Source organism: Haemophilus sp. UMB1048, from assembly GCF_030218125.1.
Lineage (GTDB): Bacteria > Pseudomonadota > Gammaproteobacteria > Enterobacterales > Pasteurellaceae > Haemophilus_D.
Genome location: NZ_JASOPB010000008.1, coordinates 1 through 57,671, shown reverse-complemented (window position 1 = coordinate 57,671; position 57,671 = coordinate 1). Strand labels below are relative to the sequence as shown.

General features: G+C 38.4%; 46 protein-coding genes (1 of these 46 running past the window's edge). 16 read left to right on the top strand and 30 right to left on the bottom strand.

The annotated features are described in order from the left end of the window. The 8 genes in view from QP437_RS08350 to QP437_RS08315 are tightly spaced (at most 50 nt apart) and all read right to left on the bottom strand, a layout consistent with a single transcriptional unit that may run on beyond the window. On the bottom strand, positions 1–601 hold the beginning of the coding sequence (locus QP437_RS08350; RefSeq protein ID WP_285267537.1) for an SUMF1/EgtB/PvdO family nonheme iron enzyme. It extends 977 nt beyond the left edge of the window; the window shows 601 of its 1,578 coding nt (coding positions 1–601); it begins with the start codon at positions 599–601; its stop codon lies off the left edge, out of view. Beyond that, on the bottom strand, positions 594–1,802 hold the full coding sequence (locus tag QP437_RS08345) for an ABC transporter permease (protein WP_285267536.1): 1,209 nt from the start codon (positions 1,800–1,802) through the stop codon (positions 594–596). The genes QP437_RS08350 and QP437_RS08345 overlap by 8 nt, the downstream gene beginning before the upstream one ends. A gap of 18 nt (positions 1,803–1,820) precedes the next feature. Next, positions 1,821–2,540 carry an ABC transporter ATP-binding protein gene (locus tag QP437_RS08340; RefSeq protein ID WP_032822434.1) on the bottom strand — a complete coding sequence of 240 codons (720 nt, stop codon included), beginning with the start codon at positions 2,538–2,540 and terminating at the stop codon, positions 1,821–1,823. 13 nt (positions 2,541–2,553) lie between these two features. Continuing rightward, a complete protein-coding gene (locus tag QP437_RS08335) occupies positions 2,554–4,506 on the bottom strand; it encodes a vWA domain-containing protein (RefSeq protein WP_336620761.1) in 1,953 nt (650 codons plus the stop codon). A gap of 50 nt (positions 4,507–4,556) precedes the next feature. Continuing rightward, a complete protein-coding gene (locus QP437_RS08330) occupies positions 4,557–5,546 on the bottom strand; it encodes a hypothetical protein (RefSeq protein ID WP_285267534.1) in 990 nt (329 codons plus the stop codon). A gap of 10 nt (positions 5,547–5,556) precedes the next feature. Beyond that, positions 5,557–8,238 carry a putative virulence factor gene (locus QP437_RS08325; protein WP_285267533.1) on the bottom strand — a complete coding sequence of 894 codons (2,682 nt, stop codon included), beginning with the start codon at positions 8,236–8,238 and terminating at the stop codon, positions 5,557–5,559. Between the two features lie 12 nt (positions 8,239–8,250). After that, positions 8,251–11,289, bottom strand: a complete 3,039-nt coding sequence (locus tag QP437_RS08320) for a virulence factor SrfB (protein ID WP_285267532.1) — start codon at positions 11,287–11,289, stop codon at positions 8,251–8,253. 36 nt (positions 11,290–11,325) lie between these two features. Next, a complete protein-coding gene (locus tag QP437_RS08315) occupies positions 11,326–12,903 on the bottom strand; it encodes an SrfA family protein (protein ID WP_285267531.1) in 1,578 nt (525 codons plus the stop codon). A gap of 318 nt (positions 12,904–13,221) precedes the next feature. On the opposite strand from QP437_RS08315, the gene QP437_RS08310 reads away from it, so the two are divergent. The 5 genes from QP437_RS08310 to metE all read left to right on the top strand — a co-directional run bounded on the left by QP437_RS08310 (position 13,222) and on the right by metE (position 18,834). Next, positions 13,222–14,208 carry an iron ABC transporter permease gene (locus tag QP437_RS08310; RefSeq protein ID WP_285267530.1) on the top strand — a complete coding sequence of 329 codons (987 nt, stop codon included), beginning with the start codon at positions 13,222–13,224 and terminating at the stop codon, positions 14,206–14,208. After that, positions 14,208–14,996 carry an ABC transporter ATP-binding protein gene (locus QP437_RS08305; protein WP_285267529.1) on the top strand — a complete coding sequence of 263 codons (789 nt, stop codon included), beginning with the start codon at positions 14,208–14,210 and terminating at the stop codon, positions 14,994–14,996. The genes QP437_RS08310 and QP437_RS08305 overlap by 1 nt, the downstream gene beginning before the upstream one ends. Positions 14,997–15,017: 21 nt before the next feature. Then, a complete protein-coding gene (locus QP437_RS08300) occupies positions 15,018–16,052 on the top strand; it encodes an ABC transporter substrate-binding protein (RefSeq protein ID WP_285267528.1) in 1,035 nt (344 codons plus the stop codon). 68 nt (positions 16,053–16,120) lie between these two features. After that, complete coding sequence (locus tag QP437_RS08295) at positions 16,121–16,330, top strand: molybdopterin-binding protein (RefSeq protein WP_005696093.1); 210 nt, start codon at positions 16,121–16,123, stop codon at positions 16,328–16,330. Positions 16,331–16,560: 230 nt separating this feature from the next. Further along, a complete protein-coding gene (metE, locus tag QP437_RS08290) occupies positions 16,561–18,834 on the top strand; it encodes a 5-methyltetrahydropteroyltriglutamate--homocysteine S-methyltransferase (protein ID WP_285267527.1) in 2,274 nt (757 codons plus the stop codon). An 87-nt stretch (positions 18,835–18,921) separates the two neighbouring features. On the opposite strand, the gene cdd is transcribed toward metE, so the two are convergent. The 5 genes from cdd to QP437_RS08265 form a co-directional block, all read right to left on the bottom strand. After that, positions 18,922–19,797 (bottom strand): cytidine deaminase, encoded by an 876-nt coding sequence (gene cdd, locus QP437_RS08285; RefSeq protein ID WP_285267526.1) that lies wholly within the window; start codon positions 19,795–19,797, stop codon positions 18,922–18,924. A gap of 179 nt (positions 19,798–19,976) precedes the next feature. Continuing rightward, entirely contained in the window at positions 19,977–20,789 is an 813-nt protein-coding gene (locus QP437_RS08280; RefSeq protein WP_005696082.1) for an ABC transporter ATP-binding protein, read from the bottom strand. A gap of 1 nt (position 20,790) precedes the next feature. Then, positions 20,791–22,767, bottom strand: coding sequence for a dipeptide/oligopeptide/nickel ABC transporter permease/ATP-binding protein (locus QP437_RS08275; RefSeq protein WP_285267525.1), 1,977 nt, complete (start codon positions 22,765–22,767; stop codon positions 20,791–20,793). Next, on the bottom strand, positions 22,767–23,720 hold the full coding sequence (locus QP437_RS08270; RefSeq protein WP_014065363.1) for an ABC transporter permease: 954 nt from the start codon (positions 23,718–23,720) through the stop codon (positions 22,767–22,769). Before QP437_RS08270 ends, QP437_RS08275 begins: the two co-directional genes overlap by 1 nt. Before the next feature lie 297 nt (positions 23,721–24,017). Then, positions 24,018–25,616, bottom strand: coding sequence for an ABC transporter substrate-binding protein (locus QP437_RS08265; protein WP_111315247.1), 1,599 nt, complete (start codon positions 25,614–25,616; stop codon positions 24,018–24,020). A 355-nt stretch (positions 25,617–25,971) separates the two neighbouring features. Between QP437_RS08265 and QP437_RS08260 the strand changes: the two genes are divergently transcribed. After that, entirely contained in the window at positions 25,972–26,454 is a 483-nt protein-coding gene (locus QP437_RS08260; RefSeq protein WP_111315248.1) for a Dps family protein, read from the top strand. A gap of 77 nt (positions 26,455–26,531) precedes the next feature. On the opposite strand, the gene QP437_RS08255 is transcribed toward QP437_RS08260, so the two are convergent. The 7 genes from QP437_RS08255 to recB all read right to left on the bottom strand — a co-directional run bounded on the left by QP437_RS08255 (position 26,532) and on the right by recB (position 36,931). Then, complete coding sequence (locus QP437_RS08255) at positions 26,532–27,662, bottom strand: tetratricopeptide repeat protein (RefSeq protein WP_285267524.1); 1,131 nt, start codon at positions 27,660–27,662, stop codon at positions 26,532–26,534. 107 nt (positions 27,663–27,769) lie between these two features. After that, positions 27,770–29,017 carry a tetratricopeptide repeat protein gene (locus tag QP437_RS08250; RefSeq protein ID WP_285267523.1) on the bottom strand — a complete coding sequence of 416 codons (1,248 nt, stop codon included), beginning with the start codon at positions 29,015–29,017 and terminating at the stop codon, positions 27,770–27,772. A gap of 321 nt (positions 29,018–29,338) precedes the next feature. Beyond that, entirely contained in the window at positions 29,339–29,800 is a 462-nt protein-coding gene (locus QP437_RS08245) for a threonine/serine exporter family protein (RefSeq protein ID WP_049365508.1), read from the bottom strand. Positions 29,801–29,804: 4 nt separating this feature from the next. After that, positions 29,805–30,575, bottom strand: coding sequence for a threonine/serine exporter ThrE family protein (locus QP437_RS08240; protein WP_049368771.1), 771 nt, complete (start codon positions 30,573–30,575; stop codon positions 29,805–29,807). A 129-nt stretch (positions 30,576–30,704) separates the two neighbouring features. Further along, on the bottom strand, positions 30,705–31,352 hold the full coding sequence (grxB, locus tag QP437_RS08235) for a glutaredoxin 2 (RefSeq protein ID WP_285267522.1): 648 nt from the start codon (positions 31,350–31,352) through the stop codon (positions 30,705–30,707). 3 nt (positions 31,353–31,355) lie between these two features. Beyond that, positions 31,356–33,290: an exodeoxyribonuclease V subunit alpha gene (recD, locus tag QP437_RS08230; RefSeq protein WP_285267521.1), complete on the bottom strand. Its 1,935-nt coding sequence runs from the start codon at positions 33,288–33,290 to the stop codon at positions 31,356–31,358. Next, entirely contained in the window at positions 33,290–36,931 is a 3,642-nt protein-coding gene (gene recB / locus QP437_RS08225; RefSeq protein WP_285267520.1) for an exodeoxyribonuclease V subunit beta, read from the bottom strand. Before recB ends, recD begins: the two co-directional genes overlap by 1 nt. A gap of 138 nt (positions 36,932–37,069) precedes the next feature. On the opposite strand from recB, the gene QP437_RS08220 reads away from it, so the two are divergent. The 3 genes from QP437_RS08220 to QP437_RS08210 all read left to right on the top strand — a co-directional run bounded on the left by QP437_RS08220 (position 37,070) and on the right by QP437_RS08210 (position 42,959). After that, on the top strand, positions 37,070–38,635 hold the full coding sequence (locus tag QP437_RS08220; protein ID WP_285267519.1) for a type I restriction-modification system subunit M: 1,566 nt from the start codon (positions 37,070–37,072) through the stop codon (positions 38,633–38,635). Continuing rightward, positions 38,625–39,779 (top strand): restriction endonuclease subunit S, encoded by a 1,155-nt coding sequence (locus QP437_RS08215; protein WP_285267518.1) that lies wholly within the window; start codon positions 38,625–38,627, stop codon positions 39,777–39,779. The genes QP437_RS08220 and QP437_RS08215 overlap by 11 nt, the downstream gene beginning before the upstream one ends. Before the next feature lie 84 nt (positions 39,780–39,863). After that, complete coding sequence (locus QP437_RS08210; protein ID WP_285267517.1) at positions 39,864–42,959, top strand: type I restriction endonuclease subunit R; 3,096 nt, start codon at positions 39,864–39,866, stop codon at positions 42,957–42,959. 79 nt (positions 42,960–43,038) lie between these two features. Here the strand turns inward: QP437_RS08210 and QP437_RS08205 are convergent, their stop codons facing one another. The 3 genes from QP437_RS08205 to QP437_RS08195 all read right to left on the bottom strand — a co-directional run bounded on the left by QP437_RS08205 (position 43,039) and on the right by QP437_RS08195 (position 45,739). Then, positions 43,039–43,395, bottom strand: coding sequence for a DsrE/DsrF/TusD sulfur relay family protein (locus QP437_RS08205; protein WP_049358073.1), 357 nt, complete (start codon positions 43,393–43,395; stop codon positions 43,039–43,041). A gap of 62 nt (positions 43,396–43,457) precedes the next feature. Further along, the gene (locus QP437_RS08200) at positions 43,458–44,765 is read right to left on the bottom strand and encodes an NCS2 family permease (RefSeq protein WP_049358074.1); all 1,308 of its coding nucleotides are present in this window, start codon (positions 44,763–44,765) and stop codon (positions 43,458–43,460) included. Between the two features lie 20 nt (positions 44,766–44,785). Then, complete coding sequence (locus QP437_RS08195) at positions 44,786–45,739, bottom strand: oxidoreductase (protein WP_285267516.1); 954 nt, start codon at positions 45,737–45,739, stop codon at positions 44,786–44,788. 76 nt (positions 45,740–45,815) lie between these two features. Between QP437_RS08195 and ybaK the strand changes: the two genes are divergently transcribed. Beyond that, a complete protein-coding gene (gene ybaK, locus QP437_RS08190) occupies positions 45,816–46,295 on the top strand; it encodes a Cys-tRNA(Pro) deacylase (protein ID WP_005696054.1) in 480 nt (159 codons plus the stop codon). Between the two features lie 57 nt (positions 46,296–46,352). Here ybaK and fabA read toward each other — a convergent pair whose 3' ends face one another. Further along, entirely contained in the window at positions 46,353–46,886 is a 534-nt protein-coding gene (gene fabA, locus QP437_RS08185) for a bifunctional 3-hydroxydecanoyl-ACP dehydratase/trans-2-decenoyl-ACP isomerase (RefSeq protein WP_005698958.1), read from the bottom strand. A gap of 168 nt (positions 46,887–47,054) precedes the next feature. Next, the gene (locus QP437_RS08180; RefSeq protein WP_285267515.1) at positions 47,055–48,857 is read right to left on the bottom strand and encodes a Lon protease family protein; all 1,803 of its coding nucleotides are present in this window, start codon (positions 48,855–48,857) and stop codon (positions 47,055–47,057) included. A 102-nt stretch (positions 48,858–48,959) separates the two neighbouring features. Between QP437_RS08180 and matP the strand changes: the two genes are divergently transcribed. Then, complete coding sequence (gene matP / locus QP437_RS08175; protein ID WP_005696051.1) at positions 48,960–49,409, top strand: macrodomain Ter protein MatP; 450 nt, start codon at positions 48,960–48,962, stop codon at positions 49,407–49,409. Positions 49,410–49,490: 81 nt separating this feature from the next. Here matP and cspD read toward each other — a convergent pair whose 3' ends face one another. From cspD to QP437_RS08150, 5 genes are all read right to left on the bottom strand, one after another. Continuing rightward, a complete protein-coding gene (cspD, locus tag QP437_RS08170) occupies positions 49,491–49,700 on the bottom strand; it encodes a cold shock domain-containing protein CspD (RefSeq protein WP_005696050.1) in 210 nt (69 codons plus the stop codon). A gap of 131 nt (positions 49,701–49,831) precedes the next feature. After that, entirely contained in the window at positions 49,832–50,011 is a 180-nt protein-coding gene (locus QP437_RS08165; protein WP_285267514.1) for a YoaH family protein, read from the bottom strand. A 12-nt stretch (positions 50,012–50,023) separates the two neighbouring features. After that, entirely contained in the window at positions 50,024–50,740 is a 717-nt protein-coding gene (gene truC, locus QP437_RS08160) for a tRNA pseudouridine(65) synthase TruC (RefSeq protein ID WP_285267513.1), read from the bottom strand. Next, a complete protein-coding gene (locus QP437_RS08155; protein WP_285267512.1) occupies positions 50,741–51,061 on the bottom strand; it encodes a YqcC family protein in 321 nt (106 codons plus the stop codon). Between the two features lie 70 nt (positions 51,062–51,131). Then, positions 51,132–51,401 (bottom strand): acylphosphatase, encoded by a 270-nt coding sequence (locus QP437_RS08150; protein ID WP_197546669.1) that lies wholly within the window; start codon positions 51,399–51,401, stop codon positions 51,132–51,134. A gap of 121 nt (positions 51,402–51,522) precedes the next feature. Here QP437_RS08150 and QP437_RS08145 point away from each other — a divergent pair, with 121 nt between their 5' ends. The 5 genes from QP437_RS08145 to rsxC form a co-directional block, all read left to right on the top strand. Further along, a complete protein-coding gene (locus QP437_RS08145) occupies positions 51,523–52,179 on the top strand; it encodes a DUF2057 domain-containing protein (RefSeq protein ID WP_285267511.1) in 657 nt (218 codons plus the stop codon). Positions 52,180–52,273: 94 nt separating this feature from the next. Further along, positions 52,274–54,427: a YccS family putative transporter gene (gene yccS / locus QP437_RS08140; protein WP_285267510.1), complete on the top strand. Its 2,154-nt coding sequence runs from the start codon at positions 52,274–52,276 to the stop codon at positions 54,425–54,427. A gap of 101 nt (positions 54,428–54,528) precedes the next feature. Further along, positions 54,529–55,107, top strand: a complete 579-nt coding sequence (rsxA, locus tag QP437_RS08135; protein WP_005696042.1) for an electron transport complex subunit RsxA — start codon at positions 54,529–54,531, stop codon at positions 55,105–55,107. A 67-nt stretch (positions 55,108–55,174) separates the two neighbouring features. Continuing rightward, on the top strand, positions 55,175–55,771 hold the full coding sequence (gene rsxB / locus QP437_RS08130) for an electron transport complex subunit RsxB (protein WP_111327195.1): 597 nt from the start codon (positions 55,175–55,177) through the stop codon (positions 55,769–55,771). Continuing rightward, on the top strand, positions 55,764–57,671 hold a 1,908-nt coding region (rsxC, locus tag QP437_RS08125; protein WP_285267509.1), incomplete at its 3' end, for an electron transport complex subunit RsxC. The genes rsxB and rsxC, both read left to right, overlap by 8 nt.

Sequence of the window (57,671 nt, the reverse complement as noted above, 5' to 3'; positions counted from 1 at the left end):
CATCTGGCATAGGAAAGGTATTTTCACGGAATGCTGCTTCATCAACTGCAACCCCACCTCGAGAAGCAAATTCCCATTCAGCATTAGTTGGCAAACGGACAAAACCTTTACTTCCATCTTCCGTTGGAAGTTTATCGGCTGCATTTTTAAGTAGCCATTCATTATATTTATGGGTAAATTCTACCGCATCAAACCAACTCATATTAATTGCGGGTAAACTGGTTTTCATATTTACTGAAGGACATTGCTCACCTTTCATTACGGCATTAAACTGAGCTTCTGTCACCTCATATTTTCCTATTAAGAAATAGCGTTCTTGTTTTTCATTGGCAAAACTACCCGAAATATAATTTGGCGTAGCATATTGTGCATAACCATCTTCATCATTGCTATTACCACCGAGAGTGACTTTAATATCTTCTAATGGTTTTTTAGTGTTAGTTTTAATTACTCGAAAAACCATACTCCCTTCACAAGGCATGGGTAATACAATATCACCATCTAATTTTTTCGGATTAAAAAATTTTTCTTCCCAAGGTTGGGCTGAAACAGCCGTACTGGCCATAATTAATGCTAATAAAGAAAAGCGATATTTAAACATCTCGCAGACTCTCCGCAGGTTGAATTTTTACTGCGCGAACTGCCCCTATAGCAGCAACCACGCCAGCAAGTAGAAAAGAGAAAATAAAAGCCAAGCATAAATGTATTGGAGCCAAACGGCTAACAAAATGGGAGCCACTTAAGCTTGTTCCTAGTATTTGATTAAATAATTGACTGCCAAACAAATACAGCCCATAAGATAAAATGAAAGCAATACTACTGAGTACGATTGCTTGAAAAACTAAATAAATACCAACCGCACTTTGTTGAAAACCTATTAACCGTAAAACAGCAATATCCTTACGTTTTCGATCAATATTTGCAAGAAATGCGCCAATAAGAGATAGCACGCAACCGACCACAGAGGTAAAAGCAATGACCATAAAAATAACATTTAATACACTATCAATCGCTTTTACATTTTCAATCGCTTTGGATTCCGTTCGAGTATCAATATGAAATTGTTCACGTAGCTTTAGTGCTAGAGGTGCGACATCATCCAAACTTTTAGCATAAATTCTCGCTCTAGCAAAATTTTTACGGAGTTGATCATTTGGCTTTCCACTTGCAGCAGGGAATAGTTCCGTTTTCATACCATCGCGAAAGTCTTCAACACCAATTAATAATGACATGGGCACAAAAATTGCAGCACGAGGAAATTGTTGCTCATTTAAAATAGCCTGCACTTTTAATTGCAATAATGCCTTTTCTTCTTGTCCATTTTCATTTCGAGTTGCAACTAAAGTAATACTTTCACCTTGTTTAGCTTGTAGTTTTTCTGCACTTAATGCACTTAAAATAATCGAATTATCATTTAGCAAAGATTGTTGAGTAATTGGGTCGTTTGAAGTTGTTGGAATTAATTCCACATTACGAACAAAATTTGCCTCTTTCTTCAAATCAATAATTGTATTAAGCGAACGCGTTAATGGAATCGAGAATTGGGTTTCCGGCTGTTGTTTAAGCCAATCAAACCAGTCTTGAGAAAGATTTAAATTACCAACAATTTTAATTTCTAAATTGGTTGGATCATTAACCAATTGATGACGTAATTGAGAAACAATGCCATATTTCAAACTAAATAGAAGCAATAAAGGAGCAATTACCGCTACCAATGAAGCGATAATACAAAAAGAAACCTTACGATCATAGAAAATATCGTTTAGTGCTAATTTTGCCAATAATGTAAATCTATTTTTCATCAAGATACCCTATTCTTGCTAGTCATTATTGGCCTGTTCAATAAAACAAGACTGACGTAAAGACATATCCAATTTTGCACTAAAAGTACGAAGTTCATTACGTTGCACTAAATCCCAATCATGAGTCACTAGCAGCACAGCAATTTTTTGCTGTTTTGCTAAGGATAGCATTAAATGAAATAAAATCTCTGAGTGATGGGGATCTAATGCAGATGTCGGTTCATCCGCTAATAATAAAAGTGGTTTATGGGCAATAGAGCGAACAAAAGCGACCCGTTGACGTTCACCTATAGAAAGCTGCTTTGGATATTTTGTCATTAAATGATTGATGTTTAGTTTTTCGCATAGATGATGTAACCAACTTTCATCAGCCAAAATTCCATTTGTTTGACAAGGTAGCAGAATATTTTGCCATACGCTTAAAAAAGGTAATAGCCCACCATTTTGTAACATAAAGCCAAGATTTTTAGAGCGAATCTCAGCCAAAGTCTTTTGCTTATTACTCAGAATAAGGGGGGCTAAATCCATGCTTAAAGTAGCTGAGCTTAATTCATATTGGCTCAAGTTATCCGGTTTTAAAATTAGCCCCATCATTTCCAATAGCGTGCTTTTTCCACAACCGCTCGAACCACAAAGTGAAACGACCTCACCTTCAGCCAAAGATAAATGCGGTAGGGAAACCGTAAAACTTTGCTCCCCTTGTCCGCGAGTTATGGATAAATCTTTAATGGTTAACACGCTATATCCTTTTCTATGGTAAGGCATCCAATGGTACTGGATATACATTATCGCGAGGATCAGCACCCTCTGATAAAGAAATCCAACGAGATTGGTCCTCGTTAAAAATACGATAATGACGTAACTTACTATGCAGATCGCGAATAAATTTCTCTTGTTCCTGCACACTCATACCTTTCCACGTATCTTCATCAATTCCGGTCACTTGACTCTTATAAGGAATGCCATCCAAATATTCACCAAGTAAACCTAAATCTGCCAATTTAGTTGATTTATCTTCCTTGATTTTATTTGGATCTTGTCCCATTGCAGCAGCTACTGAACGAAGTTGTGCAAACATATCTGTTGGTGAAATTAACCCGCTATTTGCCGCATCCGCAATTTTCTTTACTACATCACTCAAATCACTTAATTGTGATTTGGTTAGTAATACTCGAGCCTCAGCGGTCGGGACTGTTGGTTTAGCAAAATCACGGTCACTCACCCAAGCTTTAAATACTGGTGGTGCTTTTGTACCTTTTACATCCCCTAAATATGCCAATTGCATTGCTTTACCTAATAAAACAGCATCTTCTTCAATTTCAGATTTTTTCGGATCACCGCTTGTTTTTGTGGTGGCAGTTAATACGCTACCAGCAGCCTCTTCACCTGAGTAAGCTTGTTTCACTTGCTTAGTTAAAGCACTAGCAAGAGTATCTACTTTTTGCCCAAACTCATTCACATCTCCAGTATTGACCGGATAGTAAAGTGGTTTATTTAAATAATTATTAAAAGATAATTCATTATATTGTGCTTGAGCTATTTGATGGTTATTTTTTCCAGATGGTGTTTTAAGATGTAGAGTATAAAGCGCAACACCTCGATGCTGAGCCTCTAAACGTAATTGTTTTGCATCTAACCCCGTAGTTGAAATTGGATTATCCCCTTCAATCGCACCGGCGTCAGTAATCAATACTAAATAACGGCCTCCAAAATTATTCCAATTAATTTCATTTAATGCCTGTGACACACCAGCATAAGCATCTTCACTAAATTCTTTTGAAGAAACAGTAGCTTGTTTTAAATTCGCCACTTTATCCATGAAATCTTTACCATCTTTTACGGTACTAGGATCAACGAACATTTTCGAAGTGTACTCTAATCCAGGTACAGCTTTAGTGCTTGAACGGAACGCCACTAAACCAAATTTAACCTGTTTACCTAAGTTCTCTTTTTCGATTTTTTCATAAACTTTTTTAATCGCATCGCGCGTTCTATTGATGTAAGGATCCATAGAAATCGTCGAATCAATAACAAATACTACCGCAGCGCTAAACCCAACAATTTCTTGAGGTTGGTTTTGACCTGTTTTGTTAGTTTGATTATTGTTTGTTGTGCTTGTAGTTGGTTGAGTGACCGGCTTATCATTTTTGCTGACAGATGCTACCTCTAACAAGCGCTCATAAAATCCTTGACTATCCATCACTTCTTCTCCCTGTAAAACAGGTAAGAGATAGAAGTTTTTTTGGAAATCTACAAATTCCTTTGGTTCTTCCGCTAACACTTTTTCACTACTTTTCTTTTGGGAAAGTTCAGCACGAATTGGCTCAACTGCTTTAGCTGGAGAATTGTCATTAATAATACTTTCAAGTGTTGCTTTATCCTTAAAGAACAATAAAGAACCCCGATCGGATGGGTTAGTAAAGACCATTGTCATTTGCATATTCCAAGGTACAGCACAATTAGCATCTAACCAACCGACAGTTTTACCAAAGCTATCTGGACCTACCTGCAATAAAGACTTATTACCTACGTTTTCCCGTTTATATACATAATAGCGGGAAAATGCAGGAATTTTTTGACCGCTCTTAGCATCACTTTTTGCTAATAACTCACAACTTGGTGTACTTAACACGCGTTGATAAAGTGTAGTTTTGCCCTCTTGCAGTAATGGTTTTATCTCCTCAGCAAAAACTGACGGAGACATGATTGCTGTTAAGCAACAAAGAGATAAAGTAGAAAGTCTTAACTGTTTCATTATTTTTTCAATGCCTCTAATTTTTCTTTAGCTGTCGCATTATTCGGATCATTACTTAATGCAGTTTCATACCAATAAATTGCTGTTTCCTTATCAGCTTGGAAACAAGAACTACCTTTTTCATATTCCTCCGCATAAGCTAGTGCAATCTCCACATTGCCACCTTGAGCCTGGTTGGCATAAAGTCGTTGAGCAATCGCACATTTATTTGCTTGTTTAGCCGAAGCAATAATTTCTAAAATTTGTTTTGGTTCTGGTTTAGTTTTCAGACAGCTCTGAATAAATGCCAATTCATCATTGGTATTTGTATCCACTGCACAGTCAGATTTTGCTACTGGCTCATCTTTCTTATTTAAGAAGAAATAAGCTCCAACTCCCCCCCCAATCAACAGGGCTAAAATTAAGGCAATTAAGCCGCCTTTACTTTTTTTCTTTTGCTCTACTGAAACTGGTACTTCAATATTCTCTACAGGCTCAGACTGTGTTTCATTTTGTGCTAAATCTTCAAATACTATAGCTGGTTCTGTTGATTGCTCATTTTCAGCTACAACAACGGGTTCTACCAAAGGCTCTTCAATAACTGGTTCTGGCTCAGCTTGCACATGACTTTGTACATAGTCTTCTCGACTGGAGTCACCACCAGCAAGAGAAGCTAAGATATTACCAACCATTCTGACTGGGCCACTATCAACAATCGTACCGTTCTGTACATCACGGACAGACATCATATAACGTACATTACCGATCTGTTGAACAAGGCTATCAATGAGCCATTTACCAATAACACCTTGCAATACATCATTTTCTAAGGTTAATCCCTCCACCTTATGCCATACTGGTTCTGGATTCCATGGAGTATCATTGCCATTAAAATAGCAGCCATCCTGATTTCGCTGTACTGCAATTTCAACTTCTGTACTACCACTCCATTTCGTCGCAGTGAATTTAGCGTATCCTGGACGATCTTCCTCTAATTGAATTCGTAACATTTTCTATTCCTTAGCATTGTGCAGAACGATATAAATCTAATACCGAACCTAACTTTGTATTGCTGACCTGATCAATTTCCCGTCCAGCGCTGTGTCCGGCATTTCCTTCAGCAAAGTGACCAAAGGCTACAAACCAGTCAAAAAGATAATTTTTAGTGTAATTATTAGTTTGGTCATCTAATTTAGGTAAACCGTTTACCTTTTCAACTTCCCTATTTTCAAATATTGCTCGCTCGTTCATCACACGACTAGCTGGACGTTGAGTCAGTGGTTGATTAACAAAATCTAACCATGCAATAAAATCCGCAATTTCAGTATTAATGGAAAATACTTGACGCTCAGCTAATTGATCACGTTTACTTCCTGCGTTTTCATTACGGAAAACGACCTTAGAAAGTTTATCCTGTAAATGAAGACGATTTGCACCAGTAATCAATTCACCAACTAAACCTTCAACGGCTTCTTTAGTAAAACCAAAGAATTGCATCAAATGCTGATCAGAAGAAATTGAACGCAAATGTTCAATCCAGGATTTAAATGCAGCCATAGCAAAACGAGATTCCACAATTTTTTCAGCCGGTTTCTCTTCTACAACAACAGGAGCCGGTTCAGCAAATAAATCAAATCCTTCTGAACTAAAACCAAAACCAGCATCAAAGGTATTTGCTGAATTTTCTTGTGCTTTAGTTTCTTCTTCACCTTTGTTTAGTAAGACCTCTTCATAATCAGAAAAATATAAAGAACGAATTGTCTCTTCAGGTAATTGAAGACAACGTAAAAACTCACCGACCAAAAGTCCTTTTTTACTTAATTCACCAACAATCATTTGTGCTAATTGACGTTTTTTATTGACTTCTTCAGCGCCTTCACTTTGATACCAAGAAGAAAAACGGTTTTCTACAATATGATGGATAGATTCATTAAGTTGCTCAGTTAAACGTTGAGCTTTCACTTCTGGCAAAGCAATCGTTTTCAAATAATCACTAATTCGTTGCATCCCACCATCATTCAATTTCATCATTGCATCCCAGGCTTCTTGCGGTTGAGCAATATGTTTTTGAATATCAGGGTCATTAGCAAAAGTACTACGTAAAAGATTAAGCTGCCCAGCCTCTTTTGGATTAATGGCTAATTCTTCAGTATTATCCATATCTAAAAAAGCCACTTTGAAACCCGGTTTACGTACTAAAAAAACATTATCAAACGGCTTGCCATTTGCCCATTCATTTAGCCAAGCATAGTTTCCAAAGCGCTCTAAAATCGTTTGTTTCAGCAATCCACCTTGTCCCCAAGACATTTTCAGCATATCTTCATCTTTGGCCAAATCACTACTGATACGCATATCAAACATAGTTATCGCCCAAAGAAGTCCTGGTTTACGTTTAGCACGATCAGTCGGATTATCTCCTTGCGTTTTATTAATCCAACGCTCCAATACAGGACCTACACTATTCACATCAGATTGCTTGGTTGATGGAGTACAAACAATCAAAATATTCATTTCTTGACTATCGGTATAACGCTCAAAAAGATAAGCTACTTTGCCCCTTAAAATGAGTTGAGATACAGGATTGCCTTCTTTTACTTCACTTAAAGAAGTGATAGCTAAACGACCTCGGTACCCAGGAAAATCTAATAAATCAACCGTTTCAACAGCCGGCACTTTAGTTGGGTTAATCAATGGGAAAACTAATTCTGCGGTAAGTGCGGTTAATTCAGCCAAAGAAATGGAAACAGGCTCACCAACATGGCCTTCTTCAATAAAAGGACGAACAGCAATTTGTTCATCTCGATTTGTACCTAAACGCTCAAGCATATCCACATTCATAATACTGTCAGCTTGAGAAAGACCACCACTACCATTATCTTTTACTACTGCGGTAAGCGGTGCATAAACACGTTCAGGATTACCTAATTGAGCCAGTGTTTTTGCAAATTGAATATAGATTTGAGTTAACTCTGGAATTTCTGCCCATAATATGGAGAATAATGTTGCTCTATCTTCAATGCTCAGTCTTGGTGCCATGGCTACCGCTCTAGCCCAATAATTAGCCTGTAATACAGATAAAGATTTTCCGAAGCTTTCCTGGGCGTAATCCTGCAAATCAACTACGTCATCTTCATTAACACCTTTTACAGGTTGAGCATTTAATTTAGCATTTAAAGGTTTAAGTATTTCATTAATGCGAGATTGTTCCAATTGATAAGTCACACGTTCTTTATCAAAATCGTTGAAATAAGCATTAACTAAAATTTTGGCAACTTCAATTTCATGAAATAAGCGAAGTTCTAAAGGATAGCCTGTAACAGCCGCTTTTGCTGAGCGAGTAAAACGAGTAACCAAACCCGTTGCTTCTTTTCCGCCACCAGGAGGATTGATATGTTTAATGAAATCCAACTGTTGGCCGTCAAAAATAGTTTCCAAATTGCCCTTTTGATCGGCTGCCAGTGCTGAAATTAAGAAAGATTTACCTGCCTGTGATAACCCAAAAAAACCAGCTGTAATTGGTTTAGAAGAAACGGCACCTAGGCGTTTTGCTGTATTACGTAAACGTCTTAGTTCAAGAATTAAACCATCAGCCTCATTATTTAAACGGGCAACATTTGGGCGAACATCATTTACCCAATCAATCGCTTGTTGTGATGCTTGGAATACCTTATCCCAAGATTCTGTTAATTGATTATCCGTCATTTTCTCTTCCACCTATCGTTTCACACAGCCAGTATCTAACCAATATAATTTTTGATCACCAAGTCCCGCGTCGGTCATTGTATTTAGATGAAGGGTAATATCCCTCTCTCGTACACAAGAGCGGCCATTTGATGCTGTCACATTTTTTATGTAGAAATTTTCTGCTCTTTCTTGGCTATTACGGCTATTTTTTATACCTAATGTTACTTGTAATACCACACCTTCATTATTCAACATCGCTTTCCATTCGCGGCTTTCTATAGAGAGCATATAAAGTGGAGAAGCAACCCAACGCTCTACATTTAATTGACGGAAACCTAAACGGGTATCACCGCGTACTTCAAAGGAAGTATCTGGGAAATCATAATCCTCATTGTCTAAATCAATATCGTGATAATAAACGTTGCTGTCTTTAATTACGTTATTGTTATCTAAATACCCAATGTATTTCACTGTAGAATAAGCAGTCATTGCCATTGAGCGTAAATAGAAGTTGGTTAAACGCATATCTTTACATAAGAAACAAAGCATCGCACCCACTGCGGCAGTCGTTTTTGGATCATCTATACGACCTTGTTTGTGGAATGGATACCAGTTTCCTGTGCGGTAATGATGTAATGGTAAAATCCGTCCGACTGGCAAAGGTAAACGAGAACGGAAGAAGGATTGTACACCCGGTAAACGAGATGGTCGGCCAGTTAGTAACAACACATCACATTGATAGCTGTTGACGACCTCACACAAGGCGTTGAAGGTTTTGCAGATATCAAAATAATCACCACGAATAAATAAACTGTGAATACGTTCTAAATTCACCTGAACCGGTAAATCTAAAATATTAAAATCCGAACGACCTAAGGCTCGGCGAATCGGTTCATTAATATAATCCAACACACTTTCTGTAGGCTGTTCTACGTCTTCTAATAATTCACCAAAAGTCTTCCCATTTAATGCATTGGTCTTTTGCATTGGATCATAACCTTCGTACTCTTTCAATACGCGCAAGCCAATTGGGCTGAATACTTGTAATGTCAATTGTTGGCGTAATAATGCATCTTGTACTTTTAAGGCCTGATCACCAATCAATTCAGAAAGAATAGGTTCAGGATCACGTAAACCTGCATTTTTCAAACCAACAGTTAAAGATTCCACTACTACATTACGAATCATGTCTAGCAAAATATCATCACCGGCCACTTTGAAACCATCGCGGAAACGTTGAGTCGGGATAATATAGGCATTACTACCTGAACCACCGTTTTCTCCATAATCCAGCGAGTAATCGTTGATTACCAAGTCTGTTGTACCACCACCGATATCAATAGTTGCGATAGTAATACGATCCTTTTCTTTTTTATCTGGACGTTGCAATGCAGCAATAAATTCTTCTGGTCGACCGCCATAGTTATTTTGAGTTTCATTAAATAGATAAACAACTTGTCCACAGGTTGCTTCATCCCATTGAATAATCACCTCAGGTAAAATCGGCCAATATTTTTCTCTTGCACTTTGTGAATTGAAGTCAAAATCATCATCAGATTTATCCCAGCCAAGAGATTTCCAAACCAAGCCGATAGCCTGATAAATAGATTGACGGAAAATTTCTCGTTCAGGTTTAGGCATTGCCGGTGGTACAGTCAAAATAATCGAACGTAAAAAACGTGGTGCTTTAGAATGTTCCAATTTAGCTCGTTGAGCAGGACTGTTAATCTGCATTAATGCTTGCATCAACACTTCTGATAACATAAACGTCATCAATGAACGACGAGAATATTTAGGTTGGAATACAGGCATTTTGCGTTCAAATTCTTCATCAATATCATCCCGCAAAATATGTAATGCTTCACCATACTCATTGATTAATCCAGAAAGTGGATCTGCTGTTGCATAAGGCTCGTAATCTGTTTTTACATAGGATGAGTTAAAACGCCAGCCTTGTTCGTAACGAGCATCATCCCATAAATAACGTTTTGGACTAGATAAACCTGTAGAACCTTCATTTCCCTCTCGACGGCTTGCTAAACGAGCGGCCTCCTTCCCTACACGCGCAATTGTTGCCCATTGGAAAGCATCACGACGCCCACTTTGTACAGAAAAATGATCTTTGCCAAAAAACGCTTGGGCAAATTCAACACGGCTTTCAAATGGCTCAGAATATACTCGTTCTGGGCGCGTCAAATCACGTAATTCCAATTCATAGCGTTTTTTCAAGCCATCTTTTTCCTGCACGTGATCTTCAATTAAAATTCCACACGTGCGGGAGTTTCCCACATCCAATACCATATCAACTGGAATTGCACGATTAATTTCATCAGAACGATTGGAAATCATTTTAATCCGTGGAATATCAATTTCTTCACCTAGAATAGCCAAAATATTCAAGTAATGACCTTGATGAAATTTAGCAGCAATGTCCATTTTCAAATCATCTGGATGAATTTTTAAACGATCATTTTCTGGTGCTAATTCAGTGAAGAGTTCCAATAACCATTCATTTATCCATTTATAGTCCAAAAACCACGACATTTGATGAGATTGATAAGCGAGCCCAAAAACCGCGCCAGAACGCACATCTTCTTCAGTTGGCGCAAGGTAAGCAACATCAGCACGATTAGGAAAAATTTTAGTATCAAAAGCTAAAGTAACTCGATAGGTATTGCCTTCTACATCTGGTTCAGCTAGTTTAACAATTCGTGCACGTGCCCAGTTATAAGGGCCTTCATCAAAGCCATCTGTGGAAGCTACTGTACGCAAAACAGGAATAGGTAACCAAACACCATCTAATAATTTAAACGACTGCTCCACACTGATTTCGTGTTCCACTTTAACCATTCGGCTCAAATCACTGCTATCGCAATAACCTTCACCGCTACGATGTTCAACTAATCGACGAATTGGATGGTTCTCACCGCCAGAGGCGAAGTTTCCCATACTTTTGCTACGCCATTCTTTGTCTTTCCAATCAATTTTTAAACCGAAGTCTAAAAATTGCACCCCACTATTCATAATTAGTGAGATTTCTTTTCCGTAATGATGTAAATCCGGTAACATTTTTATTCTCGCTTCTATTCTTTGTTTATTGGTTCACTAATTCGATTTCATTGTCATTGGGAAACTCTGTCCTGAGCCATATCCACCTTGACAATCTGCAATACTCTTCGCGCCAGGTTTACAAATTACTTCAGGTAACTGATAGCTTGATCCATCGCTACATTTTGCTACACCTTTATTAGTAATATTCAAACCACTGCCTTGCATTTTTGCAGAAACATCTCCTGTACATTGTACGCCGTCACCGCGTTGTACTTGTACTTGACCTACGCCACCTGAGAATGCATATTTTAAGCGTAGAGGTTTACCAGTAGTCTTATCCTGAATCCCCGCCCCAGCATTCCACTGGCCATTTAGGAAATCTACATTACCATTTTGTGTACTGGTTGTTGGAATTTGTAATTGTTTAGCATCAGAAGTGGTTTGATTCTTTTTATCATCTTCTTTATTTTGTCCAACCTGAGTATCTGATTTATTTTCGGCTAACGGATCTACTGGTGGTTGCTGTGTTTTTTCATCTACTTTATTTTGATCCTCTTTAGTATCCGATTTACCCTCTGCTAGAGGGTCTACTGGTGGTTGTTGTTTATTTTCATCTTTATTTTGCTCTGCTTTAGCATCATCTGCTTGATCATTTTTTGATTCATCAGCTTTGGTAGCATCTGTTTCTGTTAATGGTGTATTAAGACCTTCACCTTGCATATTTCCTTCTCCAATAACTGGAGCATCGCCTAGTTGATTTAAAACTGAAGGATCTGTCACAGCCACACCCTTTCCATCAACCCAGCGCCCATTCAGATATCTGTAAAGAGCATCTTTCAATTTACGTAATTCTTTTTCTTTCGGTTTTTTGAGGTTTTTTGTTTGAGGTTCAGAAACTGTGACAGGGTCATTTGTCACTATTGCTTCCTCTTTTGGCCACCATAAATCCTTAAACCACCAAGCCAATAATAAAAGTAATCCAAGTAATAACGGCAATACCCACCAAAACACACGACAAGGATGTTTTTTCACAACGACAGGTTCAACTGGCGTTATAGGTAAAGCTGGCTCAATTGGTTTTGGTGCAGCCGCTTGTAAAGAAAGGAATGGATTACCGTGCGCAGCTGCATGTTTTTCTAGAAATCCCCAGAAAGTGATCACGGGACGATCATTGACTAAATAAACATGTTCAGGATTAGGAAAGCGCAAGGCTTTGAGATTTTCAGGATCGGTAATATCATCAGGATTGCCACCACAGAGTAAACGGGCAAATAGCAGTTGATCGCCTTTGGAAGTGGGAGATTGAATGAGTTCTTTACCTAACTCCAGTGCAGTTCGTTCAAAAATTTTCAATTCTGCACGAGCATTTTCACGCTCTTCCTCCGTAGCCGAGGTCCAAGGAATAATCATATATTGCCCATCTGCACGAGTGGAATCAAACGGTACATACCAATCGATTTTATCCCCCTGTTCATTGCGCTGTGGGATCGCTAAATATTCAGCAAAGGAACGACCTCGCTTAAACTTAAGTGCATCTCGCAACTGGGATGCTACCGTATAAACTGCCATGCCATCTTGGCCTAATGGCGTATAGTTTTTGATTTCACCACTTCTCAACAATGCACTTAACATAAAAAAACTCCGCGGACTAAAACTTATTAAAATAGCTACCATTCTATAAAAGTTGAGATGAAAAATGAAGACATATTTATATGTTTTGTAAAGAAATATAACTTTTAAATCATTAAATTTTATATGGGATAAATAAATTTCTTAATACTATTAAGTGTTGCTTCATAGAAACACTTTTAAATACTGTAAAATAATTTAATTACTCCCCTATTTTACAAGGGCGCTTTCTTAAAAGTGTGTTATTTTTTTACTCAAATTTCGCTATATACAAAAAAATATAATCGCTATATACTTATAAAAACAACGAATTTTGAGTGTATGAAAAAATCCTCCCTTACCTTTCCTCTTTTACTTTGCTTGCTTATTGGGCTCATTTTATGTTCGCTCTCTTGGGGGCGTTTTGCGATTCCAATTGAGAATGTTATACAAAGTCTTATTGGCAATAACGCCAATGATGTGCAAAACAACATTATTTTTAATCTTCGTTTGCCCCGAGTGATTGCTGCCATACTTGTCGGTGCCTCATTGGCTATTGCGGGTGTTGTGTATCAAGGTATTTTCCGCAATCCATTGGTTTCACCTGATATTTTAGGCGTGTCTAATGGTGCCTGTGTTGGTGCCGCATTAGCGATTTTAATCGGTTCGGGGATGCTGGGCATTCAAGGATTTGCCTTTGTCGGTGGGTTAATTGCCGTCTTGCTTACCATGAATTTACCGCGTTTAATTCAACGCGATTCCACCATTGTATTAGTCCTTTCCGGCATTATTGTTTCGGGATTTATGATGGCAACATTAGGCCTATTGAAATACCTCGCCGATCCTGAAACTCAGCTGGCTGACATTGTGTATTGGCAATTAGGGAGCCTAACCAAATCCAACTACGACAACTTACTCGTCCTTTCTCCTATTATTTTGCTTACTACCCTTGGTTTATTTTTAATGCGTTGGCGTATCAATGTGCTTTCATTGGGCGATCGCGAGGCGAAATTAATTGGGGCAAATATTCGATTAGAGCGTGGATTCATGGTGATTTGTGCCACATTGCTGACGGCATCATCGGTTTGTTTAAGCGGGACAATTGGTTGGCTTGGTTTAGTGATTCCGCATTTAGCACGGCTTTTCATTGGTGATAACAATGTTAAAAGTTTGCCTCTTGCTGGACTTATCGGTGCGATTTTCTTGCTCGTTATCGACACGCTCGCTCGCAATTTATACATTCAAGAAATTCCACTCGGTATTCTCACTGGCTTTATCGGTGCGCCATTCTTTGCTTGGGTGCTGATTAAACAAAAGGTGGTGGACTAATGCTGAAAATTGACAATCTGTATTACTGGCACAACGTTGAACATTCGTTACTCAATGGCATTGATTTAACCTTACAAAAAGGCGAATTGCTGACTATTCTTGGTGCAAACGGTCGTGGTAAATCAACGTTATTAAACTGCATTGCGGGGCTTTTGAAACCAAAGAGCGGTCAGATTTTGCTGGATAATTGCAAATTAAGCGAAATGAGCAGCAAGCAAATTGCGCAAAAAATTGCTTATGTCTCGCAACACAGCCCACAAACCTATCAATATCGTGTGCGTGATTATGTGGTACTCGGACGCGCGGCGCATTTAGGTGTTTTTGATAAGCCAAGTGAAGCTGATTTTGCATTAGTTGATGAGGCTTTAAATAAACTTGGCATCAATCATTTTGCAGACCGAATTTATATGCAAATGAGTGGCGGCGAAAAGCAACTGGTCAATCTTGCGCGTATTTTGGTGCAACAACCGCAACTGATTTTATTTGATGAACCTACTTCGGCATTAGATTACGGTAATGTATTTAAAACCTTAAGCTTGATAAAAGAGCTCTCACTACAAGGTTTTACCATTGTGATGACGACACATAATCCCGATCATCCGATGTTATTGCATAGCGCACTACCCAACAGCCGCGTGAGCATCTTAAACGAACACGGCAAATTACAAACAGGTTCGGCACCAGAAATCATTACCGAAGCCAACTTAAAAGCGCTTTATCAAACAAATTTGCGCCTGGTCGATGTGCCTGCTCTGCAACGACAAATCTGTGCGATTACCCATTTATAACCCCACTAGAAGGAAATTCATATGTTGAAACACTCTCTCAAAAAAGGCTTGATTGCGCTTTCCCTTGCAGCTTGCTTTGCCCTGCCGTTGCAAGCAAAAATCGTAACTGATGTTGAAGGTAATAAAATTGAATTACCGGATAACGTACAACGTGTAGCCGATCTTTGGCATGCCAATAACCAAATCGTCTTGCTATTAGGCGGTGCCAATAAACTGGTTGGCACGACTACATCTATCGCGGCCAATCCTTGGTATAGCGAAGTGTATCCAAATATCAAAAACGTACCGGTATTAACCAATGGCGAAACCATTCAAACAGAAGAACTGTTAAGTCATAAGCCCGATGCAGTGTTGCTCTCGAAAAAATCCATGTTAACTGAAGTGGAAAAAGCGGGATTAAAAGGCGTGCGTGTAAGTTTCCAAGATTTTGATGGTTTGAAGAAAACCGTACGGATTACCGCTGAAGTTTTAGGTGATAAAGCACCTGAAATTGCAGAAAGCTATATCAAAGAATTAGAAGACAATATTCAATTTGTGGAAAATCGTCTTAAAGGTCTCAAAGATGAAGCGCGCCCTACGGTGTTACATATCACTAAAGGCTCTGACTTATTGATGATTGACGGCGGAAAATCCATGATCGGCGAATGGATTAAATTAGCCGGTGGTAAAAGCGTGTTACCAGATGAAGCCAATATGATCACGGTTACCATGGAAGCTATTTTACAAGCTAATCCGGATGTGATCATCATTGGTAGCAGCGGCAATAAAGCGCAAGCAGCGATAGATAAAATCAAAGGCGATCCGGCATGGCAATCAATAAGTGCGGTCAAAAATAATCGTATTTATGCCAATCCAACCGGCACGTTCCCATGGGATCGCTACAGTGCAGAAGAAGCCTTACAAATTCTTTGGGCAGCTCAGCTCTTCCATCCTGAACACTTTAAAGATTTAAACATGGTAGAAAAAACGCAAGCCTTCTATAAAAAATATTACGGTTACGCGTTAAGCAAAGAAAATGCCGAGCAAATCTTAAAAGGTTTATCACCTATTAAGTAGTATTTTCAACTTATATATTTACCTATATAATACCTACTCTTTTTAACTCAAACATAAGGAAATACTTGATGAAAATTAGTGCAAGAAACCAACTTAAAGGTACTGTAAAATCAATCGAAACTGGTTCTGTGAACGCAATCGTACACATTGATATCGGTAACGGCAACATAATTTCTTCTACCATCTCTATCGATGCAGTAAAAGAATTAGGTTTAGCAGTTGGTAAAGAAGCATATGCGATTATCAAAGCAACTTCTGTAATGGTTGGTGTTGAATAATCTCAACTAAACTGTTCAGAATTCTCTATAACCGCGCTTTAAAGTGCGGTTATTTTTTTGTCTTTTTTCCCTACCCTCCACTTTCATTCGTTAAAATAATACAGATTTATTAATAAAATTCATTCAAAACCTGAAAATTATGAAGTTGTGTAATTTTATTTTCTATTGCATTCTATAACCGAACAGACGTTTAGACGTCTAAACCAAACAAAACAATAGAAGGATTAATTATGACAACATTTCATTTAGCAGGATTTCCGCGCGTAGGCGCAAAGCGTGAACTTAAATTTGCTCAAGAGCGTTACTGGCGTGGCGAAATTGCAGAAGCAGATTTATTAGATATTGCAAAAAGATTACGTGAACTTAACTGGCAACACCAAGCCAAGGCAAATGCTGATTTTGTCGCGGTGGCTGATTTCACACTTTACGATCACATTTTAGATTTACAAGTGGCAACAGGTGCGATTCCTGCTCGTTTTGGTTTCGATAGCCAAAATTTAACACTTGATCAATATTTCCAATTAGCGCGTGGTAATAAAACCCAATTTGCGATTGAAATGACAAAATGGTTCGATACCAACTACCACTATCTTGTACCCGAATTCCATAAAGAGACGCAATTTAAAGCAAACCCAGCACATTATGTGACACAAATCCGTGAAGCTAAAGCGCTTGGGTATCAAGTTAAACCAACAATCGTTGGACCACTCACTTTCCTTTGGTTAGGTAAAGAAAAAGGTACCGCATTTAATCGCTTTGATTTATTAGCACAACTCGTGCCGGTTTATGTTGAAATCTTAAATACGTTAGCTGCGGAAGGTGTGGAATACATTCAAATTGATGAACCTGCTCTCACCTTAGATTTACCGGCAGAATGGATTGTTGCTTATAAAGCGGTTTACGCCACTTTTGCTGAACAAGTGAAAGCGAAATTATTGCTTGCGACTTATTTCGGTTCTGTGGCAGAACATGCTGATTTGTTAAAAGCCTTACCTGTAGCAGGTTTACACATCGATTTAGTGCGTGCACCAGAACAACTTGCTGCCTTTGCGGATTACGACAAAATATTATCTGTAGGTATCATTGATGGCCGTAATATTTGGCGGGCAAACTTAAATCAAGTGTTAGATGTGGTTGAGCCATTAAAAGTGAAATTAGGTGAGCGTTTATGGATTGCACCAAGTTGCTCTCTCCTCCATACACCTTATGATTTAGAAGTTGAAACGCAACTCCAAGCAAATAAGCCTGAGCTTTATCAATGGTTGGCTTTCACGTTACAAAAAATTCAAGAATTACGCATTATTAAGACCGCACTAGAACAAGGCCGTGAAGCTGTTAAAGCCGAATTAGAGGCTTCTCAAGTAGCTGCGGATGCACGTAAAAACTCGCGTGAAATTCACCGCACTTGTGTGGCAGAACGTTTAGCAAATCTACCGAAAAATGCAGACCAACGTAAATCGCCATTTGCGGAACGTATTAAATTACAAAATGCGTGGTTAAATTTACCACTTCTACCAACGACGAATATTGGTTCTTTCCCACAAACGACAGCCATTCGTCATGCTCGTGCTGCCTTCAAAAAAGGCGAACTCAGCTTAGCTGATTACGAAACTGCAATGAAAAAAGAAATTGAATTTGTTGTACGTGAGCAAGAAAAATTAGACTTAGATGTATTGGTACATGGCGAAGCAGAACGTAACGACATGGTGGAATATTTCGGCGAACTACTCGATGGTTTTGCCTTCACCAAATTTGGTTGGGTACAAAGTTATGGTTCTCGTTGCGTAAAACCGCCTGTGATTTACGGTGATGTTACTCGTCCAGAACCAATGACGGTACGTTGGTCACAATATGCCCAAAGCCTTACCAATAAAGTGATGAAAGGCATGCTGACAGGTCCAGTCACGATCTTACAATGGTCTTTCGTGCGTAACGATATTTCTCGTGAAACAGTCTGCAAACAAATTGCGGTAGCGCTTTCTGATGAAGTATTAGATTTAGAAAAGGCAGGCATCAAAGTCATTCAAATTGATGAGCCCGCTATTCGTGAAGGTTTGCCGTTAAAACGTGCAGATTGGTATGCTTATTTGAAATGGGCAGGCGAAGCCTTCCGTTTAAGTTCAATGGGTTGCCAAGATGATACCCAAATTCATACGCACATGTGTTATTCCGAATTTAACGACATTCTACCCGCTATTGCAGCCTTAGATGCCGATGTCATTACTATCGAAACCTCGCGCTCTGACATGGAATTACTCACCGCATTTGGTGATTTCAAATACCCAAATGATATTGGTCCTGGCGTATATGACATTCATAGTCCACGCGTACCTGCAGCAGAAGAAATTGAACATCTTCTTCGCAAAGCATTACAAGTGGTGCCGAAAGAACGTTTATGGGTAAACCCAGACTGTGGATTAAAAACGCGCGGTTGGCCTGAAACAATTGCCGCGTTAAAAGTGATGGTTGATGTCACGAAAAAATTACGTGCTGAATTAGCATAAAATTAGTAAAAAGAAAGGCGAACATGAGAGATTATCTCTGTTCGCCTTTTCTTTTAGTTCAAAAACTAATTCATTTTTGACCGCACTTTACAAGCTAATATATTCCATTTTCACCTTGCAGAGGCTCTTCAATAACTGCTCTGCCATCTTGCGGTGACTTAAACGCAAAGGCTTCTCTGCAAATACCACTCGCTCAATTTTCGATACATCCAATTGATTTAAATAAGCAAAATTAATCGCTGTTTGCATAGCAGGTAGGCTTGGGTTGAATGCCGCATTTTCTGCATATCGACCACAAATCATTTCCCCATTTTTAAATAAAATGCCTACACCATGAGGGCTGTTAGAATAAGGTGAATGTGCTCGGTTTGCACCTAAAATTGCTTTATTTGCCACTTCATCTTCTGTCGTCAATGTAAAACCTTGTTCTTCTTTGTTTAATAGAAGCAAATCAACGCCTAAATCTTTCGGGCCAAAGCTATCAGGTAAATATTGAGGAAGTAGATTATTTTGACTGTGTGGCAAATGGATCTTTAAATCTGCCGCTTGATAAAGCTCATTCATAAATTGACGGCAGTGACCACAAGGCGTGTAATTCACTACTATATCGGTGATTCTAGGTTCATTGCGTAACCATGCATGGCTAATCGCACTTTGTTCAGCATGGATGGTTTGAGCCATGCTACTACCCTGAAACTCTTGATTCGCACCAAAGTAAAAATCACCACTTTCACCAATCGCAATCGCTCCAACATGAAATTCTGAAATGGGTGTATGGCTATAACAAGCCGCTACGGGCAAAAGTGCCAAACCTAATTGAACAGGTGTAAGCTTAAATTCATCACAAATTGACCGCACTTTTTCAGCAGATAAAAAACCTTTCCATTCTTGTTCTTCTAATGCAGAAAGAATTGCATTTGAAAGTGGCGAATCGGCTAATGCTTGTTGAATTTTTTGTTGCATATTAAATCTCCTTATTTTTATATGCTCATTCTACGATATTTGAGAAAAAACCTAAACTCTAAAAGACTTTCGGAATATTTTTCTAAGAATTTATCAACACTTTAAAACAAAAAAATGATCAAAAAAATAACCGCACTTTAAAAGTGCGGTTATAAATTAAGATGTTTTATTCACTCATTTTATAACAATGACGGGGCAACACCAAGTAATTTTCGGGTGTAATCCACGGTTGGGTGATTGAAAATATCTTCAGTGCTACCCGTTTCCAAGATTTGACCGCCGTACATCACGACAATACGGTCAGATACTTGACGTACTGTTTGGATATCGTGAGAGATAAACACCATGGCAAGATTGAGTTCTTTTTTCAAATCCGCCAATAAGTTTAACACCTGAGCACGAACGGATACGTCTAACGCAGAAGTCGGCTCATCCGCAACAATCAGTTTTGGATTCAGCGCTAGAGCACGAGCAATCGCCACACGTTGTTTTTGACCACCGGATAAACGGGTTGGCTCAACTTGTGCTGCAGAACGAGGTAAACCGACGCGAGAAAGCAAGTCATACACACGTTTTTCCCGTTCGTGTGGTTGTAACACATTGTGAATATCCATTGGGTCACGCAAAATATCCAACACTTTCATACGAGGATTCAGTGCGGTTGCCGGGTCTTGGAAAATGACCGACACTTGGCGACCGAATTGTTTTCTCGCTTCTGAGCTGCCATATTGCATTTGTAAACCGTTAAATTTCACTAAACCAGATGTCGGTTTAAGCAGTCCAATGATCACATTGGCTAAGGTAGATTTTCCGCAACCAGACTCCCCAACTAAACCAATGGTTTCCCCCGCTTTAATGCCAAGACTCACATTGTTTACGGCTGTGAATTTTTTACGTCCAAATAATGAACCGTCGCGAGAAGGAAATTGCACCACGATATTTTCTAAATCGATGATGTTTTGTTCTTTAATGACTTTAATACTACTGCTCATATTATGCTCCTTTCGCTTCCGTTACAGGCTTAGCTAAATGAGAAGCCCATAAGTGAGACGGCTCGCCTTCCACGGCGGTTAATATCAATTTTTGATCCGGATTTGCATCTGGTCGTAATGAACGACTTGCAAAACGGTCACCTACAGCAAAATCGTAAGGTGATGGTACGCTGCCCGGAATTTGATATAAACGTTTCGCACGGACTTCAGTTGAAAGTACAGAGCCCAATAAGCCACGGGTATATTCGTGTGTTGGATTAGCAAGCAATAAGGATGTTGGTGCCATTTCAACTACTTGTCCCGCATACATTACGGTAATGTGGTGAGCTAATTGTGCAACTAAGGCTAAATCGTGGCTGACAAACACCATCGCAAAACCCAGTTTTTCACGTAATTCATTCAATAATTTCACTACTTCAGCTTGAACGGTTACGTCTAATGCGGTTGTTGGTTCATCGGCAATTAATAATTTCGGCTCACGAGTTAATGCCATTGCAATCACCACACGTTGACGTTGACCACCAGAAAGTTCGTGTGGATAACGGTTCAATACTTTTTCAGGATCAAGGTGTACCCATTCCAACAATTTTTCTGCGGTATGATGGCTACCACGTTTAATGAGCTGTGCCATTTGATCTTTAATACGCATTGATGGGTTTAATGCACTTAAAGAGTCTTGGTAAATCATCGCAATTTCAGAACCACGCAATTCACTTAGATTGTTAGCGTTAAGTAAACTGTGTTGTTTGCCACTGCGGTCGGTGAAAAGCACTTCCCCAGTGATTTTTGCTGTTTTTGGTAACAAGCCCATGATAGAGAATGCTGTAATGGATTTACCACAACCAGACTCACCTACTAACCCCATAGTTTCCCCTTCATTTACGGTGAAACTGATGTTATCAACCAATGGAATTTCGCCATAACGATTTGGGAAGCGAATAGATAAGTTTTTCACTTGTAAAATCGGTTTTGCATTTGGATTTAACTGCATACGATTCGTACGGGTGATTTCTTTTTCATGTAATTTGAGTAAGTAACGTTTTAATGCAAGCCCTTCAGCAAGTGCTTCTTGTACGTCGGTAGAGAGACGCTCATCAGATTTACCTTCTGGTTTTTTACTACCTTTTAAGCGCGGGTTAACCAATGCATCGGTAAGCCCTTCCGCCAAGATATTTAAGGCTAATACGGTTAGAAGAATCATCACACCCGCAAAGGTTGTCGCCCACCATGCACCGTTTAATACAATGTTACGACCTTCAGAAAGAATGTTACCCCATGAAGGATGTGGTGGTTGTACACCTGCGCCTAAAAAAGAAAGCGAGGCTTCAAACACAATAGCATCTGCCACCATTACCGTTGCGAAGACTAAAACCGGTGCCGCGGTATTACGTACAACGTGTTTGAGAAGAATATAAGTACGGCTACCTCCAATAACGCGTTCAGCACGCACGTAGTCTTCATCCCATTGTGATACCACATTTGCACGCACCACACGAGCAAGTTGCGGGGTATAAACCACAGCAATGGTGATAATAATAACCGGCACTGAGTTACCAAAGGTTGCTAATAACACTGCCGCTAATGCGATACCTGGGAAGGCCATTAAAATATCCATTAAGCGCATGATAATTTCATTGCCCCATTTCTCGGATGTGGCTGCAGTTGCACCTAAAACACTACCGAAAATAATAGCGCAAGCTACCGCACCTAAACCGATAAATAAGGACGTTTGGGCACCGTAAACAATACGAGAGAAAATATCACGACCAAGTCGATCAGTCCCAAACCAATATTCTGCACTTGGAGCACGCATACGTGCGATCACTTCTAATGGATCATGTGTTGCTACCCAAGGGGCAAATACCGCCACTAAAGCAACGAAAACTAAGAATAATAATGAAATTTTTGATGCGGTGGAAAGTGCTCGGAATCTCGCACCGCTTGCAGCTAATCTATCTGCTAAACCTTGACGAAACATTATAGACTCCGAATTTTAGGGTTAATCAGCACATAGAGAATATCAACGATAATATTCACTAAAACGAAGGTAAAGGCGATTGTCAGAACCACACCTTGCACTAAGTGTAAGTCATGGTTGACGATGCCGTTAAAAATCAATTTACCCATGCCTGGTAAGTCAAAGATTTGTTCGATAACTACCGCACCACCAAGTAAGTAACCTACACGTAAACCTAATACTGTTACAGGCGTGATTAATGCATTGCGTAATACGTTGTGACGAATAACAGTTGCATAAGGCACACCGTTACCAATCGCCGTTCTCACATAGTCTTTATCCATTTCTTCTACCATGGTTGTACGCACCACACGAATTAATGACGCACACACCGGCACAGCAAGTGCAAGAGATGGCAAAATCATAGAATTGATATACCCCATCGGGCTTTCGCTGAATGGCACAAAACCACCAGAAGGTAACCAATCTAATTCCAAAGAGAACCATTGAATAAGTAAGATACCTAACCAGAATGATGGTGTCGCAACCGCTGCAACAGAGATTAAACGAATCACTTGGTCTACCCAGCTATCACGATAAAGCGCGGCAAGTACACCTAATGAGAAAGAGACTACTGCCGCAAACACTACACCAATTAAGGTAAGTTGTAACGTGATTGGGAAAGACTTCGCTAGCATGCTACTGATTGGTAGTTCTGGAGGCATAGTCACACCAAAATCCAATACAAGTAAATTACCTAAGAATCGAAAATATTGAACAAAGAGTGGATCATTTAAGCCATGTGATTCGCGGTAAAGTTGTTTTGCCGCTTCACTAGCGCTTTCGCCCAATGCCACCGTGGCAGGATCACCTGGTGTGAATTGAAGCACCACAAAAACGAGTGCTGTTACACCAAGAATCATGACTGGCAAGGCCATCAATCGGCGTAACAATAATCGAAGTATCATTTCCATCTGACTTCTCCTATTCTAGCTTGAGAAATTCGTTAGCTTCAAAAATGAAGCAAAACAATCAAATTCAAAAACAAAATGAATTACAATAATCATAGTGTTCAGCCCAAGCCCTGTCAATCCAAGTACATAGAGCAAAATTCAAATCTGTGATCGGCTTCACAAAGATTTTTTTGAAATGAAATTAAGAGAAAAAATGATTAAAAAATAGAGAGAAAAATGACCGCACTTTGGTGTTAAAAAGAAAGAAAAAAGGCTGTTGATTGCTCAACAGCCAAAACATTAAATTAAAAAGTGCTTTTATTTACGGCCCACACCGAGGAAAGATAAACCGGTTGTTGCCAATGGTTGATAGCCTTCAAGGCTGCTATCATCCCATGCAGAAGGAAGTTTACGATGAACAATCGGATAAAGTGGTACTTCAGCCGCAATGATATTAATTGCTTCTTCCCATGATTTTTTCGCTTCAGCGTGATCTTTTGCTCTCACAGCTGCATTGAGTAATTCAGTCACTTTCGCAAACTCAGGGGTGTTACTCCAGCGGAAACGACGTTTCGGCCATACATCACCACGATACCACCAGCTTAAAAGCAAGTCTAAGTCATTACCGAATACTGATGGATCACCTGGAGCGATTGCCACTTCATATACACCAGGATCCACGTTATTGCTGTATAACGCACCTGATTGTAAGTGTTGTAAAGTTACTTTCACACCTGGAATCTTGTTCCAAGACTCTAAAATTAACGGTGCAGATTCTTTCACCCAGTCATGGTCGGTTGCAAGCAATTCAAATTTAAGCTCAGTTACACCTGCTTCTTTTAATAATGCCGCTGCTTTTTCCGGATCATAAGGATATTGAGTTGATGCCTTAATATAATCTGGGTGAGTAGTTTGTAAGTATGATGTTGCAGCTTCTGCATTACCATCAAATACAATATCAACAAGTTTGTCAGTGTTTAAACCATAGTGTAACGCTTGACGTACTTTTGGATTGTTAAACGGAGCTTTCTCACAGTTAAACATTAAGAATAACAAGCCGAAAGATTGAACGGATTGCACTTGTTGTTTTTTGTTTTTCAAGCGACTAATGTCTAAATAAGGCACACTTTCCATTGCTTGAGTACGTTTAGACTCTTGTGCAGTTACACGAGCTGCGGCATCAGAAAGTAATAACCAAGACATTTTTTCAACTTGCGCTGGATATTTACCATTGTAAGGTTCATACGCTTCAAAGACGATTTTGTCATCTTTCACCGCTGAAACAAATTTGAATGGACCAGAACCAACTGGGTGTGCATCAAATGCAGATTGTCCTACTTTGTCGATCACGTGTTTCGGTACAATTTTCACGCAAGTTAAACGGTTAGCAAATAAAGCAAATGGATATTTCAATTTAAATTCCACCACTTTATCATCCACAGCTTTCACACTTTCAACGAAATCAATAAACATCACAAATAATGATTTATTGGCTGGATCCATAATACGATTGAAAGAATATACAACGTCTTCAGTGGTGACCGGTGCACCATCATGGAAGGTTGCGCCTTCACGTAAAGTAATGCGCCATGTTGTTTCATCAACTTGTTCTGGCTCTTTTCCTGCTAAAGCAAGATAAGGTTCACGAGTTGCAGGATGCAAATCCACCAAACCTTCAAAAATGTGCAAGTTTGCTGCATAAGGTGATGCACCACTTGATGTCATTGGGTCAAAACCGGTAGAAAGCGGATAAGCAATCCCCGCTTCAATGGTTTTACCTTTAATTTCTGCAGCAAAGGCTTTTGGTGCAAATGTGCCTAACGTACCACTAAATGCAAGACCTGCCCCCACGCCAGCCATAAGTTTCATAAAATGACGACGAGATTCATTAGTTTCAAAGGAAAAATGCTTTGTCATACTAAACTCCTGATGAGTAATAAAATCATATTTTTGGTTTTTAAACCTAGCCAAACATTTCATTCGAAAATGAAGTAAAGCAATCAAATCTTAGAATAAAATGATTTGCATCAATCATAATCATCTTCGCTTCATTCTGTCAAAGGGGAAATATTGAATGTGTGATCTACTTCACAGAGTTTTTTTCGCAACTCAAAATAAAAGTTTTTAACTATGTATAATTTATTATGAATAGATTTTAACTATTGAATCACTAGATAATATGAAATAGCTATAATAAAAAATGATGCTTATAATGACCGCACTTCCCAAGCAAGGGAACAACATTTTAATCAACAATAAAGAGGAAAATACTATGTCAAAAACATCAATCGGTTTAGATAAAAAAGCATCTGAAAAATTAGCAGCAAAATTAAATGAATTATTAGCAACCTATCAAGTATTCTATACCAACGTGCGCGGTTACCACTGGAACATTAAAGGGGTAAACTTCTTTGAATTACACGCAAAATTTGAAGAAATCTACACTGATTTAGTAGTAAAAGTAGATGAAGTGGCAGAACGTATCTTAACTTTAGGTTACACACCACATAACGGTTATTCACAATACTTCCAACACTCACGTATTAAAGAAGAGTTAGGGGTAAGTGATGCGCAATCTTGCTTAAAAGGCACATTAGAAGGATTAAAAGTATTACTTGAACAACAACGTGAAATCCTTGAATTAGCGGGTGAGTCTGATGATGAAGGTACCGCTTCTCAAATGAGCGATTACATCAAAGAACAAGAAAAACTTGTTTGGATGTTCCAGGCTGCTTGTCAAACTTGCCATGCTTAATTTGGCATTCATATAAAATAAAAACCTGCTGAAAAGCAGGTTTTTATTTTGTTTTTTAATATGTATATCTATAGCTTTTACTGATTCTCTTTCTGCATTTTTTCAAACATCTCTAAACTTTTTTCTTGTAGCTTATCTAATTCTTTAAGCATTTCTTCCGTATAGCCAGCCTTTTTAATCCAATACTCTGCTTCTTTAGCATCCATATTGCCTTGCCCACTCAATGCCATAGAGGCTAACTCATCAATCGCCTCTTGGTTCTCTAATTCTGCGGCCTTTTTAAGGAAGAATAGCGCTTTATCATCATCTTGCTCAACACTGATACCTTCATCATAGAGATAGCTTAACGCAAGTGCAGCATCCGAATGATTAAGTTCAGCTGCACGCTGATAATATTTAATAGACTTAGCTAAATCATTCCCTTCTGAATAATACACGCCTAATTGATAAAGCGCTTCTGGTTCATCATTGCTCGCCGCCCTTTCTAACCAAAATAATGCTTCTTTGTTATTCTCAGAATAAAGATCAAAAAAATTCATTGCGAGTAAATACTGTGCATAGCCATATTCTTTTTCTGCGGCTTTTAATAATAAAGGTTTCGCTTTTTTCAATTTATCTTCTTGAATATAAAGATCGGCAAGATTCGTCATCCCTAGCGCATTATTTTGTTTTGCTGCCATTTCATAGTATTTCATCGCCTCTTTGATATTCAAAGGAGTGCCTATTCCAAATTCATAAGCATAGCCTAAAGAATTCGCATAATGTATATCGCCAGAATCTACTTTCTTTTTAAGTGCATTGAAACCTTCTTTCATCAATTTTTCATCTTCTTGAATTTCACCTAATTTAATTTTGGCGACTTCATTCCCCAACTCAAGCGATCTTTTCGCTGCTTGGGTGGCCTCCTTTAAATTGTCATTATTTTGTTGATGAATAGATAGGAAAAATAAAGCATCCGCATTCTCTAACTTTCCAGCTTCAAGAAAATACTCTACCGCTTTCGCACGATTCATGGGGCGCGTAATGCCGTAGAAATCATCATAACCTTCTTCATAAAGTTTTTTTGCTTTTTCAACACGCTGAGCTTGGGTCATGGGTATCTGTTCAATCATAACCAAGTTTGTTAGAGCCTCATTTGATTTCACAGGGATAAGATGAGTTTGTAGATTTAATACGGTTGCTGCAATTAATGCGACGATATTTGTCATTTGGATTCCTTTTGTTAGAGGACTGTTCTGTTTCCATTCAAGAATAACAAGCGGTTAAATTTCTTCCTTGTTTTGCAAAAACACGATGAAATTCAACCGCCCTTTCGTTATTTTTTCTGATTTAATTTTGCTTCTAATGCTTTAATTTTTGCTTTGATTTTTTTGTTATCCCGTTTGGTTTCTTTCTTTTCAATTTCCAATCCTTTTTTATAGGCATCTAATGCCGCATTATCATCTTTAGCAAATTCTTCATAACGCTCTGCCAATTGATAATATACATTATATGAAGCTGTTTCTTTCTCGCTTAAACTTTCATCCAATGAAATTATGTTATTAAATAACGCTTCTGCCATTTCATAATTTCGTTCAACACCTCGGCCTTCCAAATAACGAATAGAAAGCTCATTCATGGCTTCTAAATTTTGTAATCGAAACGCTTCTTCTAATAGCTCAACGGCTTTCTTATCATCCTTTTCTACACCTTCACCGTTTTCATATAAATAACTTAATTCAAGCATAGCCCGAGAATTATTTAATTCAGCACCTTTTTGATAATAATAAATCGCTTTTTTTATATCCTTATCCTGATAATAAATCGCTAAATACATGATGGCTTGGAGGTTATTATTTTCAGCCGCTTTATTGAGCCAATAAAGTGATTCTTCTGAGCCCGTTTCATAAATGTTATAGGCTAAATTATATTGTGCCATATCATTATTTTTTTCAGCGGCTTTCAGCATAAGCGGCTTAGCCTTTTCAATTTTATCCTGTTCAAGGTAAATTTCACTTAAATGTCCTAATGACATCGCATTACCTTGCTCGGCTGAAGGGGTAAAAACTTTAATTGCCTGTTTAATATTCTCTTCAGTGCCGATACCGAAACGATAAGCATAGCCAAGTACATTAGAATAATGTAAATCGCCTTGTTCAACCTTCTCTTTTAATGCCTTAAAGCCTGCCTCATATAATTCTTCAGAATCCCGCAAATCAGAAATTTCCGCCAATATATATTTTCCTGCCATGTTTCCTAATTTAATAGCAGTGTCAGCATATGCTCTAGCTTGTTCAAGGTCGCCACGCTCTACCGCATTCATCGCTAAGAAAAAGAGAGCATCAGCGTGACCTAAATCGGCAGCTTCTTTAAGAAATTTATCTGCTAAAGTACGATCAACCGTTTTTGTGATCCCATATTCATAATCAAAGCCTTTCTCATAAAGTGCCTTTGCTTTTTCAAGACGTTGTTCGGGTGTCATTGAGGTTATATCACCTGTATGTTTTTGTGATAACTCAGGAAGTGAGTTTAATGCGTTTGCAGCAAAAATAGTTGCAATGATAGTGACAATAAGATTAAGCATTTGTATTCCTTCTATTTTAAGAGCGGTTAAATTTCTACTCTATTTTATAAAAACATCGTGAAATCTAACCGCTCTTTATTTGAAATTAATCTTGTGATAATTTTTGAATGCCTTTAACAGGTAACATTAAGGTATCACCCACGAAACATATAATAGGGAGTGAATAATATAGTTATTTACTCAACTATTCAAGAAAAATACCCGCAAAATTTAGAGATTAAAAGAATAGATGGGTTAATGATTCAATTACAAAAAAATAAGGGCGTATTACACACGCCCTTAATTTAAACTTATTAAAGTTATAATCAAAATACTTCTTTTCTATACAACTGGTTTTTGTCGATAGAACAATAATCCAGGTAAGGCGAGGCCCAAAACAAGGGCACCCAAAATAAAGCTGGTGTTGATAAAAGAGCTGATCATTTGCTCAAATAATGTATCGGAAAAGCCATAATGATGAATTTGTACGATAGCAATCATCGCTTTATAAGCATGAACACCCGGAATCATTGGAATAATTGCCGCAACGGTAAAGACTTTTGGATGGGCTAAATAGCGATGAGATAAATGCACACCAATAAAACCAATCACACAAGTGGCAAAAAAAGTGGCAAAAACAATCGGTACTCCAAAGTGTAATAATAAGGTTCTAGTGACATGTCCAAGTGCACCTAAAATAGCACAATACTTTAAGGCTTTAGGCGGAACATTAAATACTAGGGCAAATCCTACTGCAGGAATGGCTGCAAAAAGCATATCGTCGAGTAAATTCAGTAAAAACATCCTATTACCCCACCCACGAAACAATATTTAAAAGATCTAATGCAAAAACGATACCTAAACAAGCACCAAAGGTGAGAACCGTAGCGATGGTCCATCGTCCTATTCCCATATTGACATACCCTTTTAAAATATCTGCAAGAGAATTAATTAATGGGAATCCTGGGACAAGTAATAAAACGCTAGAAGCTAATGCGATATGAGGATCATTGCCTAAACTATATTTTAAACTGACACCGGAAATCAGTGAGGCAACAAATGCGGTAATGGCAAAGACGATGAGTGGATTGTAATGACGTTTAGAAATTTCTTGTCGAACAAACATGGCAATGGCAGAGGCAATAAAGGTGATTGCACAAATTGTCATATCTCCGCCAGAAAGATGAGCAAAAGAGGCACAAGATAAACCAATCATAAACACCACCAAATAACGGTTATATTTTAGTGGTTTTAATTTATCCAGTTTCTTTTGAGCCATGGACAAATCATACAAGTGATGCTCTACGGCAACCACAATGTGCTGAACATCCGTAACGATTTGCATATTAATGCCTTTATCGACATTTTTCCGCACGGTGGTAATACAATGCTGCTTAGAAAGCGTGGTCAACAAGACGGCATTTGCCGTTAACGCACACTCCACGCTTTCAATGCCTAAAGCTACACCTAATCGCTGTGCCATTTGTACGACGACAGCACTTTCTGCGCCATGCTGTAACAATAACAAAGCGGTTTCCACACAAATACGGGTAACCGCTCGTTGGTATTCCTGATCCATATCTCTGCGCTCTTATTAAAGTAAACGTTAGAGATTATAGATCGATGAATAAAAAATACTGAAAAAATGACCGCACCTATGATCCAAGTCAAAACTTCAGTATTTCCAGGGCCTATGACTTAACAGAGATTAAATAGCTTTACCAAAATACAACGGCACATGACTTAACTTAGCCATATTCTTAACATAAGCTAAAACTGCTGGTGGAAATTCGATTCCTTTCACACAAGTAAGATTTCGTAATACAGGGAAAACGATAATATCTTCAAGAGAAAGTTGGCCGTTTAAGGCATTTTCAGATTGAATCAATACGGTTAATTTCTCTAAATCGCCTTTTAAGCGAGTGAGATAGGTTTCAGTCTTCGCAATATTTTCAGCAAAATCACCAATAAATTCCGTTTTCTTTTTAGTGAAATAATCGACCGCACTTTGGGTTGCAAATTCCGCTAAACCTATTTGTGTAAAGCGTGCAGTTGTAAGATGGCCATAATAACTGCCGACTTCTTTTAACCATGCTTCAATTTCAGGACGAACGTGTTCAGATAAGATTTTTTCACCAAAATGTTCATCTACATAATTTACGATATCCAAACTTTCCGGCATCGCAGTACCATCTTCTTTGACAAGAATTGGCACGACTTTTTTGCCCACTAAACCAATTGGTGTTGCTTCATCATCATTTGCCAGCACCACAAGTTCTACCGGTAAATTTTTTAAACCCAAAATCATGCGGGCACGTACACAAAATGGGCAATGATCGTAAACATATAATTTCATTTTTTACTCCTCTTTTTCCTGTAATAACTTTCCTAATCCACTTTGTCTTTTTACCGTATTTCTGACCGCACTTTGCCAGATTTTTTCATTGGCAAAGACGGAGAGCTGATTTTTCGCACGGGTAACACCGGTAAATACCAGTTCTCGTGAGAGCACTGGATTAGGCTCTGTTGGTAACACCATGACGGTATGATCAAACTCCGAACCTTGGGATTTATGAATCGTCATCATAAATGCAGGTTCGTGAGCGGGAATACGACTGGTCGAAACTTCTCGATTGCCGAACCACACTTTGCCTTTCGCTAAACACAAGCCAATATCACCGTTATACAGTTTCACATTATGATCATTTTCCGTAATCATAATTGGTTTACCAATATACCAATCGTCCTCTTGACGGAACCAAAGTAATTTCTCTGCACGCAATGCTAAGGCAATTTCTCGATTTAACTCTTCCACACCTAATGCCGAAGCTCGAAGTGCGGTCAAAAAACGAACGGAATTAAAACGGTCTAAAATCGCTTCTGCATAAGTTTTCTCATTGCCCTTTTCATCTATAAATTTTGCATTGAGATCTTTCTTCTGAGCAAAATAAGTTTGAAGTTGCGTTAAATAAACACGGTAATTTTCGACCGCACTTTTCACCACTTGACGAACAGATTCTTTAACGTCTTGCTCTTCATCAAAATGATGGAAATGTAACTCTTGTGGATATTCCGCAAAGGTTGCCACACTACCCTCGCCTTTTCCTTGTTGAATTTGCTCAGCAAGTTGTTTAATGCCCGAATCATCTCGGAAACGACGACTAAAGGTTAAATGGCAAATGGCATCACGCAACGGACTATGTTCGCCTTCAGTTGGCACGGTATAGCCTGTTGTTGCATGGATATAATCGGCTTGAGCTGGGCTATAATCTTGCGTTAAAAATTGTGCAATTTCGCCTAATACCGCCCCCGCTTCTACTGAAGCTAATTGGGCTTGGTCGCCCAATAAAATCAAACGCGTTTCGGGTTTCAACGCTTGCACCAGTTTCGCCATCATAGGCAAATCAATCATCGAGGTTTCATCCACCACTAACACATCGATTTGCAGTGGATTATGCGCATGATATTTCACGCTATCGGTAAAAGGTCGAACGCCTAGTAAACGATGCAACGTTTCTGCTGTTTTAGGAATGGATGCGCGTAACTCATCTGAAATCGGCATTTGCGCCAAGGCATTTTCGATAGATTCCGTTAAACGAGCTGCCGCTTTCCCTGTTGGAGCAACCAATTTAATGTGAAGTTTGCCACCAAATAATTCTTGTAATACGCATAACAAACGAGTGACTGTCGTGGTTTTCCCTGTTCCCGGTCCACCTGTAATCACAGAAAATGGACTTTTCACTGCTGTTGCGACTGCTACTTTTTGCCAATCAATTTGTGCTTGTTGTTGAGGGAAATAACGATCTAATAATGCCCGAATTTGTTGCGGCTCTACCGATAAAGTGCGGTCATTTTTCAAGGCGTTTTTAATATATTGCGCAACGCGGAACTCATCTTGCCAAGCTCGATAGAAATAAATCGCCCCAAATTGAAATGCGAGAGGCGCAATCTGATTTTCAGGATCTTGTGTAAAAGCAATATGCCCCGCTAAGGCTGATTGCCATTTGGATATAGGAAGCGAGCCGATCTTTTCATTGATAAGCGACAAAAAATCCGTTTCAGTATGACGATAAGCCAAACCAAATAAATTACGTTCTAAGAAACGATCTAACACACAACAAGTATTGCCTTGCGTATAGCTCCAGTTGCAAAGTGCGGCTAATAAAATCGCTAAATTTTGGACGGGTTCGGTATAGCCTTTATCTTTTTGTTTATCAGCAATTAATTGAGCAAAATAATAATCGCCTTGAGTAATCACACCTTGTTCTTGCAAGGATTTTAATAGGCTTAACATTAAAATAATTCCTCTAATTGTTGGATTAATTGCCAATCTGGTTTATCAAAAAAGATGCCCGATTGTGGCGAACCATTCATTCCTCGTAAAAATGCATAGACCACACCACCAAAATCTCGGTTGTAATCGTAGTGAGGTAAACGTGTTTTTAAATAACGGTGTAATGCCACCACATACAACAAGTATTGCCAATCATAATGATGCTCTGACATGGCTTTTTTCAATGCAGCTTGATCGTAATCCTTTAATGTCTCACCCAAGAAATTCGATTTGTAATCAAGCAAATAATATTTATCTTGATGACTGAAAACTAAGTCCATTGTACCTCGCACCATGCCTTGAATATCCTCAAACTGTAACGGTTCTGATGACAAATGATGCAAGGTTGCTAACGCTCGGTTAAAACCTGCGACATCAAAATGGCTTGTGATATTGAGATAAAACGCCAACTCTTTTAAGCATTGTTTTTCGTTAATTTGAGCAAGGGTAAGATCATTATTTGGCAAAATTGGCGTACTGAGTATTTGTGCAAACCAGTGTTGAACTGCTGCAAATTGCTCTTCCGCAAGATTCAAATCCTGACATAATTTTTCAATGTTTTCTTTCTCAGAAAGTTGAGCAAAAGGCACCTTTTCAAAATAACGATGCAATAACGTACCGATTTGTGTTCCCCGTGGAAAATCTAGAACCATTTCATCGTTATCATGCTCAAGTGCGGTCAGATTTTCAGTGATATTTTCTATTGAAATTGACGCATCATAATCTTTCGCATCATCAAAAATGAGCGATTTTTTCACCGCACTTTCATTCAAATAAGCTTTGCGTTGATGTGTTTGTTCTATGCCACTAAAGCTCGTCACTCGCCAATCTTGTTCAATTTCACCTTGGAAAATTTCTGCGCTTAAATTTTCTTGAGAAACATTTAAAGTAAGTGGTTCACTGGCTTGTAACACATCGGTTAATTCAATCGCTACATCATTGGGTAAAAGCTGCTTAAATTTTTCCAATAACAGTTGGGTATCCCAATTATTTGGCAAATCGAGTTTTCGACCAATTTCACCTTGCGTTAAAACATACAATAAAGCATTCCATTTTTTATCAAAGGCTTTCGGTAACACAAAGGCCATTTGATATTTTGCTCGGGTTAATGCCACATAAAGCAAACGCAATTCTTCCGCAAACACTTCTTCTGTTAAATCATTCAAGTGTTGATCTTGCATATCCCACAAGGTTTTCTCTTCATCACTGTCGTAATATAAATTAAACAGTTTATTCTTAGCTGGATTTTTCGCCGCATTACCTAAAAATGGCAACCAAACCAAATCATATTCCAACCCTTTGGATTTATGGATAGTCACAATCTTCACTAATTGACGTTCGCTTTCTAAACGGATTTGTGCTTCTTGACGACCTTCATCTTGAATTTGCTTTTCAAACCAACGCAATAATGCCGCTTCACTTTCATTTAATGCAGCTGCTTGCTGTAAAATTTCGGCTAAATGTAATAAATCCGTCAGTTTTCGTTCGCCATCAGACCGAGATAAGAGTTTTTCTGTGATATTTTCTGCTAAAAGTAAATGGTGCAACATCGGCAATACGCCTTGGCGTTGCCAAATTTGTTGATACTCTGCAAATTTTTCAGCCCAACGTTGCCACTGAATTTCATCATGATGAATTTGATGAATTTCAGCTGCATTTAAGCCGAAAAGTGCGGTCGCAATCGCATTCAAAATTGGGCGTTCCGTTACGCTCAAACAGGCTTGCAAAATCAAGGCCAGTTCTTTTGCAGTGTTACTCTCAAAGACATTTCCTCTATCCGAAAGGTAAACCGACGCAATACCCAGTGCTTGCAATTCTTTTTTCACTAGATCCGCTTCGGTATAACCACGCACTAAAACGGCAATATTTTCTGCTCGCAATGTTTGATTTTCCGCTTTGCTTTCATTCGGAAAAACAACCGGGTTTTCAGCCGCACTTTTTAACCATTGCTGAATTGATATTGCGCAAGCTTTCGCATAATCTTGCTGGGTGGATTTGTCTTTATCATTAATGTAAAAACGGAAGGCTGGCTCAGGCTGATTATTTAGCTGAAAAACAAGATTTTTCTTGGCTGCGCCGACATTTAAAAATTCTATATTTTCATAAATAAAGGGATCATTTTTAAAATCAAATAATCGATTTATCCCTTCCACTAAAGGTTGGGATGAACGGTAGTTTGTGCCGAGATTAAAACGCTGACTCGCCTCTTCTGCTGCTTTTAAATAAGTGAAAATATCGGCACCACGGAAACGATAAATAGCCTGTTTTGGATCCCCGATCATCATAAAGCCAACATTACCGGACGCGGTTTCATTGTGATAAATTTTCGAGAAAATTTGATACTGCAACGCATCCGTATCTTGGAACTCGTCAATCATGGCAAAAGGATATTGAAAACGAATTAATTCCGCTAACTGTTCTCCGCCCTCACCATGTAATGCTTCTTTCAATAAGCGTAATAAATCATCAAAGGATTTTTCAGGGTGATTCGCTTTGTATTCAAGGAGTTTCTTTTGAATACCTTGACGATAGTGATAGAGAATGATTTTTTTAAATAAATTACTCGGTTGAAGTTGCTCAATTAAAGCTTCAATCTCTTCAAAAGTTGGATGTGTTATTCTCACCCCTTTTTTCTTAAAATCTGCTTTGACGGCGTTATCTAAAGCAGATTGTGTAAATTTTTTTACTAGTGTTTCGTTTAAGGTGAGATCTGCTCTATTTTTTGCCCATGAGGTTACTTCATCCACAAAAGATAAAATTGTTTTACTTGAATATGTTTTACCATTTAAACAAGATTCATCTTTTTTTACGACTTCTTCATCAAAAAGGTTTCGGATTTCAACCGCACTTTCCAACCAAGTTTCTTTAATCTTTTCAATAACTTCCGCATTTTTAGTGATATCTTTTTGCAAAAATTCTTTTAATGACAGTTCTAATAGTCCTGGTTTATCAAGTTGTATAGAAAAATCATTCCCAATATTTGAACCTAAATCATTCAATACCTCTTCTGGCGACTTTAATTCTTTTGAGATAAATGCAGCCAAATGGAAAGGCAAATCATAAAAATGCTCCCGCCAAAATTCATTTGCAAATTGTTTGAGTAAATCAGACTGATCTTTAAGAAGTTTTAAATTGAAATGCACGCCTGAATTAAAAGCATGTTGCATCAACATTCGGCGACAAAAACCGTGAATGGTATAAATGGAGGCTAAATCTAAATTCTGCTCAGCCAGTTTTAAGCGTCTAAGTGCAGTAGGAATATCCTCTAAATAAGGCAATAATTCCGCTAAAAATTGATGTTCTCCAGTAAAAATCGCCTTGTCTTGCTTTTCATAATATTCAGAAAAAACCGAAATCGCCGCCGTTAAACGTTCCCGAATTTTGCGTTTTAAATCTTCCGTCGCCATTTCAGTAAAGGTTACCACCAAAATCTCTTCCACATTCAACGGACGAGAAAAACAATTCTCCCCCGCCTGCAAAAGTAATCGAAGATAGATAGAACCGATAGTATAGGTTTTCCCAGTACCTGCTGAGGCTTCAATTAAATTGACTTGATTTAAGGGTAACGAAATAGCATTAAGTGCGGTTGATTTTTGGCTCATTTTTTTTATTTTTTGGAAACATTAACGTGTTCTTATTGTAGAGGAATTTCCATAGAAATTCATTTAGTTATTATTTATTTCTTGTATAATTTGGAGCATTTATATCTTAATAATGACACAAAATATTCTGAGGATTTTATGGCAGCAGCAATTCAACAACGTGCCGAACTTCAACGCCGTATTTGGCAAATCGCTAATGATGTACGCGGTTCCGTCGATGGTTGGGATTTTAAACAATATGTTTTAGGTACACTTTTCTATCGTTTTATCAGCGAAAACTTTGCCAACTACATTGAAGGTGGAGATGATAGCGTTGATTATTCTACTTTTAGTGATGACGACCCTATTATTTCAGCGATCAAAGAAGACACCATCAAAGCAAAAGGTTACTTCATTTATCCAAGCCAGCTATTTAAAAATGTCGTCGCAACAGCCAACACTAATCCGAATTTAAATACAGACCTAAAAAGTATTTTTACAGATATTGAAAACTCCGCTACTGGCTACCCTTCTGAACAGGATATCAAAGGCTTATTTGCTGATTTTGATACCACCAGCAACCGCTTGGGCAATACCGTTGCAGATAAAAACAGCCGCCTAGCCGCTGTATTAAAAGGCGTTGCCGAGTTAGATTTTGGTGACTTTGAAGATAATCATATCGATTTATTCGGTGATGCTTACGAATTTTTAATTTCCAATTATGCCGCTAATGCCGGTAAATCAGGTGGCGAGTTCTTTACGCCACAATGCGTTTCCAAGCTAATTGCTCGACTGGCTTTATATGGACAAGACAAGGTCAATAAAATTTATGACCCTGCTGCTGGTTCGGGTTCTTTATTATTGCAAGCGAAAAAACAATTTGATGAACATATCATTGAAGAAGGATTCTTCGGGCAAGAAATTAATCACACCACATACAACCTTGCCCGTATGAACATGTTTTTGCATAACATCAACTATGACAAGTTTGATATCGCCCTTGGCAACACCTTAATGAATCCTCAATTTGGTGAGGATAAACCCTTTGATGCCATTGTTTCTAACCCGCCTTACTCCGTGAAATGGATTGGCTCAGACGATCCAACGCTAATTAACGATGAACGCTTCTCCCCTGCCGGCATACTTGCACCAAAATCTAAAGCAGATTTTGCCTTTATTTTGCATGCGTTAAGTTATCTTTCAGCAAAAGGCCGTGCGGCGATTGTCTCCTTCCCCGGCATCTTTTACCGTGGCGGTGCGGAGCAAAAAATTCGTCAATATTTGGTGGATAATAACTATGTGGAAACGGTGATTGCCTTAGCACCCAATCTCTTTTTCGGCACCAGTATTGCGGTAAATATTTTGGTGCTTTCCAAACATAAACCCGATACCCAAACCAAATTTATCGATGCCAGCGGTTTATTTAAATCCGCCACCAATAACAACCTTTTGGAAGAGGAACATATTGAGCAAATTCTCAAACTGTTTGCCGATAAAGAAGATGTACCACATTTAGCGAAATCCGTGTCCTTTGAAGACATCGTTAAAAATGACTACAACCTTGCGGTAAGTTCTTATGTGGAACAAAAAGACGCCCGAAAAGTCATTGATATTGATGAACTTAATACTCAAATTCGTAAAACTGTCGCCAATATCGACCGCTTGCGCGCAGAAATTGACAAAATTGTGGCGGAGATTGAGGGGGAAAAACACCATGAAAAATAACCGCACTTTTTTAGAAAAATTATTAGATGGGGCTGAGGTTGAGTGGAAGCCCTTAATCAAAGTAGCCTCTTTGACAAGAGGGAGAGTTATATCAAAGGAGTATTTAGCCGATAATGTTGGAGATTATCCAGTATATAGTTCTCAAACTGTGAATAATGGTGAAATTGGAAAAATAAACTCATTCGACTTTGATGGAGAATTCGTTAGTTGGACTACTGATGGTGCTAATGCAGGAACAGTATTTTATCGGTCAGGAAAATTCTCAATCACAAATGTTTGTGGCTTAATAAAAATTCAAAATAACCTTGAACTAAACTATAAATTTTTATTTTATTGGCTTTCAATTGAAGCAAAGAATCATGTTTATTCAGGTATGGGAAATCCCAAACTAATGAGCCACCAGATGGAAAAAATCCTAATCCCTATCCCCCCACTCTCCGTCCAAACCAAAATCGTAAAAATTTTGGACGCATTGACAGCGCTTACCAGCGAGCTTACCAGCGAGCTTACACTACGCCGGAAGCAGTATGAATACTATCGGGAAAAATTGTTATCTTTCGATAGTTTAGAACAATTAAATATGGGGGGGGCGAAGAAGAAACTTATTGATGTTGCAATTTATGCAAAAGTACGCATCTTGGCTGATAAGTTGGATAAAGAAAATTACGTAGGTGTAGAAAATTTACTTCAAAATAAACTGGGTAAAACAAGCTCCAATTATGTACCAACTGATGGTGCATTTATTGAGTATCTTCCCAATGATATTTTGATTGGGAATATTCGTCCCTATTTAAGAAAAATTTGGCTATCGGATCGAAAAGGAGGAACAAATGGAGATGTGTTAGTTATACGCTTAACAGACGAAAACATTCTTCCTCGCTATCTTTATCATATATTGGCAAATGAACATTTCTTTGAATACAACGTTAAATATTCAAAAGGTGCCAAAATGCCTCGAGGAGATAAAGCTGCAATTTTACAATATGAGTTTGATGTTCCCCCACTCGAAGAACAACACCGCATCGTTTCAATCTTAGACAAATTTGAAACCTTAACCAACTCCATCACCGAAGGCTTACCTTTGGCGATTGAACAAAGTCAAAAACGGTATGAGTATTACAGAGAATTATTATTGAGTTTTTAATCCCAAGCTGGATTTTATATAACAGCCTAATAATATAATAAAAACAGCGGATACAAACCGCCATTATAACCAAGGAAATACCCCATGGCCCAATACAAAACCATTGCCGAATCCAACAATTTTATCGTTTTAGAACAATATAATAAGTTTGTTGAAGAACCCAATGCCGGTTATCAAACGGAAGGGAGCCTTGAGCGTGAATTTATCCGTGATTTACAGGCTCAAGGCTATGAGTATTTACAAGGTCTCAATAATCATGATGCCTTGGTTAAAAATTTACGGGCACAATTACAGCGCTTGAATAGCGTGGTTTTCTCCGATGCAGAATGGCGACGTTTTTTAGAGGAGTACTTGGATAAACCGAGCGATAGTCTAATTGAGAAAACCCGCAAAATTCATGATGACTATATTTATGATTTTGTATTTGATGATGGACACATTCAGAATATTTATCTGCTAGATAAGAAAAATCTTGCCAACAATGCCCTGCAAGTCATCAATCAATTTGAGCAAACCGGCAGCTATGACAATCGTTATGATGTGACGATTTTGGTTAATGGCTTACCGCTTGTGCATATCGAACTCAAAAAACGCGGTGTGGCGATTCGAGAAGCCTTTAATCAAATTCACCGCTACAGCAAAGAAAGTTTCAATAAAGAAAATTCCCTCTTTAAATATATTCAGATTTTTGTCATTTCTAATGGCACGGATACTCGCTATTTTGCCAATACCACCAAGCGCGATAAGAATAGCTATGACTTCACAATGAATTGGGCAACGGCAAAAAATACTCTAATTAAAGATTTAAAGGATTTTACGGCGACATTCCTACAAAAACATACCCTACTCAATGTGTTGGTAAATTACTGCGTGTTTGATGTTTCCGACACCCTATTGATTATGCGCCCGTATCAAATTGCTGCCACCGAGCGTATTTTATGGAAAATTAAAAGCTCATATCAGGGGAAAAATTGGAGCAATAAAGATAGTGGCGGCTACATTTGGCATACTACAGGCTCAGGTAAAACGCTCACCAGCTTTAAAGCCGCACGTCTTGCAACGGAATTAGATTTTATTGAAAAAGTGTTCTTCGTAGTAGATAGAAAGGATTTGGACTATCAAACTATGAAAGAATATCAACGTTTTTCGCCTGATAGCGTGAATGGTTCGGAAAGTACGGCAGGGCTAAAACGCAATATCGACAAAGACGACAATAAGATCATTGTTACCACCATTCAAAAACTCAACAACCTGATGAAATCGGAAGATAAATTACCGATTTACGATAAACAGGTCGTTTTTATCTTTGATGAATGCCATCGTTCTCAATTTGGTGAAGCGCAAAAAAATCTAACGAGAAAATTTAAAAAATACTATCAATTTGGTTTTACCGGTACACCGATTTTTCCAACTAACGCATTAGGAGCTGAAACTACAGCGAGCGTTTTTGGTGTTGAACTCCACTCTTACATTATTACCGATGCGATTCGTGACGAAAAAGTGCTGAAATTTAAAGTAGATTACAATGATGTTCGGCCACAATTTAAGAGTATTGAAACTGAAAAGAATCTTGAAGAGCTAACAAAACTCGAGAAAAAACAAGCCTTTTTACAACCTAAACGTATTGAGCAAATTGCCCAATATATTTTAGATAATTTCAAACAAAAGACCCATCGCTTTAATGCCGGTAATAATGGCTTTAATGCCATGTTTGCAGTAAGTAGTGTGGATGCAGCCAAATCTTATTATCAAACGTTTAAACAGTTACAAAGTGCGGTCAAAAATCCACTTAAAATTGCAACAATCTTTTCGTTTGCCGCGAATGAAGAGCAAGATGCGATTGGCGATATTGTCGATGAAAGTTTTGAAGTGGAGGCGATGACCTCTTCGGCTAAGGAATTTTTAAAATCTGCCATTGATGACTACAACGGCTATTTTGCCACCAATTATGATGTGGATGCGAAATCGTTCCAAAACTACTATCGTGATCTTGCCAAACGCGTCAAAAACAAAGAAGTGGATTTACTGATTGTCGTTGGAATGTTTTTAACCGGTTTTGATGCCCCAACCTTAAACACGTTATTTGTAGATAAAAACTTACGTTACCATGGTTTGATTCAAGCTTACTCTCGTACAAACCGCATTTACAACAGCACCAAAAGTTTTGGCAATATCGTCACTTTCCGTGATTTGGAACAAGATACCATTGATGCGATTACCCTTTTCGGTAAATCCAATACGCGCAATATCGTATTAGAAAAAAGTTACCAAGAATATATGGAAGGCTTTACCGATGCAGGTGTCGCCCGTCGAGGGTATTTAGAGGTTATTGCTGAGTTGCAAGAACGCTTCCCGGATCCAGATGAAATTCAAACTGAGAAAGACAAGAAAGACTTTGTAAAATTATTTGGTGAATATCTGCGGGTTGAAAACATTCTGCAAAACTACGATGAGTTCGCTGCTTTACAAGCATTTCAATCGCTCGATACCAGCGATGCAAAAGCCGTTGAAGCCTTTAAAGAAAAATATTATTTAACGGACGAAGCTTTTGCTGAAATGCAACCTATTGATATGCCAAGCGAACGTAGCATTCAGAATTACCGTTCGACTTACAACGATATTCGGGACTGGCTCCGTCGTCAAAAAGATGGCGAGGAAAAAGCAAAATCGACCATTGATTGGGATGATGTGGTGTTTGAAGTGGATTTATTAAAATCCCAAGAAATCAATCTAGATTACATCTTAGAATTGATTTTTGAACACAACAAAAAAATGAAAAATAAAGCTGAACTGATTGATGAAATTCGAACCACAATCAGAGCGAGCCTAGGTAATCGAGCCAAAGAAAGTTTGATCGTAGATTTTATCAATCAAACTGACTTAGATAGCATTGTCGATAAAGCCGGTATTATTGAATCCTTCTTCCAATTTGCCCAAAAAGAGCAACAGAAGGAAGCTGACGAATTAATTAGCAGTGAAGGCCTGAATATTGATGCCGCGAAGCGTTATATTAACGTATCCTTAAAACGCGGATATGCTAGCGAACAAGGTACGGATTTAAATGATGCCCTACCGAAAATGAGTCCGCTTAATCCGCAATATCTCACGAAAAAACAAAGCATTTTCCAAAAGATTGTTGCCTTTGTTGAGAAATTTGTTGGGATTGGTGGCGAGGTTTAAAAACTTAAACCAACTATATAGAATTAAAAAGGTGCAATCTATTGATTACACCTTTTTATTTTGTCAGTTTTATCAGAAATTAGAACGTTAAAACTTTATCCGCCCATAATGTCCACTCAGAAACATCATCTAAGGTACCAAGGGTCACACCGTCAATTAATTTAGCATCTAATAAACCACGAGCTTTTACACAGCTGGTGCATAATTTAATTTCAGCACCTTGTGACGCTAAAATATCGATAAGTTGTTGGATATTGAAACCTTCATTTGGGTTTTGCCCAGCAATACCGCATAAAATCGCATCAGAAAAGCAGAATAATTTGATATTCACATCCTTGCTGTGCTCTTCTTTCATATTGATGGCGAAACGAACAGCGTTGAACGTTTTTTCTCCACTATATGTGGAATCATTGACGATAAAAAGAATATTTTGCATGACGCACTCCTTGTTGTAATGCTATAAAAAATGAAGGCGTAATAAATTACGCCCTTATGAAATCAGCCAACCCAAACAAACTTGGCTACAAATAATAAAGACACCACCCACACAGGGGCATTGACCTCGCGTATTCTACCTGTACAAGCCTTCATGACGCAATAGCTAATAAAACCAAATGCGATACCTTCAGTAATTGAATAAGTAAATGGCATCATCGCTGCAGTGATAAAAGCAGGTGTTGCTTCGGTTAAATCATCCCAATGCACACGGATAAGACTGGATGCCATTAAAATCCCTACATAGACTAATGCCCCTGCGGTTGCATAAGCTGGTACCACACTCGCTAACGGTGAAAAGAAAATAGTGAGTAAGAATAAAACACCGACTGTCACCGCTGTTAAGCCAGTTCTACCACCGACAGAAACTCCAGCGCCACTTTCAATATAGGTACTGATAGCGGATGTTCCGATATAAGAACCAACCACAGCACTCACGCTATCTACATAAAGAGCTTGTTTCATTTTCGGGAAACGACCTTTCTCATCACTGAAACCTGCTTTATCGGTTACACCTAATAACGTGCCTGATGAGTCAAATAGGTTTACTAATAAGAATGAGAAAATGATGCCGAGCAAAGCCGTATCTAAAGCACCCGCAATATCGACTTTTCCTACAACCGCACCTAAGCTTGGTGGCATAGAAACAATGCCGTGGAAGGTAACTTGGTCATCAATTAAAAGCGCTAATCCAGTGACTACCGCGATAGAAATTAAAACACCAGAGAAAATATTACGTGCAGCTAAAACTACGATAATAAAGAAACCTAATACGCCAAGCAGAATTTTAGGATCATGTAAATTACCTAATGCCACTAAGGTTGCAGGATTTGCTACAACCAATCCCATATTTTTAAAGCCAATTAAGGCAATAAAAAAGCCGATACCTGCACCAATTCCCACGCGCAGTGAAAGAGGAATCGATGCCATTAACCAATAACGGATTTGGAATAAGGTGAGAACAAATAAACCAATCGAGCCCCAGAAAATAGTGCCCATGCCAACTTCCCATGAATAACCGAGTTTACCGACTACCACATAGGCGAAAAACGCATTTAACCCCATAGCAGGCGCAAGGGCGATAGGTAAATTACTGAATAATCCCATCGCAATGGTACCCAGTGCAGCAATTAAACAAGTAGTCACGAAAACAACTTGTTTATCCATTCCCGCATCACCCAATACGGATGGGTTTACAAACACGATATACACCATGGTAAAGAAGGTGGTGATACCTGCGATAATTTCGGTTTTGGTGGTACTGCCCTTTTCTTTAATCGAAAAAAGGCGTTCAAGTAAAGATTGTTGCATTGTCTTCCCCTTAACTTAAATTAATAACCTTGGTGATAAATCGATTCAAGTAATTTCACACCTAATAAGACAATATTGAAACGTTGTTCATCGGCAACCGTCCAAAATTCGATGCCATTTTCAACCGCACTTTGTTGGCTGATATGCAATTTTACGCTTTCTTCACCATTTTCGTTTTCACCGTTAATCACGGGGGTAACAAGGCTATCGTGTAATTCAATCAATTCGCTTTGTTGTGGTTGGAAATCAAATTCATAATCTGAAAGTGCGGTCACTTTTTGTGTCATGCCGTAGAATACAGGCACTTGAATTTGATGGAAAATGACATTGTCTAACTGTGGGAAGATTTTTTGCAATTGCAGATTTAAATTAGCGGCTTGTTGTGGAAATACATCAAAAGCAAAACGGGTTTCACCTTCTTCCAATGGCATACCATTCAGTAAACGAGCAGTTTGTCCCGCAAGTTTATTCACGGTTTCACCATCCGTATAAGAAGCAGGTAAAAGTGACGTTGCAAAGACTTGAGTTAAATTTGTTTGTTGAATAATTGGTAGTAGAGATAAAGCTAATTGACTTACTTGCGGATCAGGTAAACTCACAATGTTACGTTGTCTTAATTCTGTCAGATTTTCTTCATTGATTGTCGGGACAACAACAGGAACATCAGACAATGCTGAGCAAATCCCTTTTAAATCAATCACCACACAGCCACTTTCTGCTGCTTGTGCTAATAAAGGCGCTTGGTCAATTTGGCCTGCGAAGAAAAGATAATTAATGCTATCCCACTCAATCTCATCAGTGGCTAATTGAGCAACGGCTTTATTGTGAAAACGCACCGCTTGCTCTTCTTCAAAAGGATAAATTTCTACAATCGAAACCTTGCCTACATCTAGCTCACTTTGTTCAAGGGCTTCGGCAATTTTTTCACATAGATCAAATTCTGCTGCAATAGCAATATTTAGGCTTGCGTCCATTTTTCTCTCCGCTGTAAAATGTTCTGAACCGATTCATTCTACAGAAAAAAGACGCATAAATACATAAGGAAATCAGATGACACCGGCAATTGATTTACTAAAGAAAAATAAAATTCCTTTTACTCTCCATACTTACGATCATGACCCTAACAATACGCATTTTGGCGATGAAGCCGCTGAAAAACTTGGGCTTGATCCGCACCAATCCTTTAAAACACTTTTAGTCGCTGAAAATGGTGATCAGAAAAAATTAGCGTGTTTTGTGCTTTCCACGGCAAATATGTTGAGTTTAAAGAAAGCGGCAAAATCAATTGGTGTAAAAAAAGTGGAAATGGCCGATAAAGATGCAGCACAAAAAAGCACGGGATATTTAGTCGGTGGCATTAGTCCATTAGGTCAAAAGAAACGTGTAAAAACAGTAATAAATTCGACCGCACTTGAGTTTGATACGATTTTTGTTTCTGGTGGAAAACGTGGATTAAGCGTCGAATTGGCCCCACAAGATTTGGCTAAATTACTGAATGCCGAATTTGTCGATATTATTGACGAAGAATAGAAAAAGAAAAGCCCGAATAAATCGGGCTATCTTTTTATGATGTTGTGTTTATTTAAATTAGAAACTTGATGTATCTTGGAATAAGCCAACTTTTAAATCAGTTGCGGTGTAGATAACACGACCATCCACTTCTACTTCACCGTCAGCCATTCCCATTACTAATTTGCGATTAATCACACGTTTCATATTAATGCGATAAACCACTTTTTTCGCTGTTGGTAAGATTTGTCCGGTAAATTTCACTTCACCAACGCCTAATGCACGACCTTTACCTTTACCGCCTACCCAGCCAAGGAAGAAACCGACTAATTGCCACATTGCATCTAAGCCTAAGCAGCCTGGCATAACTGGGTCACCAATAAAGTGACAACCAAAAAATGGTAAATCTGGATGAATATCTAATTCCGCTTCAATATACCCTTTACCAAACGCACCGCCGTCTTCGGTCATTTTTACAATGCGATCCATCATCAACATCGTTGGTGCTGGGAGTTGCGGGCCTTCTTTACCAAATAATTCACCACGACCAGAAGCTAATAAATCTTCATAGGTGTAGCTGCTTTTAATGTTTGGTGTACAGGTGTTTTCCATTTTTTATTTCCTTGTATATGTAGTTTTGCTTGGTTACAAACAATAAGTGCAGATTCTATGGAGATTTATAAGAAATGTAAACAGCGAACACTTGTTAGCTCAACTTGTCGGATCAGTCAGTAAAATTCATATAAAAGAAAAGCGAACTCAAGGTTCGCTTTAAAGAAATTAAGATTTAAAGAAATCTAACCAGCTTTTTTTCGGCGTTTCCGAACGGAAAGCAATCCGATTTTGAATTAAACGCGCAATAGGCTCTTTGCCCTTCGCATATTCTTCTTTCTCTTCCAATAAATCGCGGTCAAATAAGATTTTGGCTGTTTGATAAATATCCTCGACTTGATAAATAAAGAATTGCTCATTTTTCACCGCCTCAACCACTTCGTCAGATAAACTTAATTGCTGAATTGTTGTTGCAGGAATAATCACCCCTTGTTTACCCGTTAAACCACGACGTTGGCAAATGGTGAAAAAGCCTTCAATTTTATCATTGACTCCACCTACCGCATGCACTAAACCAAATTGGTCAATGGTACCGGTAATCGCAATATTTTGTGGTAACGGCAAATCTGATAACGCGCTGACTAATACAGAAAAAATAGCGAGAGACGCACTGTCACCATCAATTTCACCATAGGACTGTTCAAATACTAAAGAAGCAGAAAATGGTAACTGTGATGGCAACTCTAAGATACTGGCCAAACACGCTTCCGAAATCATCATGCCTTTTCCGTGAAGGTTGCCCGCTAATTCGTTTTTACGCTCCACATCCACGACTTCACCATCACCAAACTGCACTAAACAGCTGATGCGAGAAGGTTCACCGAAACAAACAGGGGTACCAGGATATTCAATCACAGATAAGCCATTAATTTGCCCAACAATTTCGCCGTTGGTTTCCACATAAATTTGCTCATTGAGAATATCCGCATAAGTACGTTCACGTAAAAAACCGTGCTGTTCATTTTTTTGTTTAAAAGCTTGCTCAAAATCAACCGCACTTAAGGTTTGTTTTTGTGACAACGTCGCAGCATTGAGTAACATTTCCGTTGTTTTTAACGGTGAAATGTTAATTAAAAAGCGGTCTTCACTCTCACGCACCAATAACTGATAGAGTTTATTTAATGCGGTTAAATCTAAATCAAGTTCATATTTTGAGGCTAATGTCAACACATAATTAGCCCAATTTTCTTGTGCTTTAGGTTGTGCAACAGAATAATAGCTTTCAATTTCTGCGTAATCAGCCAAGCTATAAAGATCTTCTTCTAACTCACCTAAGGTCGCAATTTCAGTGCGATTGCCTAAAATCACCACTTTTAAATTAAGTGGATAACTTGGAATATCACAAGGTAAGGTTTTAAATGGATGGGCTGAATACCAATCAAAAGTTTGCGTTTGTAAAATATGTTTTAAGCGTTGCCATAAATCAAATTGGCTTAGCATCGTTGCTGCGCTTAAAATCAAAACGCCCCCATTAGCTTGATGCACTAAACCTGGTGTAAGCAAAATATCTTGCGAACTTAGGTGAACACGCACACTACCAAAAAGACTAAATTGATCGGCATGTAATGCCTTCAGCACATCACCTTGTGCGGCAAAATTATCTGCTGGTGATTGAGCTGGTTCAGTATAAATACGAGGGAAAGAAAAAGAATCTCCCTGCTCAACTACGTAATTTACCCCAAAAATTGACCGCTCTTTTGGCTGTTCTTGGCGAATAAGTTCTGCTAATAAATCTGCATATTCTGCTTGATCATCGGCTTTTAAAACCAAGAGAGAGCGACGAGGCTGTTTTAAAAATAAAGAAATCGCTTTTGTGGCATGTTTTTGTAATGACCAAAAATCAGCCTTTTCAGCTGAAAGTTCAGTAATCGATAATTCTGGTTGTAAGGCTTGCCAATTTAAGGCTTGTTCCGAAGATGTTGAAGTCACGACATATCTCGCTTTAATTAAATTGGCGGTATTATCGCACACTTCACACTGAGTGAAAATCCGTTATAAAAATCTGCTGGAAAATTTTGTTTAAAGCGCGTATATTTATGAGGTTACCACGTCACTAAAAAGTATAATAAAACGATGAAATATCAGAAATTAGAAAACCAAGAAGCAAACTGGAAATGGATTTATCTCATTCGCAAACATCGCGAAGGAGAAAAAATTACCCGTTATGAAGAAAAAAGCTTAGAAGAAAGCAAAGTTCAAGAATTAATAGAATGTCAGAATTATCCTGAAAAAATCGAGGAATGGATTAAAAATCACCTTTCTCTTGATTTACCTATTAAGCTTGATCAGGCTATCCGTGCAAGACGAAAACGCTTTTTTAATGCAGAAAAACAATCAACGAAGAAAAAATCTATTGATTTAGAATATGGTGTTTGGCTTCGTTTATCTAAATATTCACGAAAAATGAAAATGACACTTTCAGAAACCATCACTTATATGATTGATGAACGTGAAAGCAAAGCGTTATATGAAAGCCAAATGACGGCAATGAAAGCCGGTTTAAAAAATTTGCTCAATAAATAAGATGAAAAAAAGCCAAGGTCGAAACCTTGGCTTTTGATTATGCTAAATAGAGAAGATTTTGAAACGTTTTTAGCGTTTCGCCTATTCCGCAATCGGAATAATTTTTGTGGCGTGAGATCCTTTGTCGCCGTGAATCACTTCAAATTGCACACGTTGACCTGCTTTTAATGAACGGTAACCATCCATTTCAATCGCTGAATAATGTGCAAAAATGTCCGTATCCACGCCTTCTGCAGAAATAAACCCAAATCCTTTTGCGTTGTTAAACCATTTTACTACACCAATTTCCATAGTAGACCTCTATAGGCTTCGCCCTTAATACTTAAAAACAATAAGACTCATGCCTTATCACCTCAATTGGAAATATATTCAAACATTTTATTTTTTTATGCAACAACGAAACTTTAAAAATGATACATTGATCACAAAATTTTTACATATTTATTATTAGAAGTCTCTTTCTCATCTTTTTGATGAATTTCACGTAATGCTTTTGCCACAATTTGAATTGCTTCACCGCTACTAATTCCTTGTGCCATTAATTCCTGAATTTGTTCTACTGCTTTTTGTTGTTGTTCATGGGTTAAATTAATATCTAACATTATTTCTTCTCGTTAAATTGACCAATTAAATAATTCCATCACATGCTTCCATTGTTCATCTAAACCAGCCTTAATTTCTATTTTGGTAAAATGAATAGGATGCTCAAAAATAAGTGTATCTGCGTGTAAGAATAAACGATGACAGCCAGAATATTCTGTTAAAGCACGATTTTGATGTAAATCACCATATTGTGTATCACCTAAAATAGGATGAAAAATATGCTTCATGTGACGTCGTAACTGATGTTTTCTGCCCGTTTGGGGAATTAGCTTCACTAATGAATATCGCGTGGTTTGATAACGCCCTACAGCATAAGGCATTTCCACAATGTTTAAGCCTTCATAATCCGTCACTGCCTCTTGAGGCGCTTTATCTTCTTGCGTAAATTTATCCGCAATCTTATCTAATTGGATTTTAAGGGGATAATCAATCCGTCCTTCGCCTTGCAAATAACCTCGCACAATCGCTAAATAAGATTTTTGCACCGTTTTCTGTTCAAATTGCTGACACATTAAATTTGCCATTTCACTATTTAAGGCAAATAGCAATACACCTGATGTGGGACGATCTAATCGATGAATAGGAAAAACATGCTGCCCGATTTGATCGCGCAATGTTTGCATCACAAATTGCGTTTCATGAGTATCAAGCCAACTACGATGCACCAACATGCCTGCTGGTTTATTGACTGCTACAAGATATTCATCTTGATATAAAATTTCTAACATTTATTGATTTTGTAATAAGGCTTCTAATTCACGTAATGGTGTTAATAATTCCACTAAAAAATCTTCTTCTGCTTCTTTAAATGCTTCTTCTAAATAAGGCGACACCGCAATTTGTGAAGGTAAATCTGCCCCGCTTTCAAGTAACGCAAACATTCTTGGAATGAAAATCCATTGCAACCATTCTTCTGGTGACATGGTATCAATAGCAAAAGGCTCTTCACTTAAAAAGGCTTCTTGTGAAGGCGGAACGGCTTGCCATAAATCCAGTTTTTGCATAGCAAGTTGTAATTGTTGAAGATGAAGTTTTGTTTGATTACGCATGATTTTTCCTATTTATAAATAAGCGGCGTATTCTACGAGCATCAATTAACGCTGTAAAGTGCGGTCAGTTTTAACGGTGAATAATAGAAAAGTCAGGATAGCGTTTATTTTCAATATTATCCTCTAAAACTCGTTCAACACTTGCAGTTCTAGGGCCGACTTTTAACCAATTATAAAAATCCTGTAGTTGATCGTCATTACCTTCGGCTACGATTTCCACGCTTCCATCAACACAATTTCTTACGGTGCCTTTAATACCAATTCTCTCTGCTTCTTTCCAAGTAAAATAACGAAATCCTACCCCTTGTACTCGCCCATATACAACAAATCGTTTTGCCATGATTTGCTCCTTTATTACAAAAACTTTTTAAAAATTAACCGCACTTTCCTATTCCCATTTTTTAAAATTTAGCATAGCATTACAACCATCTAATTTCATTCAAAAAATAAAAGGAGTAATTATGAAATTATGTAAGTTTGCTTTAGGTGTTGTCGCGCTTGCAGTGAGTACGAGCAGCTTAGCAGGAATGGTGACAGCATCATCAAACCTTGAGTTTCTTGCTATCAACGGCCAAAAAGCTAGCAAATCCATTCTAAAAGAAAAAAAATCATTCAACGCTGAAGCAAACCAAACACAACAAGTTGTTGTTCGTTTAGGCGAAATCGTAGGCTCAGGCTCTAGCCAAGCGCTTTTTGAATCTAACCCAATTATTGTGACTTTCCAAAGTCCTACTGATGATGTTGTGGTATCTGCAGAAAAAATTCGCTCCAAAGAAGATGGTGAGAAATTCAATGCTCAACCACAAATTACTGTTAAAACGAAATCAGGTAATTTGATTGATGCTAAAATCGATACTTTAAAACAAGAAGGTTTATTCCCAGCGGCTAATATTGTTAACGATTTAGCTGAATATAATGCATCAAATGCGCCAGCAGCAGTTTCTGCTTTAGCTGCTCCTGCAGTTGGAATGATGCCTGCAGCGTCAGGAAAAGCTGCGAAAGGCAAAGTTGTTGTACAAGGTGAAAACGTTGCTGAACAACAATTACAATACTGGTTCCAACAAGCAGATAAAGAAACCCAAACTCGTTTCTTAAACTGGGCGAAAAAACAAAAATAATCGTTTTTTAACCGCACTTTGATAAAGAAGTGAGCTTTCCCGCTCACTTTTTTATCATCCAATTTTTAGTCACACAATAAGCAAGGATATCAACATGAACCAATGGCTTAATGCAAAAGTAATCGCTTCAATACCTATTTTTATTGCAGTGAATATTGCAGCGTTTGGCGTCTGGTTTTTTGATATTTCCACGCAATCCATGCCTTTAATTTTGGGCATTATTGCAGGCGGTTTAGTGGATCTAGATAATCGCCTTACTGGACGATTAAAAAATATCTTTTACACATTAATTGCCTTTTCTATTTCAACCTTTATCGTTCAACTCAATATTGGTAAACCGATTCAATACGTATTGTTGATGACCATCATCACTTTTTTATTTACGATGGTTGGCGCTGTAGGTGAACGTTATCGTACTATTGCTTTTGGTACACTGGTGGTAGCCATTTATACCACCCTCACTTATACACCGGATAATTCTGCAAGCTGGTTTATTAATCCTGTAATGATTTTATTAGGCACCTTGCTCTACAGCATTGTGACCATCATCGTTTACCTCTTTTTCCCCAACCGTCCTGTCCAAGAAAGTGTCGCGAAAGCTTTTTGTGCCTTAGGCAATTATTTAGATGCTAAATCAGAGTTTTTTGATCCTGATGAAATTGATGAAATCGAGAAAAAACACCTCAATTTTGCGATGAAAAATACCAATGTGGTGGATGCCTTTAACCAAGCCAGAACAGCACTTTTCTATCGTATTCGTGGACAACATCGTCATGCTCGTACACAACGTATGATTCGCTATTATTTTGCAGCGCAAGACATTCATGAACGTGCGAATTCCACACATTTTGATTATCGACAAATTGCAGAGCAACTCAAAAATACAGATTTAATTTTCCGTATTCAACGCTTGCTCGAATTACAAGCACAAGCTTGTCATGATATTACTGCCTGTCTGCGTCAAAATACGCCTTATCACTATAATATTCGCGTAGAAAAAGCGTTAATGGGCACAATTCAATCTCTTGAGCTTTATAGCAAAGAACACGCTGAACAAAACAATGTTTTGCTCGCCCTTCAAACACTTATTGATAACCTGAAAAGTATTAACTGGCAACTACGCCAGCTTGAGCAAGAAACCAGTGAAAATGATCAAACGGCACAAATCCATACAGAGCAAATCACAGGCTTAAAAAATATTCTGTCTGTTATCGGAAGTAATTTTACCTTTGAATCACCACTTTTCCGTCATGCTATACGTTTGTCTATCGTGGTATTTTTATGTTGCTCCATTGTTGAATTTTTCCAATTTAATTTAGGGTACTGGATTTTGCTTACAGCAGTATTTGTGTGTCAACCAAACTATTCGGCAACAAAAGTGCGGTTACGTCAGCGTATTGTAGGTACGATTTTAGGGGTGGTTATTGGCTCTTTATTGCCTTACCTCAACCCTACATTAGAGATGAAACTTGGCTTAATGGTGGTGACCAGTACGCTCTTTTTCTTCTTCCGAAGTAATAATTACAGTTTCTCCACGTTCTTTATTACGCTGCAAGTGTTGATCAGCTTTGATGTGATGGGATTTGATACTCAGGCGGCGCTCTTTCCTCGCCTCATCGATACCGTATTAGGTTCAGCCATTGCATGGTTTGCGGTTTCTTATTTATGGCCGGATTGGAAATATCTGCAACTCGATAAAGTGAGCCGCCAAGCGATTCAAAGTGATGCACAATATTTATTGCACATCATCAGCCAACTACAATTTGGTAAAAGCGATGATTTGAAATACCGTATTGCACGCCGTAATGCTCATCAATATGCGGCAGCACTGAGCACAACGGTTTCCAATATGAATAATGAACCGAAGAAATATCAAGCCTATTTGCAGGAAGGTTTTGACTTGTTAGAAATGAATTATTCTCTGTTGAGTTATATTTCTGCTTTAGGGGCATATCGCTATAAAATGACGCAGTTACAGCAAACTACAGAATTTTTAGCAGACTTTTATCCTGTCGCGAAAAAGGTTTTATATACGCTGGAAAATATTGAAAAGCTTCGTCCTGAAGTTTTTGCCAAATTACAAGGTAATATTGAGCAAAGCCTAAAAGAAATTCAGTTAGATGACAATCAAACTAAAGCAGATATGGCTTTTGCCTTACCATATCAGCAGCTTAATTTGATTTCTCAATTGTTGCCTCAGCTGTATCGCTACTTCCAACATAGTCAGAAAGAATCCATTACCAAATAAAAAACAAAGGAAAAACTGACCGCACTAACCCAAATTTTTTATTGTTCTCAGTGCGATAAATAGAGATAATACGCCACTTATGTAAAATAAATTTAGACGCAATGACACATTACATTCTACTCATTATCAGCACCGCATTAATCAATAACTTTGTTTTGGTCAAATTCTTAGGACTTTGTCCATTTATGGGCGTATCCAAAAAGATTGAAACGGCGATTGGTATGGGGCTTGCTACGACATTCGTATTAACTGTAGCATCACTGTGTTCTTATTTAGTCGATAATTATATTTTAATGCCGCTAAACGCCACATTCTTGCGCACGTTAGTCTTCATTTTAGTGATTGCCGTTGTGGTTCAATTTACCGAAATGGTGATTAATAAAACAAGCCCATCACTTTATCGCTTATTAGGGATTTTCTTACCGCTGATTACCACAAACTGTGCCGTACTTGGTGTGGCATTATTAAACGTTAATTTGGCACACAATTTAACAGAATCTGTTATTTATGGTTTTGGTGCGTCTTTAGGTTTCGGGTTAGTTTTAGTTTTATTTGCGGCCTTACGTGAACGTTTAGTTGCTGCAGATGTGCCCATTACGTTTCGTGGCTCATCTATTGCGTTAATTACAGCTGGTTTGATGTCTCTCGCCTTTATGGGCTTCGCCGGGTTAGTAAAATGATTTATCTCTTGATGTTTATTACTGTAGCAGTGATTTTTCTCGGCTTATTTTGGAATAACACTAAAAAATAATGTTTATCTTAATTTCAGTAACCGTTCTCGCTTTAATTTTTGGTGCGATTTTAGGTGTTGCTTCGATTAAATTAAAAGTCAAAGCTGATCCTATCGTCGAAAAAATTGATGCCATCTTACCGCAAAGCCAATGTGGGCAATGCGGCTATCCTGGTTGCAAGCCTTATGCCGAAGCGATTGCCAATGGTGACGTTATCACAAAATGTGTGCCTGGCGGTCGTCCTACGGTAGTAAAAATTGCCGAAATCATGGGTGTTGATGTACCTGCAATGGATGATGTGGCGGAACCAGAAGAAATGGTTGCCTTTATTAATGAAAATATGTGTATTGGCTGTACTAAATGTATTCAAGCCTGCCCTGTTGATGCCATTATCGGTACAAACAAAGCCATGCATACTATTATTCCTGATCTCTGTACTGGATGTGAACTTTGTGTGGCACCTTGTCCGACAGATTGTATTTCCATGATTAAAGTGAAAAAAGATATTGATAATTGGGACTGGAAGTTTGATCCTAAATTAGTCATTCCGGTTGTAAATACCACAGAAATCGAGAAAAAATTAGTGGTTGGGGAGTCGGAATCACATGGCTGATGTATTAACGAGATTTAAATCCGGCAAGATTTGGGATTTTAAAGGCGGTATTCATCCACCTGAAATGAAATCTCAATCAAACCAATCCCCAATTCAGCAATCAGAACTTGCTCATGACTTTTATGTCCCCATTAAACAGCATGCTGGTTCTGCGGGTAATGTATTAGTTAAAGAAGGTGATTATGTCCTTAAAGGCCAACCTCTAACACAAGGTGATGGCTTAAGAACCTTGCCTGTTCATGCTCCTACTTCTGGTACGGTAAAATTTATCGGAGAACACGTCGCACCGCATCCTTCTGGTTTAACCGAGGACATGATTCATATTCAAGCGGATGGTTTGGATAAATGGCGTGAGCAATTTCCACTTGAAGAATTTTTCACACAACCTGTCGAACAACTTATTGATCGTATTTACCAAGCGGGGGTTGCTGGTTTAGGTGGTGCAGTATTCCCGACTGCCGCCAAAATCCAATCAGCTGAAAAGAAAGTTAAACTCTTAATTATTAACGGCGCGGAATGCGAACCCTATATTACCTGTGATGACCGCTTAATGCGTGATTACACGGATGAAATGATCGAAGGGATTCGCATCTTACGTTATATTTTACGCCCTGAAAAAGTGGTGATTGCAGTTGAAGACAATAAACCTGAAGCGATTCAGGCTATTCAACAATCACTACATGGTGCAAATGATATTGAATTGCGCGTTATTCCGACTAAATATCCATCCGGTGCAGCCAAACAGCTGATTTATTTGCTTACCGGTATGGAAGTGCCTAGTGGCGGACGTTCTTACGATATTGGCGTATTAATGCATAATGTCGGCACGGCTTTTGCGATAAAAAGAGCGGTCATTAATGATGAGCCTTTAATTGAGCGTGTCGTTACGCTTACTGGTGATAAAATTTCAGAGAAAGGCAACTACTGGGTTCGCTTAGGCACACCGGTTGATCACTTATTAGCGCAAGTTGGCTATCAATATGACGAACGCTTCCCTGTTTTTGCAGGCGGACCAATGATGGGGTTGCAACTTTCTGATCTCAACGCACCAGTCACCAAATTAATTAACTGTCTATTAGCACCTGATCATTTTGAATATGGTGAACCAGAACCGGAACAATCTTGTATCCGCTGCTCTGCTTGTTCTGACGCTTGCCCTGTTAATTTAATGCCACAGCAACTTTATTGGTATGCTCGCAGTGAAGATCACCAAAAATCTGAAGAATATAGCTTAAAAGATTGTATTGAATGTGGCGTGTGTGCTTATGTTTGCCCAAGCCATATTCCGCTTATTCAATATTTCCGTCAGGAAAAAGCCAAAATTTGGGAAATTAAAGAAAAAGCGAAAAAAGCAGAAGAAGCCAAAATCCGTTTTGAAGCCAAACAAGCTCGTATGGAACGTGAGGAGCAAGAACGTAAAGCACGTTCACAACGCGCAGCAGAAGCTCGCCGTGAAGAGCTTGCAAAACAAAAAGGTGAAGACCCGGTTAAAGCGGCATTAGAACGCTTGAAAGCAAAACAAGCAAACTCATCAGTAACCAAAGAAACAAAAACTATCGTATCTGAGAAAGGTGAAATCTTACCGGATAACCATGAGCTCATGGAGCAACGTAAAGCCCGTCGCCTAGCTAAACAACAAGCGCAAACAGATACAAATACTGTGACAAATGCAACAACGTCACAAACTGATGAAAAAGATGCGAAGAAAGCAGCTGTTGCTGCAGCTCTAGCAAGAGCCAAAGCTAAGAAAGCCGCCGCTAATAGTGAAACAGTTACAACACATGCACCTGAAAGCGCGGTCGAAAAAACAGATGAAAATCCAACCGCACTTGATCCGAAAAAAGCCGCAGTAGCTGCAGCCATTGCGAGAGCTAAAGCCAAGAAAGCTGCCGCTCAAAGT

Excerpts from the sequence above, each read along its gene's own strand:
- cdd (WP_285267526.1), bottom strand. The coding sequence starts at position 19,797 with ATGCAACAAAAAATTCAACAAGCATTAGCCGATTCGCCACTTTCAAAT.
- QP437_RS08260 (WP_111315248.1), top strand. The coding sequence starts at position 25,972 with ATGTCAAAAACATCAATCGGTTTAGATAAAAAAGCATCTGAAAAATTA.
- ybaK (WP_005696054.1), top strand. The coding sequence starts at position 45,816 with ATGACACCGGCAATTGATTTACTAAAGAAAAATAAAATTCCTTTTACT.
- QP437_RS08145 (WP_285267511.1), top strand. The coding sequence starts at position 51,523 with ATGAAATTATGTAAGTTTGCTTTAGGTGTTGTCGCGCTTGCAGTGAGT.
- QP437_RS08310 (WP_285267530.1), top strand. The coding sequence starts at position 13,222 with ATGAAAAAATCCTCCCTTACCTTTCCTCTTTTACTTTGCTTGCTTATT.
- QP437_RS08345 (WP_285267536.1), bottom strand. The coding sequence starts at position 1,802 with ATGAAAAATAGATTTACATTATTGGCAAAATTAGCACTAAACGATATT.
- fabA (WP_005698958.1), bottom strand. The coding sequence starts at position 46,886 with ATGGAAAACACCTGTACACCAAACATTAAAAGCAGCTACACCTATGAA.
- yccS (WP_285267510.1), top strand. The coding sequence starts at position 52,274 with ATGAACCAATGGCTTAATGCAAAAGTAATCGCTTCAATACCTATTTTT.
- QP437_RS08220 (WP_285267519.1), top strand. The coding sequence starts at position 37,070 with ATGGCAGCAGCAATTCAACAACGTGCCGAACTTCAACGCCGTATTTGG.
- QP437_RS08330 (WP_285267534.1), bottom strand. The coding sequence starts at position 5,546 with ATGTTACGAATTCAATTAGAGGAAGATCGTCCAGGATACGCTAAATTC.
- QP437_RS08210 (WP_285267517.1), top strand. The coding sequence starts at position 39,864 with ATGGCCCAATACAAAACCATTGCCGAATCCAACAATTTTATCGTTTTA.
- rsxA (WP_005696042.1), top strand. The coding sequence starts at position 54,529 with ATGACACATTACATTCTACTCATTATCAGCACCGCATTAATCAATAAC.
- QP437_RS08240 (WP_049368771.1), bottom strand. The coding sequence starts at position 30,575 with ATGGATCAGGAATACCAACGAGCGGTTACCCGTATTTGTGTGGAAACC.
- QP437_RS08155 (WP_285267512.1), bottom strand. The coding sequence starts at position 51,061 with ATGCGTAATCAAACAAAACTTCATCTTCAACAATTACAACTTGCTATG.
- QP437_RS08205 (WP_049358073.1), bottom strand. The coding sequence starts at position 43,395 with ATGCAAAATATTCTTTTTATCGTCAATGATTCCACATATAGTGGAGAA.
- recD (WP_285267521.1), bottom strand. The coding sequence starts at position 33,290 with ATGTTAAGCCTATTAAAATCCTTGCAAGAACAAGGTGTGATTACTCAA.
- grxB (WP_285267522.1), bottom strand. The coding sequence starts at position 31,352 with ATGAAATTATATGTTTACGATCATTGCCCATTTTGTGTACGTGCCCGC.
- QP437_RS08335 (WP_336620761.1), bottom strand. The coding sequence starts at position 4,506 with ATGTCTCCGTCAGTTTTTGCTGAGGAGATAAAACCATTACTGCAAGAG.
- QP437_RS08325 (WP_285267533.1), bottom strand. The coding sequence starts at position 8,238 with ATGACGGATAATCAATTAACAGAATCTTGGGATAAGGTATTCCAAGCA.
- truC (WP_285267513.1), bottom strand. The coding sequence starts at position 50,740 with ATGTTAGAAATTTTATATCAAGATGAATATCTTGTAGCAGTCAATAAA.
- QP437_RS08300 (WP_285267528.1), top strand. The coding sequence starts at position 15,018 with ATGTTGAAACACTCTCTCAAAAAAGGCTTGATTGCGCTTTCCCTTGCA.
- QP437_RS08250 (WP_285267523.1), bottom strand. The coding sequence starts at position 29,017 with ATGCTTAATCTTATTGTCACTATCATTGCAACTATTTTTGCTGCAAAC.
- cspD (WP_005696050.1), bottom strand. The coding sequence starts at position 49,700 with ATGGAAATTGGTGTAGTAAAATGGTTTAACAACGCAAAAGGATTTGGG.
- QP437_RS08265 (WP_111315247.1), bottom strand. The coding sequence starts at position 25,616 with ATGACAAAGCATTTTTCCTTTGAAACTAATGAATCTCGTCGTCATTTT.
- QP437_RS08320 (WP_285267532.1), bottom strand. The coding sequence starts at position 11,289 with ATGTTACCGGATTTACATCATTACGGAAAAGAAATCTCACTAATTATG.
- QP437_RS08200 (WP_049358074.1), bottom strand. The coding sequence starts at position 44,765 with ATGCAACAATCTTTACTTGAACGCCTTTTTTCGATTAAAGAAAAGGGC.
- matP (WP_005696051.1), top strand. The coding sequence starts at position 48,960 with ATGAAATATCAGAAATTAGAAAACCAAGAAGCAAACTGGAAATGGATT.
- QP437_RS08305 (WP_285267529.1), top strand. The coding sequence starts at position 14,208 with ATGCTGAAAATTGACAATCTGTATTACTGGCACAACGTTGAACATTCG.
- QP437_RS08255 (WP_285267524.1), bottom strand. The coding sequence starts at position 27,662 with ATGACAAATATCGTCGCATTAATTGCAGCAACCGTATTAAATCTACAA.
- QP437_RS08275 (WP_285267525.1), bottom strand. The coding sequence starts at position 22,767 with ATGTTTCGTCAAGGTTTAGCAGATAGATTAGCTGCAAGCGGTGCGAGA.
- metE (WP_285267527.1), top strand. The coding sequence starts at position 16,561 with ATGACAACATTTCATTTAGCAGGATTTCCGCGCGTAGGCGCAAAGCGT.
- recB (WP_285267520.1), bottom strand. The coding sequence starts at position 36,931 with ATGAGCCAAAAATCAACCGCACTTAATGCTATTTCGTTACCCTTAAAT.
- QP437_RS08280 (WP_005696082.1), bottom strand. The coding sequence starts at position 20,789 with ATGAGCAGTAGTATTAAAGTCATTAAAGAACAAAACATCATCGATTTA.
- QP437_RS08270 (WP_014065363.1), bottom strand. The coding sequence starts at position 23,720 with ATGGAAATGATACTTCGATTATTGTTACGCCGATTGATGGCCTTGCCA.
- QP437_RS08245 (WP_049365508.1), bottom strand. The coding sequence starts at position 29,800 with ATGTTTTTACTGAATTTACTCGACGATATGCTTTTTGCAGCCATTCCT.
- QP437_RS08150 (WP_197546669.1), bottom strand. The coding sequence starts at position 51,401 with ATGGCAAAACGATTTGTTGTATATGGGCGAGTACAAGGGGTAGGATTT.
- QP437_RS08195 (WP_285267516.1), bottom strand. The coding sequence starts at position 45,739 with ATGGACGCAAGCCTAAATATTGCTATTGCAGCAGAATTTGATCTATGT.
- QP437_RS08215 (WP_285267518.1), top strand. The coding sequence starts at position 38,625 with ATGAAAAATAACCGCACTTTTTTAGAAAAATTATTAGATGGGGCTGAG.
- QP437_RS08165 (WP_285267514.1), bottom strand. The coding sequence starts at position 50,011 with ATGTTAGATATTAATTTAACCCATGAACAACAACAAAAAGCAGTAGAA.
- QP437_RS08295 (WP_005696093.1), top strand. The coding sequence starts at position 16,121 with ATGAAAATTAGTGCAAGAAACCAACTTAAAGGTACTGTAAAATCAATC.
- QP437_RS08315 (WP_285267531.1), bottom strand. The coding sequence starts at position 12,903 with ATGTTAAGTGCATTGTTGAGAAGTGGTGAAATCAAAAACTATACGCCA.